Raw genomic sequence first — 56,701 nt, 5'->3', positions numbered from 1 at the left:
ACGAATGTGCGAGGTCTGTCGCGTGGGTTGCAGGTGCTGCAAGCACTCAACTCGATGGACAGCGGCCGCGCGACGAGCCAGCAGATCAGCGAGCTGACCGGCCTGCATCGCACCACCGCGCGGCGGCTGCTCGAGACGTTGATGGAGGATGGCTTCGTGCGGCGCAGCGCGTCGGACGACAGCTTCCGGCTCACGCTGAAAGTGCGCGCGCTGAGCGAAGGCTTCACGGACGACGAACGCATCGCGACCATCGCGCCGCCGGTCATGGGGCGTCTGCTGCAACGCGTCGCGTGGCCGTCCGATCTGACCACGCCCGACGGCGACGCGATGATCATCCGCGAGACCACGCACCGCTTCAGTACGCTGTCGTTTCATCGCGCGATGGTCGGCCGCCGTTTGCCGATGCTGCTGACCGCGGCGGGCCGCGCGTACTTCGCGATGTGCCCCGATGAAGAGCGCGAGGACATTCTCGATCTGCTGCGCGCCGGCGCCGGCGGCGAGGAGCAGAAGGCGCTCGCGTCGAACGACGCGTTGATCCGCAGTCTGGTGCGACGCGTGCGCTCCGATGGGTTTGGCTCGAATCACGGCGACTGGGCGGACCAGGGGAAGATCGGCGCGGTGGCCGTCGCGATCGGGTTCGAGGAGCGGGTGCTCGCGAGCTTGAACGTGGTGTTTCTGTCGCGCGCGGTGTCGCTCGCGGAAGCGAAGCGGCGCTATGTGCCCGAGTTGCAGACGGCCGCGCGTGAGATGGTCGAGGAACTCGCGGTGCAGACCAACGCGAAGAGCGGAGCGGGTAAAACGCGCGCAGCGCGCGAGCGGAAGTCGTGAGGCCGCTTTCGAAACGTGCGAATGCGCTTCTATCGCGCTGTCATCTCAGGCAGACGCAAATGCCTCACGCGGTTCTTCTTCGCGCAAGATATAGCCGAGTCCGCGCAACGTCATGATCTTCGCCGTCGATGCCGCGAGATGCTTGCGCAGCCGGTGAATATAGATGTCGATCGCGTCGGCGCTCGGCTCTTCGTCGAGCGTGAAGATCTTGTCCATCAGCGTGGCTTTGGAGACGGTCTTGCCCTGCTTCAGTATCAGCGCTTCGAGGATCGCGTGTTCGCGGCGGCGCAACGGCAGGCGTTCGTCCCGCAGCACGAATTCGCGGGAATCGAATAGGTATCGCAGATCGCCGCATTCGGTCGACTGCCCTCTGTCTCCCGCGGCCTGACGGCGAATCAGCGCCTTGATGCGCGCCACCAGTTCGCGCGCATCGAAAGGCTTGACGACATAGTCGTCGGCACCGGCTGAAAAGCAGGCCACCTTGTCGTCGGTCGAGCCATTCGCGGTAAGCGTCAGCACCGGCACGTTGTCGCGCTTGCGGCGCAACCTCGCGAGCACCTCCTTGCCACCCATGCCGGGCAGGCGCAGATCGAGCAGCACCGCGTCATAGCACTGCAGACCGAGCAGCGTCTCCGCGCATTCGCCGTTCTGCGCCCAGTCGATCGCGAATTGCTCGACTTGCATCAGGTTCATCACCCAGCGCGCGAGGTCCGCGTCGTCTTCCACGAGCAGCAGCTTCATCGTTGTCCTCTCATTGGTGGGTCGCGCGACGTCAGCTTGCGCCGATCCATAAGCGCATCTCGACGGTCGCGACGAGGCCCGCGCCGCCTGCGTTCGATTCGAGCGTCACGCCGCCGCCCTGACGATGCGCAATCTCGCGCACGATCGGCAAGCCGAGACCAGTCCCTTCCGCGTGACTCGACGCGCGATAGAAGCGCTCGAACACTCGCTCGCGCGCGTCGGCCTTGATGCCGGGTCCGTTGTCGATCACGCGCACGATCGCCATGCCTTCGCGCCGCTGCGTCTGCACCGTAACGCGCCCGCCCGCCTGCGTATAGCGCAGCGCGTTGTCGACCAGATTGGTCACGAGGGCCGCCGTCAAGGCTTCGTCACCGGTCACGTACAGGCCGTCTTCCAGCTCCGCGCCCAGGTCGATCTCTCGCGACTGCGCAAACGCGATCAGTTCCTCGAGCACCCCCGCGATCAACGCGCTCAGATCGATCCGCTCCGGCACGTTCAGCGGCGCGGCCGACTCGGCCTGCGCCAGCAGCAACAGCTTGTTGGTCAGCGTGGTCAGCTTGCGGCTGCTCTTGTGCATACCCGCGAGCGCTTCGGCAAGCGGGGCGTCGCGGCTATCGCGTTGCCGCGCGAACTGGATCTGCGCTGCCAGCAGCGCGAGCGGCGTGCGCAACTGATGCGCGGCATCGGAGATGAATTGGCGCTGCGTCGCGGCCTGCTGGCCCATGCGCGCGATGCACTGGTTGATCGCCTCGACGATCGGCCTCAGCTCGACGTGCAGACGCGCGACGCGAATCGGTTCGAGTTGCGATGCGTTGCGATCGGCGACGTCGTCCTTCACCTTCATCAGCGGCAGCAGTTCGAAGGTCAGGCCGAGGTAGACGAACACCATCGCCAGCACCAGTGTCAGGACTTCGCCGGACAGTTGCGGCCGCAGCAGACGCCACACCATCGCGTCGCGCGAGCCCTCCGTCTTCGCGACCGCGACGATCACTTCCTCGGTATGTCCCGAATCGTAAAGCTGCCGCACGTAGGCGACCGCGCGTGCCGCGCGGCCATCGGCGAAATGGGTGGAGTAAAGCGTGGGTTTGTCGCTCACGTGCGGCGGCAGCTGCAACTCGGGGATGCCCGCGAGCAGACGATGGCCGCTTGCCTCGACGCGATAGAAAACCGTGTCCTGTTCCGGCGATTCGAACAGTTCCAGCGCGGCCGGCGGAATCTGGATCGTCACCGAACCGTTGTCCCAGTCGATATCCTCGCCGATGATCCGCATCGACGACAGCAGCGCATTGTCCTGCACCAGGTCCGCGGTGTTCTGCGCGAAACGGTACGAAATGACGACGGAAATGGAGACGAACGCGGCCAGCGGCAACAACAGCCACCACAACAAGCGTCCGCGCAAACTGCCTGAAAACACGATGTGCCGATCCTCTTGTGCTCGATGCGACCCACCCGGTCAGCCCGCTTTCAAGGCTTCACGTCAGAGACGAACTGATTGGTAAACGTGCGCGACAGATCGATGTACCGCCCCTTCACCGCCGGATTGAAACTCGACAGCACCTTCAGCACCGTCTGCGGACCGTCGGCGGGCATCTTGCCGTCGACGGTGTACATCGGCAGCGAAGCCTGCAACGCGCTGATATACAGCGCCCTGTCGTTGCCGACGTCTTCTTTTGGCATCAGCGCGGCGATCTGTTCCGCGCTGTGGGTATGCATAAAGCGCAGTGTCTTGACGAATGCGCGCGCGAGTTTCGCGGCTTCGTCGGGATGCGCGTCGAGCCACGTGCTTTGCACGTAGAGGCTGGACGCCGGATACATGCCGCCGAGCGCGGCGCGCGTGCCGTCGACATTGCGCATATCGACGAGTACTTTGGCGTCGCCCGCTTTCAATAGCTGAGTGACGGTCGGCTCGGTCGTCATTCCCGCGTGAATACGTCCTTGCCGCATCGCCGCGATGAAACTGCTGTCCGCGCCGACCGGCAGCAGCGTGTATTGCGTGGACGGCACGCCCGCGCGCTGTGCGAGGTATTGCGTCAGAAAACTCGTCGAGGAACCGAGCCCGGTGACGCCGAGCGTCTTGCCGCGCACGTCCGCCATGCTGCGGATCGAAGCGGCCGACTTCGCCGCGACCAGTTGCACTTCGCCCGGCACCTGGCTGAACACGACGATCGTCTTCACTTCCTTGCCGCGTGTTTGCAGATCGATCGTGTGATCGTAAAAGCCGACCACGCCCTGCACCGCGCCGGCGAGCATTTCGTTCTCGCCCTCTATTCCAGTCGGCTGCGACAGCAGTTCGACGTCGAGCCCTTCCGCCTTGAAATAGCCGAGCTGTTCGGCAAGACGCGCCGGCAGATAGATGAGCTTGTTGGTGCCGCCCACCATGATCGCGAGTTTCTCCGGCGCGGCGGCTTGCGCAGGCGTCGCAACCCTCGCGAGCGCGCACAATGCGAGCGACGCCGCGACGGCGGCATAGGCCGCGCACGGGAAACGCGTCGAGGAAAACTTCATTGCGGGTGTCTCCGTTATCTTGCATCCGGGCGCCGCGCGGATCGCCTGCCCGTGATTCTGAAGGGGCGAACCCTTCCCGATGCTTTCAGGGCGGTGTCTGTTGCGCGAACCTCGGGTTTGTCCCGATCACTTCGGCGTCGCGCGCGGAAAGGTCACGGCGATATCCACGCCCTTGCCGCCCTCGCCCGTCTTCAGCACGATCTCGCCGTGATGCGCGTCCGCGATTTCGCGCACGATCGCCAGACCGAGGCCCGTGCCTTCCGTATCCGTCGACGCGCGAAAGAACGGCTCGAACACGCGGCTGCGCGCTTCGGCCGGAATGCCGGGGCCGTTGTCGGTCACGCTGACCGTCACCGTATTGGCCTCGGTATCCGCGCTCACGGCGACCGTTACGTGACCGCCGCTGCCCGTATAGCGAATCGCGTTCTCGGCGAGGTTCGCGATCAGTGCCTGCAACAGGCCGCGATGTCCGAGCACTGGCGCCGCGCCGTGCAACTCCGCGCCCAGATCGATTTCGCGCGCCTGCGCGAGCAGCCCGAGATCTTCGACGACCTCCATCGCGAGCGGCACCAGATCGACGCGTTCCATTGCGAGTTGCGAGTTGTCGGCGGCCTCGGCCTGCGCGAGCAACAGCAGCTTGTTGGTCAGACCGACCATCGAGCGATTGCTTCGATGCATCGCGGCAAGCGCTTCGTCGAGCGCGGGATTGAGGCCTTCCTGCTGCCGCGCGAACTGCAGTTGCGTGCCGAGCAGCGTGAGCGGCGTGCGCAACTGATGCGCGGCGTCCGCGATGAAGCGCCGCTGCGCCGCCACCTGCACGCCGAGCCGCGCGATGCACTGATTGATCGCATCGACGATCGGCCGCAGTTCCGAATGCAGACGCTCGACGCGAATCGGTTCGAGCTGCATCGGATCGCGGTCGGCCACCTCGTCTTTCACCTTCATCAACGGGCGCAGCTCGAACGTGAGCCCGATGCAAACGAGTGCGACCGCCAGCGCGATCATTTCGAGCTGGCGCACGAGTTGCGGCCGCCACAGCTGTTGAGTCATCGCGTCGCGCGAGCGCACGGTCTTGCCGACCGTCACGCGCACAGGGCGCGTCGCGCCGTTGTCGTACATGAACCGCACGATGTCGACCGCGCGCACCTGCTGGCCGTGCAACTCGGTGTAGTACGAATCCGGCACGTCGGGCGCGCGCAGCGGACGCGGCGGAAAATCAGGCGTACCCGCGAGCAGCCGCCCATCGTCGACACGCACGCTGTAGAACACCTGGTCGCGATATGGCGACGCGAAGATCTCGAGCGCGGCGGGCGGCACATCGACGCGCAGAAAGCCGTCGCTCCATTCGACCTCGCCCGCGATCATCCGCGCCGACGCGACCAGCTGGTTGTCCTGCACCAGATTCGCGGTGTGCCGCGCGTTGTCGTACTCGGTCTTGCCGGTCACGAACACATAGAGCGCGAGCGGCACCAGCAGCCACCACAGCAGGCGTATGCGCAGACTATTGGACATCGTTACTGGTCGTCTTCCCGCTTGCGCAGCAGATAGCCGAGCCCGCGCAGCGTGACGATCGCGGCCGAGCTGCCATCGAGCTTCTTGCGCAGACGCGAAATGTAGATCTCGACCGCGTCTTCGCTCGGCTCGTCGGCGAGCGTGAAGATCGCATCGACGAGCGCGGGCTTCGTCACCGTCTTGCCGAGGCGCAGGATCAGCGCTTCGAGCACCGAACGCTCGCGCGGCGTCACGTTCAGCGGCGCGCCCTTCAGCGTGAACTGACGCGTGTCAATGTCGAACGACAGGTCGCCGCACACCACCTCGCTCGCTTTCGACGGCGACTGCCGCCGGATCGCCACCTTGATGCGCGCGATCAGCTCACGCACTTCGAACGGCTTCACCAGATAGTCGTCGGCGCCGGCGCCGAGCAGTTCTACCTTCTCGTCGATCGAGCCGCTCGCGGTCAGGATCAGCACCGGCGTCGCGTCGCCACGCTGACGCAGCCGGCGCAGCACGTTCTTGCCGGACAGCTTCGGCAGGTTCAGGTCGAGCAGGATCACGTCGTAGTGATTGGTGCGCAGCAGGCGGTCGGCTTCATCGCCGTCCTGCACGGCGTCGAGCGCGAAGGCTTCCTGCTCCAGCATCTTCGCGAGCCAGTGCGCAAGCGTGGGGTTGTCTTCGATCAGCAGCAGCTTCATGGCGGGAACGGCAAAAGTCAGGTCGTCGATTGTGCCTTAAAACAAGGGGTCTGCGCGCGTGCAGTGTGGTTTACAGCATACGTCCAGTGGCTGCCGCGAGCGCGGCGGCGATTCGCGCGAAATTTCGGCGCATCGTCGGCGCATCGCCGGCGCATCGTCGGCGCATCGTCGGGTTAACACCCATGCTTTGCGCCAAACCCCGAAAGCTGCCAGAAGGTTTCGCGTTTCTATAATCGCCGCCATTCACCCAGAAAAGCGCCGCGCCTCGATTGCGGCGACCCACCTAAGGAGACTGCTTCATGCGTAGCTTGCGCCAGATTGCCGCTGTGTCAGGTGTTGCGTTCGCCCTTGCTGCCGCTTCGGCCGCAGCACATGCCGAGAAGATCACGATCATGGTCGGCGGCGCCACCAAGATCATCTATCTGCCGGCCAAGCTCACCGAGCAGCTCGGCTACTTCAAGGACGAAGGCCTCGACGTCGAAATCCTGTCGCAACCGGCCGGTGTCGACGCGGAGAACGAACTGCTCGCGGGTGCCGTGCAGGGCGTGGTCGGCTTCTACGATCACACGATCGATCTGCAGAGCAAGGGCAAGGAAGTGCAGGCGCTGGTCGTCTTTGGCCAAGTGCCGGGCGAAGTCGAAATGGTCTCGACGAAGGCGGCCGACACGCTGAAGAGCATGGCCGACGTCAAAGGCAAGACGCTGGGCGTGACCGGCCTCGGTTCGTCGACCAGCTTCCTCACGCAGTACCTCGCGCAGCGCGCGGGTGTGCCGTCGACGCAATACACGATGTTGCCGGTCGGCGCGGACAACAGCTTCATCGCCGCCGTCAAGCAAAGCCGCATCGACGCCGGCATGACCACGGAGCCGACCGTTTCGCAACTGCTGAAGACCGGCGACGCGAAGGTGCTGGTCGATATGCGCACCGTGGAAGGCACGCGCGCCGCGCTCGGCGGCACCTACCCGGCGTCGAGCTTCTACGTGCAGCGCGCGTGGGCCGAATCGCACAAGGACGACGCCGCGAAGCTGTCGCACGCGTTCGCGAAGACGCTGAACTTCATCGCGACGCATAGCGCCGACGACATCGCCGCGAAGATGCCGAAGGACTACTACGGCAACAACAAAGACCTGTACGTGAATGCGCTGAAGGCGTCGCTGCCGATGTTCACGAAGGACGGCAAGATGCCCGCCGACGGCCCCGACACGGTGCTGAAGGTGCTCTCCGCATTCAATCCGTCGGTGAAGGGCAAGCATATCGATCTCGCCAAGACCTACACCAACGACTTCCTGTCGGCGCCGGTCAAGACCGCGTCGAAGTAACGCTTCATTCATCTTCACAGAACTGCGAGGCACCCGCCGATGAATCAACCTATGTCACGCGAGACGCCAGCGATCGAAATGCGCAACGTGTCGTGCCGTTTCATTTCCCCGGACGGCAAGGCCACGATCGCGCTGCGCGACTTCAGCATGTCGGTGGCACGCGGCGAATTCGTCGCGGTGGTCGGTCCGACCGGCTGCGGCAAGTCCACCACGCTCAGCATGATCACCGGCTTGCTGAAGCCGACCACCGGCGAAGTGCGCGTGATGGGCGCGCCGGTGGACGGCATCGATCCACGCATCGGTTTCGTGTTCCAGGCCGATGCGGTGTTTCCGTGGCGCTCGGTGCTCGACAACGTCGCGGCGGGTCCGCTCTATCGCGGCCGTTCGAAATCGGCCGCCTACGACGAAGCGAACGAATGGCTGCGCCGCGTGGGCCTCGACAAGTTCGGCAAGCACTATCCGCATCAACTGTCCGGCGGCATGCGCAAGCGCGTCGCGCTTGCGCAGACCTTCATCAACAAGCCGGAAATCCTGCTGATGGACGAGCCGTTCTCGGCGCTCGACATGCAGACGCGCACGCTGATGCAGGACGAGCTGCTGCAATTGTGGGGCGGCGTCGGCTCGGTCGTGTTCGTCACGCACGACCTCGAGGAAGCGATTGCGCTCGCCGACCGCGTGTTCGTGCTGACCGCGCGCCCCGCCACGCTGAAGAAAGTCTACGAAATCGATCTGCCGCGACCGCGTGTTACGTCGGAGATCCGCTACGACTCGCGTTTCATCGAAATTTCGCGCGATATCTGGCATGACCTGCGCGAAGAAGTGCAGATCGGTTAATCAAGGAACGGCAAACATGTCTACACCCTCTCAACAGATGATGCCCGCGGGCATCGACGCCGCGTCGCTCGCTCACGTCGAGCGTATCGCGCAGAAGAAGATCCGCCAGCGCCAGGTTCTGGTGATTTCGCTGCGCATTCTGGTGCTCGTGGTCGTGCTCGGCGGCTGGGAACTGTCCGCGCGCCTGAAGTGGATCGACCCGTTCTTCTTCTCGATGCCGAGCGCGATCTTCGAACAGATCGTCGACTGGTTCGTGAACGGCACGTCGCAAGGTCCGCTGCTCACGCAGGTGTGGGTCACGCTCGAAGAGACAGGCCTCGGCTTCATCATCGGTTCGGTCGCGGGCATCGTCTGCGGCATCGTGCTCGGCCGCAACAAGCTGCTCTCCGACGTGTTCAGCCTGTACATCAAGATCGCCAACTCGATTCCGCGCGTCGTGCTCGGCTCGGTGTTCGTGATCGCGCTCGGGCTCGGCATGGCGTCGAAAGTCGCGCTCGCGGTCGTGATGGTGTTCTTCGTGGTGTTCGCCAACGCGTTCCAGGGCGTGCGCGAAGCGGACCGCTACATGATCGCGAATGCGCAGATCCTCGGCGCGTCGCGCCGCCAGGTGACGACCTCGGTCGTGATTCCGTCGGCGCTGAGCTGGATTCTCGCGAGTCTGCACGTGAGCTTCGGCTTCGCGCTGGTCGGCGCGGTGGTCGGCGAGTTTCTCGGCTCGAAGCAGGGTATCGGTTTGCTGATCTCCACCGCGCAGGGCGCATTCAATGCGAGCGGCGTGTTCGCGGCGATGATCGTGCTGGCGGTGGTCGCGCTTGCGGCCGACTACCTGTTGACCGCGGTGGAGCATCGATTGTTGAAGTGGCGGCCGAGTTCGGTTTAAGCCACCGCAGCGCGAATCCTCAAACAGTAGTTCGCTTCACCGATGCCGCTCAGTCTTCTGGACTGAGCGGCATTTTTATTCGCCAACCCCAATCCTGTCTCCCGCCAGCAAACTGTTTTTCCCGATACGTTGGCCGGTCCGCAACACTTCTTTCTTGCAATCCCCTCACCAGAAGCCAGCAGCCGCTTGCCCAGTCGCTTCCCGCGCCATGGCACGGTCAATGCATACCCACCGCGCAAGTCAGGCGATCGCCAACATTGATCGCCGATCGAAGCGAGGTGGGTCATGTCGAGTGCACAGGGTCAACGTCGGTCGATGAACGGGTTCAGCGGTGCGGTCATACGCGCCAACGCCGCGAATCGCCGCCATCGTCATCATTCCAGCGGATTCGTGCTGTTCGGCTTGCATACCGCCGGTGTGATCGGTCGCGGGCCGAAGCGGCTCTGGCCATATGTGTTGCCGTGGTTGGTCATCTTGCTGACGATCGGTTCCATCTGCCTCGTCGCGCGCGGCGTGCTCACGCGTCAATTGCTGGTGCCGCCGGTGGAGACGCCGCAATCGTTGACCGAGCGCGGCTATACGTCGAATTTTGTCGCCGAGCGGATCATGTCGGCGATGAAGGAGATCGGGCGGGACGCCCAATCGATTCCGCACGACACGATGACCAGCAACGACGCGCAGCAGGACATCCAGATCCCGGGTCAGGAGATGTCGTATGCGACGACGGTGCGCTTCATCAAAGGCGTGCTCCACCGCGAAGATGTGGCCGTGCACGTCGGCATCACGAAGACGAACAACAGCGCGGATTCGTATGTGGCTCACGTGCAGATAGAACACGGCCCGTTCAACGGCCGTGAAAGCACGGTGCCGTTCGAAGGGCGCGACCTCGAAAAGTTCGTGCACGACATCGCAACCATGGCGATGCGCCTCGCCGAACCTAACATCCTCGCCAGTCATCTGTTCACGCAAGTGCAGAAGAACAAATGTTCGCTCGCGCAATGCGACTATCGCAAGATCGTCGAGATCTATGACGAAGTCCTCGCGCTGCCCTCATCCGAGCAGGCCCAATGGGCAGTCGCGGGCAAGGCGTGGTTGCTCGACAGTCAGCAGCGTTCGAAAGAGGCCGAGCAGCAGATCCGCGAAGCCTTGACTCAGTACAAGGACTCGGCGGTGCTACGTGCGAGTCTCGGCATCGCGCTCGAACAGCAGAACCGCATCGACGATGCGCTCACGGAACTGCGTGCCGGCGCGAACGAAAAGTCGCGCACCGCTGAAAACCTTCGGCTGCTCGGCGATGTGCTGTTGCATACGGACCAGCACGATCGCGAAGCACTCGACGCATTCAGGCAGGCCGCCGAGATGAACCCCGAATCCGTCGACACGCTGCACGACTGGGCCGAGGCACTCGTCAAAACCGGCCACGAAGACGAAGCGATCGAAAAGCTCTCGCGCGCCGTTGCGTTGCGTCCCGACCTCGCGCCGTCCTATGCGGAATGGGGCCGCGCGCTGGAACACAAAGGCGCTTTGCGCGAGGCCGCACGCAAGTACGCACAGGCATTGCAACTCGACGCCGGCACGCTGTCGGCGCGCGAACGCGATCTGGCGCTCTCGACGGACGCATCGCCCGACGAAGCCGACACCCACACATCGAGGCCTGACCCGCGCGTCAAGCCCGTTTCGAATCCGATGACGTCGTATCCGCTGCGGGCCTCGCTCGACACGGTACGCGACGCCGTAGGACAGGCGATGCGAGCGGCCTGAGCCGCGCGCATTCGCCATTTGAGTTGGCAACACTGCCGAACAGGAGACAGTTCGATGGACAGTTTCGAAGATGCATTCAAAGCCTTGATCGGAAACGAAGGCGGGTACAGCTTCAATCCCGCCGATCCAGGCGGCGAAACGATGTGGGGTGTGACGGCGCGCGTCGCGCGCAGCGAGGGCTATAACGGCGCGATGAAAGACCTGCCGCTCGAAACCGCCCATCAGATCGCCAAGCGCAGGTACTGGGACCCGTTGCATCTCGACGAACTCGATCCGCGCGTGGCCTTCCAGATTTTCGATGCGAACTACAACGGCGGCCTCGTCGTGCTCTGGATGCAGAAAGCGTCCGGCGCCAAGGAAGACGGCAAGTTCGGCCCCGACACGCTGGATGCTGTCAAGAACGCCGATCCGATGAAGTTCGTGATGCGCTTCGCCGCGTATCGTCTGCGGTACCTTCGCAACCTGCATTCGTGGCCGAGTTTCAGCCGCGGCTGGACCGAACGCATGGCAGCGAATCTTCTCCTGGGAGCAGCATGATGGACTGGACTAAAGTAGCGACGAACATCAGCAGCACCGCCCCGCTTCTCGCCGGGCTCGTGGGTGGTCCGGTCGGCCTCGGTGTGACCGCCGCGGCCGCGATCATCTCGCACGCGCTCGGCACGCCGAGCGACCCGGCTTTCGTGGAACCCGCGTTGAACGACCCCGGCGCGCTCGAAAAACTTCGCCAGGCCGAAACCGCGAACTCGCTGCAATTGCAGCAGCTGATGGTGACGGCCGCGCAGTCGAGGCTCGCGCACGACGCCGACATGGCCCGCATCGCGACGAGCGACACCGCGAATGCGCGCGCGATGGGTGTCGCCAATCGCGACTGGGTCCCGAAGGTGCTCGCGATGGCCGTCACCACCGGCTTCTTCGGCATCTTGCTGCTGATGGCGTTCCAGCCTCTGCCGGGCACCAACAAGGATCTCGTCAACGTGATCGTCGGCGCGTTGGGAACTGCGTGGATCAGCATCATCGGCTATTACTTCGGCACGTCGGTCGGCTCGATGCGCAAGACCGAGCTGCTCGCGAAGCCGAGTGTACCGATCACGGCCGACAGCGCGTTGACGTTGCGCGAACCGGCGTCGCAGTCGGGACCGCACGCACCGGCGGCGGCCGCGCCGTCCGGCGACCACTTTCCGTCGTTCGCGCCGGGCGGGCAAGGTCCGATCTTCTCTGGCGGCAGTTGAGTCGATGCCAGGTTGAGCGAATCGTGCACGCGACGAGATACGCCGAGCGTCGCGTGCAGGTCCGTTTCAAAGTAGCGCTCTTTCGCCAGCCCGCGTTTTGCGCTAAGTTGGCAACGCGAAGTCCGTCCCGTCCCAAGTGGAGCGATAAAGATGAGTGACGTCGAGCCGAATGCGCAGAACGATCCGATCGAACACGTCGTGCTGCTGCTGATGGAGAATCACTCGTTCGACCAGATGCTCGGCTGCCTCGACGCCGTGCACGACAATCTGGACGGCGTGCGCAACGCGGCCGGCAAATCGAATGCCGACGGTCAAGGCCACACCTTCTATCCACGTGCCACGCGCGAGCGGCAGATGAAGCAGGATCCGAATCACGAGCACAAGGCCGTGATGGATCAGATCGCCGCCGACAACGGCGGCTTCGTGCGATCGTTCGTGAACGACTACCCGAAGAGCAGCCTCGTCGCGCGGCAAGACGTGATGGGCTATTACCCGCTCGGTTTTCTGCCCGCGCTGCACACGCTCGGTTCGCAATTCACCGTGTGCGACCGGTGGTTCTCTTCATTGCCGGGGCCGACGTGGCCGAACCGTTTTTTTGCGCTGACGGGTACATCGAAAGGCGAGATCGACATGCCTTCGGGACTCGACGGACTCAATCCACGCTGGTACACCGAGCAGGATCAGGACACGATTTTCGATCGGTTGAACGCCGCGCGCAAAACATGGAGTGTCTATTTCTACGACTTCCCCGCGTCACTGCTGCTGAAGAACCAGCGACGCGCGGAAAACCTCGCGAATTACCGCTCTTTCGATAAGTTCTTCGAAGACGCAGCGGGCCCCGCCGGTCAATTCCCGCAATTCGTGCTGATCGAGCCGAAGTACTTCGGCGAAGCGCAGAACGACGATCATCCGCCGCACAACATCATGAAGGCGGAAAAGCTGATCGCGGATACCTACAATGCGCTGCGCTCGAATCCGGCGCTGTGGGAGCGCACGTTATTGGTGGTCCTCTACGATGAGCACGGCGGCTTCTACGACCACGTTTCGCCGCCGGCCGACGCAGTCGCACCCGACGGCCACACCACGAGCTTCGATTTCAAACGTCTCGGCGTACGCGTTCCCGCGATCCTCGTGTCGCCGTGGTGCGAAGCCGGCGCATGCAACGAACGATTCGATCATTGCAGCCTGTTGAAGTACCTGTGCGACAAGTGGCAAATGCCACCACTCGGCAAGCGCACCGCGGCGTCCGCGAACCTCGGTGTGGCGATTCGCCGTGACGGCGTCGCGCGCTCCGATACGCCGCCGTTTATTCGCGTGCCCAACCAATCGCTGATTGCCGAGCACGTCGAACTGGAGCGCAAATCGTCGAATGGCAATCAGCATGGCCTGCATCATTTCGCCGACTTTCTGCACGCGGAACTGGACCGGCTCGCCGTCGAGGCGGTCGAGGGGGCCGCGCAACTGGCGCGCACCGGCAATGCGTGGGTGCGCTTCAAGAGCGCGTTGGGCTCGCTGATGATGAGTCTCGGCCAGTGGCTCAGCAAGGACTTCTACGACGCACGCGACCAGCGAGATGCGCGCACGAGCCAGGCGTTCACGCGCTTGCGGCAATCGGTGCGTGACGCGACGCGGGGCATCGCGCGAAACGACGCGCCGGCGACGGCAGCGCCGTCGCCGGTCAGTCCGGTATCGGAGAAGTAGCACTCCCGCACCGCGGCGGCAGCGCTACGTGTTAACCCTGAAGGTTTCGCGACTTTGTATCAATTTTGGCAACAAACATTACCTGAATCTCAGCTTACTCTGCCTAGTTCACCAAATTACAATGCAATCAATGACTACGAACAAGCAAGTTCGCAGCAAGATAAAACCTGAACTGGAGGTACGTATCATGAAATCGCTGATTCAAGCCGTTGTCATCGCCGTCGCTGTCGCCGCTCCCGTCGCTGCTTTCGCGCAAACCAACCAGCCCGTGACCCGCGCTCAAGTGCGCGCCGAGCTGGTCCAACTGGAAAAGGCTGGCTATCAACCTGGTCTCGCCGACCCGCACTACCCGGCTGACATCCAGGCTGCGCAAGCCCGCGTCGACGCGCAAAACGGCGTCGGCCAAGCCGCTACCGGCTTCGGTGGTGTGGTGAGCGGTACGACCCAAACGAGCCGTGCGGCTCCGACGAGTGGCCCGAAGTCGGTCTACTTCGGTCAGTAAGCGGTAAGCGGTAGGCAGCAGGCGGTTCGTCGAGCTCAGCAGTGTGGCTGCGAAGCCCTAAGGCGAAACGAACCGCGAGCACTTCCGAATGGCGCGTCCTTGCGACGCGCACCCTGATTCAAATGAACTGGCCCGCTGCTCGGGTATCTCCGAGCGCGGGCCAGTTCATATGTGTTACCTCCGTCATCGGGCTCCCGATGACTTCGCCCGGGCCTTCACGGTCTGGGCGCTTTTTCGCGGCGCTGTGCGTGCGCCGCGACGAATCCTCCGCTGCCGGCGCTCACTCGCGCGCGATCAGATCCCCGACCTGGCCACGCCCGGTCACGAGGCAACCCGACAGGAAGCTCTCGCTCTGCGCGCTCGCGCCAGCGTCACCAAAGCCCTTTTTCAACGCGTTCGATTTGACGAGCGCCGCGCCCTGGTGACACGTAATCGTGCCGACCTCGCCCGCCTGCGCACGCATCAACGCCCGATCCGCCATCAAATAGCCAAGCAAAAGCACCAACGCAATATTGAACGCTTGCCGCATGGGTCGTCTCCTTTTCGAAAAGACTAACGCGAAGCGCGAATGCAGTGGCTTAGGGCTTTCCCGATTGTTGACGTTTCAATGATCCAGAATAAATCGTTTGCGCCTACAGCCGAGCCTCGATCCGCGCGATGCGGCTATTGATCGCGTTGCGCACCAGCGCATTCGACGGCACCAGCAGCAGCGACGACGCGATGATCCGATACACGTCACCGCGCGTCACCTTCGATACTTTCGCCGGATCGAGCCACGCGTCGTTATCCGCGAGCAGCAGCAAGGTGTCGAGGCCGATCAGGATCGGCCATAGGCAGGCGAGCCGCAAGCGTACCGCGCTCGCCGGAATCGCGAGCGTGTAGTCGAGCGCCGCGCGGACATGATCGAGCGTTTTGCGCAGAAGCTCGATGAGCAACGGCCGCGCGCGCATCGAATTGGCCGGTTGCAGCAGATCGCGCGCGCTCAAAGCGTGGCGCTCGAGCATGCTCTGCGGCAGGTAGCAGCGACCAATGCGCAAGTCTTTTCCGCAATCGCGCAACACGTTGGTCATCTGCAATGCCTTGCCGAAACGCACGCCGCGCTGCTTCATCGTATCGGGCTGTTCCTTCAGCGTTCCGGGCATGTGCGCGTAAGTCATCGTGGTCCAGAACTCGCCGACGCAGCCCGCGACCAGATACGTATAGCGATCGAGTTCGTCATATTCGCGCAGCGCCGCGATCTGGCCGGAGCGTTCGTCGGGGAACGTGCGCAAATCGAATTCCATGCCCTCGGTCAGCGTCGTGACGATCGCGCGTACCGCGTGCCGGTCGGGCTCGCTCAGTTGCGCGAGCACGTCGAGCGCCGGGTTCAACGATTCGAGCAGCAGCTTTTCATCCGATTGCGCCTGCTGACCCGCGACTTCGGCGGCGATGCGCTGGAACGGCGCACTGTCGACGGCCACGCCATTGACCTGATCGCGCAACGCAAGCAGCAATTCGAGGCGTTGGCCCGGCGCGATCAGCGAGGTGTCGGCAATCGTATCCGCGGCGCGCGCGAGCAGATACGCAAGGCCGATCGGATCGCGCATGCCGATGGGCAGCACGCGCAGCGTCAGATAGAAAGAGCGTGAAACGCCTTTTAGGAGCGGGCCGAGAAGAAAGGCCCGGGTGGGATTCGGCATGGGTTGGATTGATTGGCAAATAGGCGGGTGAAAGCCCGCGAGGATCAGGCGCTGCCGAATTGTATACGTGCCGTCCCCGATGTCGCGTGCGACGGGCTCCCGCGCCGCGAGACAGCGCCACTCGCGATCGGGAACGGCGATTGCTGCCACGTCGAGATTGAGCACAGGACGGTCATGACCAGGCCGTCGCTTGCACTTTGAAAGACACATCGAAAATGGCTACCGACGCATCCAGCAACTCCCGTCCGTCCGACGCGGCCCGGCCTGACGCGGCCCGGCCTGACGCCGCGCGACGCAATGTCGAAACAGGCGTGCCCGGTTTCGACGAGATCCTCGGTGGCGGTCTGGTGAGCGGCGGTGTCTATCTACTGGAGGGCATGGCCGGCGCCGGCAAGACGATCCTGTCGTGCCAGATCGGTTTTCACCGGGTACGGCAAGGCGAAAAAGTGCTGTACATGACGCTGATCGCCGAATCGCACGACAAGCTGCTCGGTCACCTGAAAGGCCTGAGCTTCTTCGACGAGACCGCGGTCGCGCAGCAGATGCTGTTCGTGTCCGGCTATCACGAGCTGATGCAGGACGGCCTCGACGGTTTCCTGAAGCTGATCGCGTCGAGCATCTACGACTACCGGCCGAGCCTGATGATCATCGACGGCTTTCGCAGCGCGCGCGAATTCAGCGAAACCGAGCTGTCGCTGTCGAAGTTCATCCACGAGCTGAACGCGCTGGTCGCCGCGATGGACTGCACGACGCTGCTCCTCGCGCCGCTGTCGGGCAACGAGCCGCATCCCGAGCACACGCTAGTGGATGGTCTGATCGAGCTGAACCGCTATCACGACGGCATGCGCCGCGCGCGCGAGATCGAAGTGCACAAGATGCGCGCGCGCGATCATCGGATGGGCAAGCACTTCTTCCGCATCGCCGGCAGCGGGCTGTTGATGTTCCCGCGCCTCGAAGCGCATTGCGCGCAGCAACCGGGCCCCGTCGATCTGAAAGCACGGCTCGGCTTCGGCCTGCCGCATCTGGACAACCTGCTCGGCGGCGGCTTCACGCAAGGCTCGACGACCACGCTGATCGGCCCGTCGGGCGTCGGCAAGACGCTGCTGTGCCTGCAGTTCCTCGCGGCCGGTCTGGCACGCGACGAACGCTGCGTCTATGTCGGCTTCTACGAGGGTCCGCAGCGCCTGATCGGCAAAGCCGAAGCGGTGTCGATCCCGCTTGCCGATGCGTGGCAGGACGGCCGTCTGATCGTGCTTTGGCAGCCGGCGATCGAACTCGCCATCGACGAAATCGCGGCGAAAGCGCTCGCCACCGTCAAGCAGACCGGCGCGACGCGCATCGTGATCGACGGCGTCGAAGGCTTTCGCGATTCGGCGCTGCGCACCGAGCGCTTCGGCCTGTTCCTCAATGCACTGCTGCATCAGTTGCGCGAAGCGGCCATCACGACGCTCATCACTGAGGAACTGCCGCTGTACAGCGAGCCGGGCCACGCGAAGGCCGTGCGCGTGTCGGCGCTGACCGAGAACCTCGTGCTGCTGCGCTACGCCGAGACCGAAGGAGGACTGCGACGCATGATTTCGGTGGTCAAGCAACGCGAAAGCGCGCACGACACGTCGCTGCGCGAACTGTCGATTTCGTCGCAAGGACTCGACGTGATCGAGGGCTCGCCCGGCGCCGCCGGCATCCAATCGACGCCGGGCCTGTCGGCCACGCTGCAATCGCGGCGAAAAACCTAGCCGCCATGAAAACCATTCTGGTGGTGGACGACGAGTTCGACATCCTCACGGTGTGGCGGCTGCTGCTGGAGCGACACGGCTATGCGGTGCGGACCGCGTCGAACGGCGCCGTCGCGCTCGAGCTGGTCCGCTCGAGCCGGCCGGGCATCATCGTGTCCGATTGCATGATGCCGGTCATGTCGGGCATCCAGTTGTGCGCGGCGCTGTACGAGGACCCCGAACTGCGCGACATTCCGATCATCCTGTGCAGTGCCGCATCGGACATTCCGATGCAGCCCAATCCGCATATCGCGTACGCGCGCAAGCCGCTGTCATTCGACCAGCTGCTGGCGATGCTGGTGCGCATGGGCGGTTGACGGCTGCCCTCTCTCGCCGCGCTCTCTCCGTCTTTTCCCCCTAACAACGCAGCTTGAGACGCTCGCGCCATTTGTCGAGCGTTTGCAGCGTTCTACGATTCTCCGCGGCCTTTTACAGTACGTCATCGATCGCGCAAAGCCAGCAACCCGCAGCGCGACGCAACTTTCGGAGGTCGTCATGAGCAGCAATCGTGGTGCAGTTCCCGCCGGGTTCTTCAGTATCGCGGTGGGCTCGTTGGCGCTTGCCAACCTGTGGCGCGTGGCAATCCGCCTGTGGCATTTGCCGGCCGTCGCGGGCAGCGTGGTGACGGTCGCGGCGCTCGCCGTCTGGGTCGTGATTCTGTTCGCCTACGCGCACAAGTGGTTCGCGCAGACCGCCGACGCACGCGCCGAACTGGACCACCCGGTGCAGTCGTCGTTCGTCGCGCTCGCGCCGATCTCGACGCTGCTGGCCGCGCAACTGTTGCAGCCGTACGCGCGCACCCTCGCGCTGACGCTATACGGCATCGCGGCGGTCGCGCAACTTGGGCTCGGCGTCTATCTGCATGGCCGGCTATGGCAAGGCGGCCGCAAGCCCGAACTGACCACGCCGGCGATCTATCTGCCGACGGTCGGAGCGGGTTTCGTCGCGGCGACGAGCTCGGCCGCATTCGGCTTCCATCAACTGGGCCAGCTGTTTTTCGGCGGCGGCATGCTGGCCTGGCTCGCGCTCGAATCGATGATCCTGCATCGCGCCGCCGTGCATGGACCGCTGCCCGAAGCGCTGCGCCCGACCCTCGGCGTGCAGCTCGCGCCGCCGGTCGTCGGTGGTGTCGCGTATCTGAGCCTCACCAGCGGCACGCCCGATCTGTTCGCCTTTGCGCTGCTCGGCTACGGTCTGTTTCAGGCGCTGATGCTGCTGCGTTTGCTGCCGTGGATTCGCCAACAGGCGTTCGTGCCCGGCTACTGGGCGTTCAGCTTCGGCGTAGCGGCATTGCCGACGATGGCGCTGCGTCTGGTCGAACGCGGCGCGACGGGTCCGATCGAATACGCGGCACCGGTTCTGTTCGTGGTGGCGAACGCGATCATCGCGATTCTGGTGGTGAAGACGCTTCAGCTGCTCGTGCAAGGCAAGCTGGTCCCGCCCGTGGCGGCGAGTTCGACGGCGGCTGCTGCGCCGGTCCAGCAAATCACGACCGCCGCGCGAATCGCACGGGTTCAATGAGCGGCAGCTAGCGACCGAACGCGGCGGCGACGCGCAAAGCGTCCCGCCGCGTTCGCGTTTGTGTTTGCGTCCGTGTCAGAAGCCGTGCATCGACACGACGATCAACGCGGCCGCGACGATCGCCACCACGTCCTCGATCAGCGCCGCGGGCGCATCGCGTCCGAACATGTTCGCGAGCGAACTGCGCACCTTCGCGCCGCCGAGCGTGCCGATCACCGCGCCAACCGCGCCGACGACCGCGCCCAGCACCCCGACGATCATGCCGCCCGCAAGGCCCCCATGCGCGCCGCTGATCGCCGCGCCGCTCAGCGCACCGAGCACGACGCGCGCGCCGAACTGCAGCGGCACCTTGCGGCTCGGCGTTTCGGGCAATTGATCCGTGATCAGTTCGATGACCGCCAGCACGGTGAAGATATACGGCGTGGCCGCGGCACCGAGGAACGCGAGCGACGTGCCTTGCAGCGGCAGCCATCCCAGACGCGCTGCCCAGCTGACGGCGGTGGGTGCGATCATCGCGCGAAGGCCGGCGACGACGCCGATGAGCAAGGCCAGAACATACACGGACATAGCGGACTCCCGATCGAGGGCAATGATGCAAGGTTGCACGAGCCGACGGCTTACCTGGACGAACGTCGGCAGAACATGTCGAGCATTCCATCTGGACAGTCAACTTCTCACTACCTACATCGAGGCAATCCGCAGCGGCCGTTCACCGTTGCTCACAATTGCCGGCCCTTGATTGCCGACTCGCCGCCGCGCGTCAGGCGCGGCGGCAGGCGTGCGATTGCCCCCGTCGATGTGGCCCTAGTGTCGCACAATTCGACTGGCGAATAACAGACAGGGAGTCGGCGAAGTGGGCCGATGGTGATAAGTTAGCCCACCCACAAGAAAATCTTGTATCTGCGCCATGAGACCGTATCTCCCGCTGAACGCGCTGCGCGCGTTCGAATCGTCCGCGCGGCATCTGAGCTTCACGCGCGCCGCGCAAGAGCTGAACGTGACCCAGGCCGCGGTCAGCCAGCAGGTCCGCTCGCTGGAGGAGCGGCTCGGCACCGCGCTATTCAAGCGTTTGCCGCGCGGCCTCGCGATGACCGACGAAGGGCTCGCGCTGCGGCCGGTGCTGTCCGACGCGTTCGATCGTATCGAGGCGGTGCTCAAGCAGTTCGACGGCGGGCATTTCCACGAGGTGCTGACAGTCGGTGTGGTCGGCACGTTCGCGGTCGGCTGGCTGATGCCGCGCCTGAAGTCGTTTCGCGAAGCGCATCCGTTCGTCGAACTGCGGCTCCTGACCAACAACAACCTCGTCGACCTCGCGACCGAAGGCCTCGATTTCGCGATCCGTTTCGGAGACGGCACGTGGCCCGGCTTGCTCGCCACCAGGCTGCTCGACGCGCCGCTCGCGCTGCTCTGCACGCCCGAGATCGCCGCACGCCTCACGCGGCCCGACGATCTCGCCAACGAAACGCTGCTGCGCTCATACCGCATGGACGACTGGATGAACTGGTTCGCGGCCGCGGGCATCGCGCCGCGGCCGGTGCGCGGGCCGGTATTCGATTCGTCGCGGTTGATGGTGGAGGCGGCGATACAGGGCGCGGGCATCGCGCTCGCGCCTGCGTTGATGTTCGAACGTGAGATCAATACCGGGCGGCTGGTGCGCCCGTTCGACGTCGAGGTGAAGGCGGGCAGCTACTGGCTGACCTGCCTGAAGGGCAAGCCGATGACGCCGGCGATGTTGCTGTTCAGCCAGTGGCTCGCCAAGGAAGCGGCCACCGCAGGTCACGCCTGAGTTGCTACGCGGCCGTACGGCCGTACCCGTTCATCGCGGGCCGTTCGGCCTGCGGCGGGAACACGTTCCACGAACCGTCGCCGTGGCGGAAGAAGAAAATCGACAGCAATCCTTCCGGCTTCAACGCCTGCACACACACATAGCGTTGCTGTTGCGACGCGCGATGGCAGAACCGCACGACACGCGCGGGCATCGACGGCGTGGGCGCGAGCCATTTGTCGACGGCCCAGTGCAAGCTCTTTTCTGCGGCAACCATGATGTTCTCCTCGAATCGTCCCGTTCCCGGCGCACTGCATTCACGCAACTTGCGCGAATTGCGCCACGCGGTGATCGTTCCTCGCTCCACTCTCGACAAACGCCTTCACGAGGCACAGCAGTGCGCGCACGCCAGTGCTCGGATGGCGCAGGCAGCAATCCACCTGTTCGCTGCGGCTTTCGCCGAGCAGGCACCACGCGCAGAAGTGTTCGCAGTTGTTGGTCAGCAGGCGATAGCGGTTTTCGCCGAGGCGGGAGCGCGCGCGGCGCACTGCTTCGGCGCCGACGTAGATCGCGCTCGGCGTCGCCCGAACCGACATCGCATGGCCGGCGGCGAAGCGCGCCAGTTCGACTTCCTCGACCGGGCCGGGATGCGCGGAACCCGCAAAGCCCGAGTAGTGCACGACGCGGCCGTTGCCGACATAGATGCCGTGATGTTCGTAGCCATTGCGTTGCGTAACCAGATGCGCGCCGATCGGCAGATCGATCGTCGATGATGTGGTGTCGCAAGCGGCTGCGGATTGCGGTTCGTCGTCGCGGGTATCGAGCGTTTGGGTGTTCATGGCTGGCCTCGTTCGCATTTCCAACACTGTTGCGACAGCTTTTGCATCATCCGGGCCAGGCGCCGGAAAGCCCGTGTTTACGGGCCTGACGGCTGATCGAGCGGTTTTCTGAAGAGGCAGATGTCAGTACGGGACCAACAGAAATCGCGCTGATCTGTTGGCGTGCGACGCTCATTTGCGAGCCGTGCCGCGCGCCGATTCACATGAATGGAGAACGTAAGCGAACCCACCTGAATGTGTTGGGTCCTACGCCTGTTCGAAGGCGAGCTTGTTGGCCGCGAGCCGACCGATTGCGTCGGCCGGGTTCGTGGTAAAGCCCGCGAAACGCACGCCAGTCAAAGCGCTGCGGGCTTCTCGGCGAATCCGCCCCCGATTGGCATGGCCTTTGCACCATCTGGTGCAGCGTCCATTCAGCCGCGCACATTGCACACGCGGCCAACCGGAGAACGACATGTCCTGCATCAAATTGAACGACCTCTCGCTGAACCTGGCGCTCGATCGCAAAGCGATGGCGGCGATTCGCGGCGGCGGTGGCGCGCCTTGGATCTATGGCTGGATTCAGCCGTACATGCCGCAAACGCCTAGCATTGGGCCGGTGGTCAATCTGTACGAGGTCTCCAACAACTTCTATGCTAACCAGATGATCAACCAGTTCCAGTCGGTCGACGTACGCAACACCGGCGCGAACGCGACCCTCACCGTGTCTCCGGACGCACGCAACCGAAACGAGATGGTGTAGCCGTTGTGACCTGCGAGAGCCAATTTCGCTGGACGTCGTCCGCGCGTTCCGACACGGGACGGGTCCGCGAAATCAACGAAGATGCCTGCCTCAACGAGCCCGAGGCGGGGCGCTGGGCTGTCGCCGATGGGATGGGCGGTCACGCGGTCGGCGACGTTGCCAGCCGCACCGTGATCGACGCGTTGACTCAACTGGCGGCGCCGCAAGGCCTCAGAATGCTGATCGCCGATGTACGCGCGCGTCTGCAATTTGCGAACCGTCAATTGCGCGACGAGGCCGCGCGCCGCCAGGTGCAGCGCATCGGCAGCACAGTGGTCGTGCTGCTCGCCTGCGATCGCTTCTGCGGCTATGTGTGGGCCGGCGACAGCCGCATCTACCTGTACCGCGACGGACAGCTGCGGCAACTGACGCGCGATCACAGCCAGGTCGAGGAGCTGCGCTCGCTCGGCGTCATCACCGACGAAGAAGCGCGCAATCATCCGGCGCAACACATGATCACGCGCGCGGTTGGGGCAACAGATCTGCTCGAACTCGACGACGACGCGATCGAAGTCGCCGACGGCGACGTGTTCCTGTTGTGCAGCGACGGTCTGAGCAACGAACTGAGCGACGACGAGATCGCCGGCGTGCTGACCTCGGCGGAGCGCGAAAACGCATGTGGCGAACTCGTCGATCTCGCGCTCGCGCGCGGCGGACGCGACAACATCACGGCGGTGGTCGTCGAAGCGCAAGACCCGAATGCGGCGGACAAGACCTTGCTGAATCCGGCGCCTTGATGATCTCAGGCGCGCGTTTCAGCGAGCCTTCCGTGGTTCTTCACTCAGCCTTCTTCGTCTTCCTCATCGCGCTCGTTCGTGCCGTTTTTCGTGGGCGGCGCGTTGCGATTGCGGAAATCCTTCGAGTGCAGGCCGTGCTTTTTCAGCAGCATCTGCAAGTGCGAGCGATTCATATCGATGCGCCGCGCCAGTTCGGCGACCGTCCCGCTGACTTCACGCAGTCCGCGTTCGAGAAAAGCTTTCTCGGCGTCGTCGCTGGCCGCCCGCTTCGCGTCGCTCAACGACATCAGATTCGCTACACTGATCGGCTGCTCGCCGCTCGCCTGCCCCCCCTCCGCCTGCGCCGCCGCTGAACCGGGTGCGGCCGGTCGCATATCGAGCGGCAAATGCTCGATGTCCGCCATGTCTGCAGCCAGACATGAGATGCGGTACATCACGTTGCGCAATTCGCGGATATTGCCCGGATACGCATAGCTCAACAGAAAGTCGCGCAAACGCGGCGTCAATCTGACCGGCCGGCGTTTCAGCGTGCCCGCCGCTTCGTCGCCGAACCACGCAATCAGCAACGGAATTTCGTCGCGCCGTTCGCGCAGCGGCGGCAGCGTCACGTGAATCACGCTGAGCCGGTAGAACAGATCCTCGCGAAACCGGCCTTCCTCACTGAGCTTGCGCAGATTGCGATTGGTCGCCGCGACGATGCGCGTATCGACCGCGATCGTTTCGTCGGAGCCGACGCGTTGAATCTCGTGCGCTTCGAGCACACGCAGCAACTTGACCTGGCCCGCTAGCGGTAACTCACCGATTTCGTCGAGAAAAATCGTGCCCGTATGCGCGCTTTCGAATTTCCCCTTGCGGTCGTTCGACGCGCCGGTGAATGCGCCCTTGCGATGCCCGAATAGTTCCGACTCCAGCAGATTGTCCGGAATCGCACCGCAGTTCACCGAAATGAACGGCTTGTCCGCGCGCGCGCCATTCGCGTGAATCACTTTCGCCATCAGCTCCTTGCCGGTGCCGCTCTCTCCATCGATTAACACCGGCAAATCGGTCGGCGCCGCTTTCTCCGCTATTTCGAGCGATTCGAGCAGCCGCGGATTGTCGCCGAACGTGCCCTCGAAAATAAAGCTGCGCTCGAGCAGCGCCTTGCGGCGCGCGCCACGCGATTGCTCCGCGCTCGTCTGCGGCTCGCCCGCGCTGGCAGCCTGCACGAAGCGCTCCTTGTGCGAAAGCTGCATCACTTCATCGCGCAACGACGTGGCCTGCCTGAGCAGCTTGTCGATATCGGCGCGTTCGAGCCGCGACGACCAGCGCAACGTGGAGCGCAGAATCTCGATCCGCTCGATCAGTCCCGCGTACGATATCGCGGGACTCGCCTCTTCAATCTGGTCGAGTATCTTCATCATGATGCACTCAACTGTTTCTGCACGAGCTGATAGTACATCCCGCCGCGCTGGATCAGCTCCTCGTGACGGCCCTGTTCGACGATCGCGCCTTCATACAGCACCAGAATCTTGTCCGCGCGCATGATCGTGCTGAGCCGATGCGCGATGATCACCGCCGTGCGGCCCTTCAGGATGTCGTGCATGTTGCCGAGAATATTGCTTTCCGATTGCGAGTCGAGCGCCGATGTCGCCTCGTCGAATACCAGCAGACGCGGATCGTGATACAACGCGCGCGCAATGCACAAACGCTGGATTTGACCGCCCGACAAGCCGATGCCGCGCTCGCCGACGACCTGCTCATAGCCGAGCGGCATCTTGCTGATGAAGCCATGCGCGTCGGCCGTTTTCGCGACCTCCTCGATGCGCCGGCGGTCCGGCGCGTCGTCGCCGCTCGCGATGTTCTCGGCAATCGTGCCCGAAAACAGCAGATTGCTTTGCATCACGTAGCCGATTTGCGCGCGGAAATAAGCCTTGTCGATCACGCCGGAGTCATAGCCGTCAATCGTCATTTTTCCTTCGCTCGGTTGATAGAACCCGACCAGCAGCTTCGCGAGCGTGGTTTTGCCCGAGCCGCTGCGCCCGACGATCGCAACCAGCTCACCGGGCTTGATATCGAAGCTGATGTTCTCGAGCACATAAGCGGAATCCTCTTCGCCATAGCGGAAATACACGCCTTGCAGACTGATTTCGCCTTGCAGCTCCGGCAGCATCACGCGGGAAGGTAAATCCTGCGGCCTCTGCTCGGGCTCGATATCGAGCACATCGCCGAGCCGTTCCATCGCGACACCCGCATCGTTGAGCATGCTCCACAAGCCGACGAGACCCATCAGCGGACTCAATACGCTACCCATGAATGCATTGAACGCGATCAGCTGACCGATCGTCAATTCGCGCGCGAGTACCAGATTCGCGCCGACCCAAAGGATCGCGATCGTCGTGGCCGCGTTCAGCAATTGACTGCCAAAGCTGACCAGAATATTGAATGCGTGCGCGCGATACTGCAATTCGAGCGCCTTCGCATATTTCTTTTCCCAGCGCAAGCGCACCGGCCGTTCGATGCCCATGCCCTTGACAGTCTCGACGCCAGCGAGCGCCTCCATCAGGAACGACTTCGCGTCGGTCGACGCCGTGAACACCTCGCGCGCATAGCCCTTGATCTTCGGCGTCGCGATCACCGTGAGTCCCATGATCGGAATCACGAACGCGATCAACACCAGCGTCATCTTCACGTTGTACACGAACATGATCGTGAAGTAGATGAAGATCATCAGCAGGTTCAGCGCGGTCGTCACGGTGGATTCGGTCAGGAACGCTCGGATCGTCTGGTTCTCCTGAAAGCGCGCGAAGATATCGCCGGTCTTGCGCTTCGCGAAGAACGAGAACGGCAGCGACAACGTGTGCTTGAAGAACTGCGACATCATCGCGAAGTCCATATTGCGCACCATGAAGTTCGCCAGATACGCGCGTATCGTCGACATCAACTGCGTAAAGAGGTTGGAGATGATGAGCCCGCCGATCAGCAAATGCAGCAGACTGACGTTCTGATGCACGATCACGCCATCGAGAATGTTCTGAATGATCAGCGGTGGAATCACGCCGAGCACCTGGATCACGAAGGTCGCCAGAAACAGATAGCCGAGTATCTTTCGGTACGGCTTCAGGTATCCGACAAAACGAATCCACGGCGAGCGCTCGGCCGACATCTGCAGCAGTTGCGATCCGCCGGTAAACAATAGGCAAGTGCCGCTCCAGCCGCGCTCGAAATCTTCGACGCTCAGCTTTCTGAAACCGAGTGCCGGGTCCGCCACCCACACATACTCTTTCGACAGCCCATACACGATCACATAGTGGTAGCCCTCCCAATGCACGATGAACGGCAGATCGAAGCCGCGCAGCGAATCGAACGTGCATTGCACGCCGCGCGTCGTGAAGCCGAGCGACTCGCCCGCGCGCGCGAGGCTGTCGAGCGTCGCGCCCTGCGTCGTCACGTTCGCGAGTTCGCGCAATTTGCCGAGCGTCATCGGAATGCCGTAATGGCGGCAGATCATCGCGAGACACGCGGCGCCGCAATCCATTTCCTCGGCCTGCTCGACGAGCGCGAAACGCCGGATGATCTTCTCGCCGAGTTCCGGCTTGCTCTGCAGGTCGAGCATCAACGGCAGCTTGCGCCGCTGTTCGAGCCGCTTTTGGCGCTGCAATTCGCGGTCGCCGTAGCGGATGCGCTCGTCGAGGACTTCGCGCAGTTTCGGATTGCGTTCGAGAATGAAATGAACGGTGCGCTCGGGGATCACCAGCAGCCGCGTGTCGGTGGTCGCAACCACCGATGCCATCTGTTCCTGGCGCATCAGGCACGCCTTCTCGCCGAAGATCTCGCCTTCACCGAGCGTCGCGAGCGTGTAGTCGTGACCCTCCTCGTGCCGCACGATGCGCACCTGGCCTTGCCGCACCACATAAAGCCGCCGGTCCTCGCGGCCGTCCTGTTTCAGAATCTCCTTGCCGGCAGCCACCCGTTTTGCGCCGACGCTGCGCACGTACTCTTCGAGTTCCGCCTTGTTCAGTTTGCCGCGCAGATCGAACAGTTGCGCGACGAAGCCCCCGGCCGAATTGATCGCGACATAGCTGGCGACGAACGCCAGCGCGGCGGCGTTGCCCGCCATCACCGGTTCGATCGCGCTGCGCGGAATGAACAGCACTTCGGTCTTGCCCGACGACCGTACCGACGCTTCGTGAACGTACGAGCGCAACATCGCAATGTCGGCAAAGAACTCGCCCGACTTGCGCACGCCCATGCTGGTTTCCTTGCCGTGCTCCTCGGTAAAGATACGCACCGTGCCCGAGCGGATCACATAGAGACCATCGGCCACTTCACCAGCCGAGCACACCGTTTCGCCGAACGAATAGAACTTTGCCTGCGCGTATTCGGCAAGCCGTTCCAATTCGTCGCGCGAGAATGGCGACAGGATCTCCACGGAAGCCAGAAATTCGGCGGTGGAGGGCGCGGATGGCGCGGTCTGGGGAGCGTCCATGTATCGGTGAGCCTCGCTTTATCGGGCGCTAGTCGAGTACTAGCGCGCTTCGATCACGTGTTCCTGGGCGCGGGCAATCAGCCAGCTCTCGCGCAGCAAACGGCGGATTTCGGTGGCCACGTCGGCATCGAGCGTGGCCGGATATTTGGCCGTCACCGCGAAGATCTCGAAACACGAACGGTCGGCCGACGGAAACGGCCCAAGCAGATCGCCGACCGCCGCATTGAAGATCTTCGCCTCGATATCGGGCTTCAGCGAACCGCGCAGTACCTTGCCGATCACGCCGCCGGACTCGCGCGTGTCGGCAATCGAATGCTCGCGCGCCATGTCGGCGAACGCGTCGGGGTCATCGTGCAGGTACGAGATCATTTCCTTCGCCTTGCCTTCGCTATCGAGCACGATATGGCTGACTTCGATCGCGTCGAACTTTGGCGAATTCAACGCGAAGTAATCACGGATCGCCGCATCGTTACCGATGTCATCGAGCATCTTCTCCTGATAGAGCCCGTCGGTAATGAACACCTCGAATTCGTCGAGGCTCACGTGCAGCGCGTCGAGATAATGATTCATGTCCGCCGCGCGATGCAGCCCGCGCACGCGGCGAAACTGGTCGGCACGCTGCTGGATCTCGTCGGCGCTGACGGTGACGCCCTGCTTTTTCGCCGCATGGACGGTAAGCTTGTCGCGCACGATCTGCTCGATCAGGCTCTCGAACTGGCCGGTCAGTTTCAGAAGACGAATGAACTCGTCGACGTCCACGACTTCGTCATCGATACGCACTATCGCGGTCATTTGTTCTGCTCCTTGCTTGGATGTTTGATTCGCGCGCTCAACCCGCCACCTCTCTGAACGGATCGAGACCGAGGTCGATCAGGCGCCGCTCGCGCACGACGATTTCCGCACTGGCCGTCATGCCGTAACGCAGTGGATAACGCGTGCCGGCCACCTGGTAGTAATCTTTGTCGAGCGTGACGCGGCCTTCGTAGACCGGTTGCTTGTCCTGCGCGGACGGCTTCGTGGCCGGCGAGATATACGCGAGCGTGCCGCTGATCAATCCGTAGCGCTGGTAAGGAAACGCATTGAACTTCAATTTGACCGGCAACCCGACGTGCAGAAAGGCGCGGTCGTGTTCGGAGATTTCGATCTTCAGCACAGGCCGCGCGTCTTTAGGCGCAATCCCGCCGAGCGGTGCGTTCGCCTGAATCTTGTCGCCGCGCTGCGTCGACGTGACGTCGGTAATCACGCCAGAAACCGGCGCCAGAATCAGCAGAAAGTTGTCTTTGTCGATGTTCTCGAAGCGCACGCGCGCGGCGGCATCGGCTTCGAGACGCGCGCTTTGCAATTGCACGCGCAGTTTGTCTTCCGCATCGGTGACATCGCGCACCGCCTGATCGTATTGCAGTTGCAGATCGGTGCTTTGCTGGCCGCTCGTCGCGAGTTGCGCATTCGCCTGCGCGTATTCGTGGCTCAGGCGAAAGTCCAGCTCGGCCAGCTTCGACTGCGCGACACGGTAAGCGTTATCCGCTTCGAGCGCGGCCGTGCGCTTCTGCTCGACCTGCAATTCGGCAATGCCGCCGCCGCCCGGCTGCGCGAACAGCCGCGAATAGCGATCCAGTTCCTGATTCGCCGCTTCGCGCGCGCGGCGCGCGTTGTCGAGCGAGCTGCGTGCTTCGTCGAGTTCGGCCTTCTGCCCTTCGGCAAGCTTCGTCGTGCCTTCTGAAACGCGATTCTCATGCAGGCGCTCTTCAACTTCGAGTTGCGCCTTCAACGACGCTGCCTTGCGTTCCATCAATGCCTTCTTCTCCGGAAACTGCTTCCATTCCCGCTCGGCATCTTCGAGTTTCAGTTGCGCCTGTAACGCGTTGCTCGCAGCCTCGATCGCGCCGCGCGCATTGAGCCGCGCGAGCACGTCGCCTTTCGACACCGGTTGACCCTCGGCGATATACAGATCCGCGAGTTCGCCGTCGATCGGCGCATAGATGCGCCGCACTTCCGATTCCGGCGACAACGTGCCGGGCGCACTGACGATCACATCCGCGCGGCCGACGAACGACCATAGCAAGCCCGACACGACCAGTGCAACCATCGCCCAGATCAGCGCGCGCGCAATCCGCACCGGCTCGGAAGTCAGTATCGCGATGCCTTCGACGCTATGATCTTCCAGCGCCTCCGACAACGGTCTAGGGTGCGGATCGCGTTTCACTTTGATCGCCTCCAATCAACGCGAGCTTCGCTTTCAGGAGCCCGGGGTCCAGCACCATGCGCAACTCGGTCAACGAGCGGCGCTGCAAACTCGCCTCGGCGTCGATATCCGCGAGCAGGCGATCGAAGTCGGCGGGATGATCGGCCTTCAGCTGCGTATAGATGCGCATGCCCTGCCGCGCCGCCGTTTGCGCGTCGCTAAGCAGACGCGCCTCGCTGCGAAAGCCCGGCGAGATGCCGGCTTCGAGCCGCTGCGTGCCGCCGATCGGGCCGTTCGCGCGGTACTCTTTCCACAGGTTTTGCGCGCGCAGCAACAGATCCTGCGCATGCGCGAGTGCGTTGTCATGCAACGCTGCGACGTCTTTCTGGATCGCCTGCACAAACCATGCGTCGGTCCGCGGATCGAGGCTCGCGTAGAACGACAGCAGACGCTGGTCGTAGTCTTTCCCGCCACGCGTTTTCTGCAGATCGTTGTATTGATCGGATAGCGCCTTCTTGTGCGCCGCTTCCGCCGCGAGCACGTCGGACCATGGGCTCGCCGGCATCGACTGCAAATCGCTCAGCGCCTGCTGCGCGTCGCCGCGCTGCCACGCGGCATCGACCGCGTCCTGACGTTGAACGATGTCCGCCGACGGCAAACGCGTGGCTGCAAGCTGCTGGTATTGCGCCTGAAAAGGCGGCGTGCTGAAGCGCGCCGTTTTCATCATCGCGAGCAATGACGTCAATTGACGGCTCAACGCGGCATTCAGCAATGCGGTGTATTGGCGCAAATCGTCGCGCACCCTATCGAGCCCCGCGAGCCGTGGGTAACGCTGTGCGTAATCGTCGAATACCGGCAGCAGCGCGTCGGGTTTGTCGCGCGAGAGTTCGGTTTGGATCACGCCATTGAGCCGCTCTATCGCAGCGACGTAAACCGAATCGTCGCTTTCGAGCTTGCGCAGATGGCTGAGCGTGTGCGCGTAGGGCTCCGCGAAGGCCGGCACGTAGCTCGCGATCCGGTCGAGCGCGCGCTGATGGCTCGTCGCGTCGTCGTCCCAGCGGTGCAGCAGGCCGTTGATGGTCGCTTCGTCCGTATACATGCGGATCGGCGCGTCGACGCCGCCGCGCGCCGCGACGAAGCGTTCGAGATCCCCGACCCACTGCAATTCGCCGACCAGCGACGCGGCATCGGAGCCCGTCGCGCTCAACGACCTCATGTTCTTCAGCAGCGCGTCGGCCTGATCGAACTGCGCTTTTTGCACCGCTTCGATCCAGCCCGGCAAGTTCGCTTTCAGCAACGCCTCGCTGGCAAGCGCGCTGATCCTGGTGTCCGCCGGGTGCGTGGCCAGATAGCCGCGCGCCATCGTCAGGGCGCTCGAGTAATCACCGTTCGCGAGCAGGCTCTTCAATTCGCGTTCCGATGAACCGTGCAGATAGAGGCCCACCCCAAGCGCAACCACGAGCGCGACACCCGCACCGCCCCATGCCGCCGCGCGGCGCACATTGGTGCGCTCGCCGTCCGCTAACGCCTTGTGGAGTTCGCCGGCGACCATCTTCCAGCGACGCGGCTTACTTTTTGCCGCGCTTCTGCCCTTGCCGCTTCTTTCATTGGCACCGTCTTTCGTCTCGGCCGGATGCGCCCCCTGCGCGCTCTTCGCGCCTTGCGCGCCTGCGGTCCCTGCTCCGTCACGCTTCACGCGCGCGGAGCCCGGCTGCGCCGCCTCATTGATTTCGTCTTCGCGTTGCAGTGCCGGATCGACGCAAAAGATGTCGAGAAACGAATGCGCCGCGCCGACGAAGGTCGTCTTGTCGGCATCGGCGGCATTGTCGGCAGCGGGACGAAGAGAAAGCTGGGTCACGGTGGGTTCGGCGTCGGCGGAGTTCTGTAGTGACACCCGGTAGACGAAGTGGTCGCCGCCAAATGCAACGACATCGCCATCCACCAGTGCAAGCGCCGATTCGCCGATCCGCTGGCCATTCACGAACGTGCCGTTGGTGCTGCCGAGATCCTCGACATAGAGCTGGCCGCCCTTCAGAAACAGGTGCGCATGACGCCGCGAGATGTAATTGACCTGGTGCGGATAACGGTCTTTGTAGCGCGAGAAGATCTCGTCCGTTTTGCTGACCAGGAACGGAAATGCCAGCACGTCGACCGGTTGCAGGCCCAGATCGTCGCGCTGCGGCACCAGCAATAGATGAGCGAGGGGAGCAGCGCTTCCGCCCGTTACGACACGCGCGCGCGGTTCGACGCCGACGCGATAACACAGTTCGCCGCCAAAGCAGAGTTCATCGCCGGCGCGCACGCGCGCGGGAGTTTGCCGCACCGCAATGCCGTTGACCGTCGTGCCGTTCTTGCTGCCGAGATCGGCGACATAAATCGCGCCATGCTCGATGAACACGCGCGCATGCCGCCGCGACAGACCGGCGGTCCATTGCGCGGGATAGTCGCTGAACGGCGCTTCGCTGCGGCCGATCGCGAACAGGCTGTCGACGATGCGAATGGCGTCGAGCGCGGGGCGCTGCGCGCACGCAACCGGCGACAACACCACGTCGAAGGTAGCGTCCGCTGTCGTCCGCATTTCAGCAATCGGAGCTTCGCCGGTGGCCATTTTCTCTGGAACGCTAAGCGTTTACCTGCCGCGGCGGGAACGCGGGGCGAACTGGACAAAGAACGACGGCCCAACGAAATTGTCGCGAAGAGCCACGCAAACGCTGACCCCTAAAGGATTTTAAGTCACGCATCGAGAGTGTCAATTTGGATATCGCCGGATGAGAAGACAGCGGCTAAGTCGTCAACCGACGAAATACCCGCGTGGTACGCCAACTCGTGGATTAGCTCAATGCTTCGTTACTTCTCTTTGGCCTGCGCCTGCACGTCGACACCTGGCCATCCACCGCCGAGCGCCTTATAAAGCGTTACCGTGTCGGACAGAATCAATTGGTGGTTTTCCAGCAACGCCTGTTGCGCCTGCAGCAGGGTCCGCTCGTCTTCGAACACCTCGAGTTGCGACACGACGCCAAGGTGCAGTTGCGACTGGATCTGATCCGCGACGATCTGCAAGCGGGCCACCTGCTGCTGCAATTCTTCGTGCTGCGCCTTATGGGCACTCAGATTGACGAGCGCGTTCTCCACTTCCTCGAACGCCCCCATCACGGCCACCCGATATTGCTGTTCGGCGACTTTCGATTGCGCCTCGCTCACCTTTACATGCGCGCGCACGCCCGGATCGAACAGCGGAAAGTTGATGCTCGGCATCAGGCCGAACGTGAACGACTTCAGCAACTGGTTGAGCGCGACGCTTGCGGTGCCGCCCTGCGCGGTCAGGCCGATGCTCGGCAATTGCGCGAGCTTCGACTGACCGACGAGGTCATAGGCTTCGAGCACCCTGAATTCGGCCGCCACCACGTCGGGGCGACGCGACAGCAACTGCGCGGGCAAGCCATCGGGCACGCCTGGCAATTTCACGCGCTCCTGCAAATGGCCCTGCGGCACATGGAATTCGCCGGCCGGCACGCCGAGCAACGTGCACAATGCGTTGTCGGAAACCGCCCGCGAGCGGCGCAGATCGTACAGATCGTTGGTGAGGCGGTTGATCTCCGCCTGCTGACGCAACACCTGCGTTTGCGGCACGATCCCGTTGCGCGCCTGGCCTTCGTAGATCGTCAGGATTTGCTTGTTCGTGGCGATGGTCTTTTGCTGCTGTGCGATCTGGTCGTCGAATTGCAGGATCTGGAAATAGGTACTGGCCACATTCGCGACGAGTTCGAGATACCCCGCGCGCCAATCCGCCTCGGTCGCGTGGAATTCGGCCTTTTGCGCCTGCACGCCTTTTTCGACCTTGCCCCAGATGTCGATGTCCCAGTTCACCTGCAGCGCGACGTTGTAGGTCCTCGTCAAAGGCTGGCCTGTCGTCTTCGTGAAGTCGGCGCCGGCACCCAGGTCCACCGTCGGCAATGCGGCCGCGCCCGCCTCGCTGATTTGCGTGTGCGCGACTTCGATACGCGCGGCTAGCACCCGGATATCGAAGTTGCCGTCGATCGCCTTGTCGATCAGCGTATCCAGATACGGGTCCTGGAAGCCCTTCCACCAGTCGCGCTCGATCGTCTCCGCAGCCGATACCGGCGCGCCCTGCCGATCCGACCACGATGTCTTGACCGGCGTGTCCGGGCGTTGATAAGCCGGCATCCGGACGTCGACGCAGGCACTCAACGCCAATGCGCACATCGCCGCGGCGCCGAGGCCGCGCAGCACACGACCCATCCGGCGCGGCGCCGCGATTGCGGCGCAATCCCGCTGAAGGTCCGGCGAATCACACGACAAACCGAACGATGATTCTGGCGATGCTGACACGGTTGTCTCCAGTTGCACCCGCCTGTTTCGCGCGAGATGGCCGGCTTTTTCGGGCCGAGCCGCTTCCGCGCGGCTTCAGCGATGAAGCGGCGGAAATATCGATGCGGGGAGCGGCGGATACGCGAAGGATGCGTGGAAAGGACGATCGAATGAGCGGTCGTTTTGAGCGACGCACCTGCTGGGGACGCACACGCGGCCGCTCGGGGCGCGCGTACGCGCGCCACTCACTTCGCGTTGTTCACGTTGTACACGGTCGGTGCGATGTAGGTCGTCGTACCGCTGACCAGCGCCGAGCCGTTGCCGTTGTCGCTTTGGATGTACATTTCCGTGTTGATCGACTGCGTCGGGCAGATGTTCTTGATGCTGGTCGGCGCATAGACGGGCGGAATACTGAGGTACGACGGCATCGGGCAGTAGTAGCTGTTGCCGCCGCGCATGGCGCTCATCGCCTTGCTGTCGAGTTGTTCGGTGCTGGACAGGTCCTTGATCATCAGCGTTTTCATGGCAAAACTCCTGGGAAAGGGAAAGCGCGTCGTTGTGCGTCGGCTTCGAGCAACTTGTCTGCTCGGGCGCTACTGACGCATGGGCTATGCCAGGAGTGCTTTGCCTTCGTCATTCGCGTCCTGAAGGCCGTGCAGCAAAGGCCTGGAAGAACGCACCCGCAGTGCCGTCGCTAGCGGCCGACGGAGCGAGGCTCGCGAATGGTGGATCGCAGCCAACAGGGCGCGCGGCATTGTTGGCTGTGTGATGACAGTCAGCGCGCGATCACCGTGATCTTCTTCGAATACACCGGCGGGTTGTGCGGTATATGCATGTCGTCGCCCATCAACAGCTGCAACGTATGCCGGCCCGGCGGCAATGAAATCATCGTTTCCGTTTCGCCCGCCCCGAAATGCAGATGATGGCGATCCGAGGGTATCTCCTGATCCATCGGCGGCAGCTCGCTATCGATCAGAAGATGGTGGTGACCGGTGTTCGGGTACTTCACGCCTTTCGGCGCGACGCCCATGAAGCGCAGGCCGAACCACACGCGAAACGGCTTATTGGCGGGCACCACCTGGCCATCGTTCGGATAGCCGATATATGCGTATGCGCTGGGCGGCGACGGTGTCGCTGCCCACCCACCCTGCGGCGCTGTCGATGCCGCCAGCGCCGCTGCGACGAATGCCGCGGCCGCAATGATCTTGTTCATCAGGACTCTCCGTTCCGGCTTGACCAGTTCGAACCAACGGATCGCGTTAGTCTTTCACCACAGTGATGGTGATCTTCTTCGAATACACCGGCGGGTTGTGCGGCACGTGATGATGGTCGCCGAGAATCAGCTGCAGCGTGTGCTTGCCTGGCGGCAACTCGATGCGCGCGTCGGTTTCGCCCGCGCCGAAATGCAGGTGCTGGCGATCCGATGGAATCTCCTGGTCGAGCGCGGGCAAATCCGTGTCGATCAGCAGATGATGGTGGCCGGTATTCGGAAACGCGATGCCCTTCGGACACACGCCCATATTGCGCAGCCCCATGCGCACCCACAGCTTGCCGCCGTGAATCACCGCGCCATCCGACGGCCAGATGATGTACTCCTCGGCCCCCGGCGGTGACGCCGTCTGCTCGGCGCGCGCGACACCGCCAGTTCCTATACCGAGGCACACCGCGACGAGCGTCGCGCACACCGCCGCGCGCAATCCGCCGCAATGCGCATGCGCCGGATCACGTCTGCCGAAAAGAGAGGAAACACGGGTTCTTCGCATAGCGCACTCTCCCGAACAGGAGTCATGGCTGGGCCCGGCTATCGATGGCCATCCGGGTGTTCGAGCGGCTTGTCGCGGATTGAAACCGGCAGACAGCCACCTAGTTAAAACGGCCGTCTGAGGTGACTTTGTGAATCAGCTTAGAACGTAACTTGCCAAAAAGATACGCAATGCTCGTTAACCGTATGACGCGTTCAGGACTCCCGGACAGTTATGACGCGAAGCGCGTGCTATCGTTAATAATGCGCGCGGACAGCGCGATCGTGGTGCACGAATGCCTGAATTCTGTCCGGTACAAACAGGATAAAACGATGTGGCGACGATTCCTGCTGGTGTGCGTGGTTGGGGCAATCCAGGCGCAGTGGGACAGTGCCGGTGCCGCGACGCAACGTCAATTGATCGAGCCGAGCGCGGCTTCGGTGACGAGTGCACTGGGGCTGCCGGCGGATACCGCCTGGCTGGGTTCACCCTTTGTTTCGTCACGCGACGACATCCATTCGCGGCGTATCGCGCTCGTGATCGGAAATGGCGAGTACGGTGACACCCCCACCCCGATTCGCGCTAACGCGCCGCGCGACGCCGAATCGGTCGGCGCAGCACTTCGTGCGCGAGGCTTCGAAGTCGTCACGCGTACGAATGCGACGCCGCCGCAAATGCGCGCGGCGATCGACGAATTTCAACGGCGTTTGAAAACAGGCGATATCGGGCTGTTCTATTTCGCCGGGCACGGCATGCAGGTAGCCGGACAAACGCTGCTTGTGCCGGCCGGGCTCGATGCTCGAGCCGATAACCGCGCACCGGTGTCGCTGCTGAGAAACGGCGTCGAACTGAATACCGTCTTGCATGCGATGCAATCCGCTCGCGCCGGCGGGCTCAATCTGGTGATTCTCGATACGTGCCTCGACAATCCATTTACGCCCGCCGAGATTGGGATCGACAAACCGCAGGTCGCATCCAACACCGTGATTGCCTACGCAACCGCGCCGGGCGGCTTCGCGGCGGACGGTCCTCGGCATGGCGTCTACACCGGTGCCTTGCTGCAAGCGCTCAATGATGCCGACGTATCGTCTGAATCGCTCGCCGCGCTGTTCCGGCACGTCGCCGCCGAAGTGCGCGCCGCCACCCGCGGAGCGCAGCAACCGTGGCTCTCCGCGGCGCGTTTTTCCATTCCGGCTAGTGGCGAACGCGCTGCCGCGTCGTCGATTACGTGGGACGATCGCGCCATTACGCAGCGCAGTCGCGGCATCATGCCGAAGGAAAGCGGCGAACAATACGAAATCACGTTCTGGGAGTCGATCAAGGACAGCAACTACCCAGCCGATTACGAGGCTTATCTGAAGGCCTATCCGAATGGCCGCTTCGCCACACTCGCGCATGCGCGTATCGATCGATTGCGCGCGGCGGCATCGGCTCCCGCGGTGAGTGCTGCGCCGCCAGCCGCGCCCGCGGCGCAGAGCGGTCACATCGCGCCACCCGCGCCACCTGCGCAGGTCGCGCATCCCGCGGCGCAAGCCAGCGCAGCCGCGCCGCCACAGCGCGCCGCTGCCGCGCCAGCGCCAGCGCCGACGCCGCCCGCCGCCGCCGCGCCATTCGCCGAAAAGACCGTCGCCCATCCGCCGACCGCCGGTGAAATCCGCGACTGCGCCGCCTGTCCGATCATGGTCGCGGTACCTGCAGGCTCGTTCGCAATGGGCAGCAATACCGACGACCCGTCGGAAAAGCCCGTGCATCACGTGAGCATTGGCGCACCCTTCGCGATCGGCAAATTCCCGGTGACGGTCGAGCAATGGAATGTCTGCGTCGCCGCCGGCGCATGCCAGAAGCTGACGCCGGAAAGCAATAGCATCAAGACCGCACCCGCGCGCGATCTGAGTTGGGACGACGCGCAGCAGTACGTCAAATGGCTCAGCAAGACGACCGGCAAACCGTACCGTCTGCCGACCGAAGCCGAATGGGAATATGCGGATCGCGCCGGCACCACGACCGCGTACTGGTGGGGCGAGCAGATGCGCAAGGGCAACGCCAATTGCAAGGACTGCGGCGACCCGTGGCACAAGGAAGGGCCGGAAAACGTCGGCACGTTCGCCGCGAATCCGCTCGGCTTGTACGACATGAACGGCGGCGTCTGGGAGTGGACTGCCGACTGCTGGCACAACTCCTACCAGGGCGCACCCGTCGACGGCCATGCGTGGGACACGCCCGGCTGCGAGATGCGCGCGATTCGCGGCGGTTCATGGCGCGAAGGGGGCGACTACATGCTCAGCGCGACGCGCTTCAAGTACAGCGCGGGCGTGCGTCAATCGCAGAACGGTTTTCGCGTCGTCAAGGATCTGCGCTGAGGGCCGTTTCGATTGGCCCTATGACGGATCATGGCTTGGCGGGTTTGGTCGTAATCGGCGCGAAGTCCGCCAATAAACGATCCTGCCCGTATTGGCCGCCGATCTGCTTGAGCCGCGTCTCCAGCGCGCGCAGATAATCGGCGCGCGCTTCGCTTTCCGGGCGCAGCTTGTCGAACAGCGGCACCGGCGTCACCACCAGCACCACCATCTCCGAGCCGAACGGCTTCGATACGGTCCAATCGCCCGCAGTGCTGCCGATCGTGTACGGACCGCCGTTCGCCTGCATCTGATTGTCCGGCCACAGACGGCTCGGCACCATATGCACGACGTGGCCGTCCAGCTGGTAGTAGTCGACGGTCGCGAACGAATCGAACGGGGGCGCTTTCAGGTCCACCACCAGCGAGTCGTTCTCGGTCAGCAAACCGCTTGGCGGTCGCATGTGCAGCGACGCCGCCCGTCCCGCCTGCCAGTTGCGCACCAGAAACGGCGCAAGCGTTTTGACGAAGTCGCATTTATCGTCGGCGAGCGGCCGAACGTCGAGCGAAACCGTCTCGACGCCGGGCAGCGCCGCCAAGGTCTCCTTCAGACGCGCGGCGCCGTACCGCTGCGACAGGAAACCGCGCACCGTCAGTGCGTGGTCCTGCACCGCGCCCGATAAAGCCGAACACGGTACCTGGGCAAGCGTGGGCGCAATCGCGGCAAGCGTCAACGCGGGCTTCGGCGCGGGCGCCGGAGTTGCGGTTGCGGCCGCGCCACCCGTTGTAGTGCTTCCTTCATTCGCGCCAGCGGAAGGAGGCGCTGTCTGTGCGGCATTCGTTGCAGGCGCGACCGCGGACGCCGCGGCTGCCCGATCGACCTGATCGCCTAGCGGTCCCGCCGCCTCGGAACGCGCGGCCTGCTGCCGGCTGGACCCCGAGCGAAAAGCGAACACGCCCACCGTGACCGCGCACACGACGGCCAGAGTAGCGAGCCCGGTCCACGCGAGCGTCCCGGACTTCTCCGCGCGAGCTTCATTGTCGAACTCGGCGATAAAGCGCACGACGCTCGGCATCCGCGTATCGCGATCGAACGACAACGCCGCACGCAACGCGCGCCATTGGCGCGCATCGAGATTCGGCGGACGCTGCGGCTTGAAGTCGGCATTGCGCGCCTGGGTGGCCGACAGGCGATCGAACGGATGATGTCCGGTCAGCAGCTCGTATGTGATGCAGCCAAGCGCGTAGATATCGTCGCGCGGGTCAGGCTCGCGATGCTCGATCATCTCCGGGCTCGCATACGCCGGCGTCAACGCGCCGAGACTGCCGGGATCGAACACCGTCGCGTCGCTCTCCTCTTCCGGCCGCTGGAATACGCGCGCGATGCCGAAGTCGATCACCTTTACTTCGGCATTCGTGGTCAGAAACACGTTCGCGGGTTTGAAATCGCAATGGACGAAGCCGCGCTCGTGCGCGTACGCGAGTGCCGCGCACATGCCGCGCACGATCGGCAGCGCGGCCCGCACCGGCATGCCCTGATATCCAGGCGTGCGCAGCAGCTGGCTCAGCGGTTTGCCGCTCAGGTACTCCATCGTCAGATAGACGATCGGCCCGTCGCGGTCGAAGTCGTAGACGGTGATGATGTTGCGATGCGCGAGCACCTGCGCCTTGCGTGCCTCGCGCTGCAACGCGACCAGCGAATTCGGATTGCCGCGAAACTGGACGTTCAGCACCTTGATCGCGAGATAGGGCTTGCGGTCCGACGCTTCGAGCTTGCGCAGATCGAGCGCCTTGTACACGGTGCCCATGCCGCCCACGCCGAGGCACTCCTCGAGCACGAAGCGGTTGTTCAGCGTATCGCCGATGCCTTTGATGGTCTCGTGCGCGGTGCTTCCGGCAGAACTCGCGGTGCCCGCGCTGCCAGCGCTCGACGACCGTAGCGACGGTAGATCGACTGTGGTCTGTATGCCGGTTTCCTCGCCACCCGCCGCAACGTTCGACACGCGCAGCAGCTCGATGCGCCGCCGCACTTCCAGATAGAGATCGTCGGGCAACGGCGACTGATGATGCGCGGCGTACAGCGTCTCCAGCAGCCGCGTCGGACCGAGTTGCTCGGTCGACAACGCGCTGTCGAGCTGCGCGACGAACTCGTCACGCGACAGCTCGCCGCTCTGGAAGTCGAGAATCACACGCGCAAGGCTAGCCATTTTTGCGAAGCACCGCCGTTGCCGCTAGACCGTGTCGCATGCGACCGACACGACGCGGGTCGATAGAAAAGCTGTCGTATCCAGTTACATGTGCCGTTTCGATACTAGCTCCCGGTCCGCGCTTTCGCAAACCAGGCAAACCAGGCATGAGCCGCGCGACGCGCCGCGTGCTGGTTCGCGCAATGTCGTGCGCCATCCAACAGGGGCCGCCGCGATGTCGGACGGCCACCACCGCCTGGAGCGAATCAACGTGGTACGACCTGAGCGGCACGGCGGCCGAACCACGCGCAAAGCCCTTAAATGACAAGGCTTCATCGCTTTCCTCAGGATACTTCATTAAGACTGGCACAGCCTGTACGTTAGTGATGTCCGAGCAAACGGATTGCTCGAAACCACTCGCAATACGGCGAAAACTTCCTTCAGGCGACTCACCATGAAGATGCCGATGATCAAGGACCTGTCCGTTACCGAACGACTCGACAGGAAAGTCGACCCGATCCTGGCGGGCACCAAGCTCTCCGCCGTGTAAGCCGGGGCAGCAGCGGGAGACCGGAGGTTCCTTCACTGCCGCGGCAGCACCACGGCCATGCACGCCGCGAACGGATTTCCTATACTGATAGTGCGTTGCGACCTCAGTACAACGAATAGCACACTGAACACATTCCGAGCACGGCGGCCGGAACCCGAACGGGTCTGGCCGCCGGCGCGTTTTTCTGGAGCCGTCATGGCCAAGCTGAGCATCAAGGATCTGACCGAAAGCGTCCAATTGGACCGCGAGGCGATGGCTGCAATCGTCGGCGGCGCCCGGGTCGGCGCGCGCTCGAGTCTCGCCGCACCGCTGGTGCCGGCCGGAACGCGCGTCGTCGAATATCCGCCGGGCTTTCCGGCCGCGCATCTGCGTATCGCGGAAGCCGCCTCGCCGCGCAAAGGGCGACGCCGGTAGCCTTGCTCGCGAGGGCGTTTCACCATCACGGCACGCGCACATGGCGCGTGCCGTTTCCGTTTGTGCTTGCGATTGACTGTTGGACGCCTTTGTTCGCGACGCGCAAGGCTGCGCTGCGTCCCAACCATTCGCGTACGACCCGTGCGATGCGCGCAAACACTTCGACTCGCAATCGCGGTCGTGTCCAGTGCGATTCAATGCGGCTATCGCGCGGATCCTTGCCAGGCTTCGCATCGCGGCCCCCGCTCCCGTTTCCGGCTCACTTCCCACACGTTGGCATAGGCCTTGCAGAAATCGGGGCGGGCGCCGCACTGCGCTCGCCTTTCCACGTCAAGGAGCAATGCCATGAAAGCCACTGTGATCATCAAAGACCTGCCGCCCGGCGCGGGCGAGCCATCCAACGACAAAACGCTGAGCGCCGAACAGATGAAGACGCTGCGCGGCGGCCGTTCGGCAGTCGTCAAGGTGGACGGTGGCGGCACGGGTACCGTCGACGATTGGGACATCAACACCGCGATCTTCGAAGGCCGCATCAACGGACCCTACCTTCTATAGGACGCGCGACGTGTCCGCAATTGGAAAAACGGCACCCTGCTCACGTTTTTGAGCGCGAAGGGTGCCGTTTTAGTTGACTCGCGAATCTCCGCACGCGGCGTGCGCTGCCACTGTGATCCTCTTAAAAGATCGGCCTTGGGCACATGGCTTGCTCCTTGGGGATTACCCTGCGGCCTCTTGGCCAACCTGGGTACAGCAGGTCCCCTCAACCAGGCGGAGGTCATAACATGCTAGGAACCATTCTTCTCATCGTGCTGATTCTGCTGCTGATCGGCGCTTTTCCGGCGTGGCCACACAGCCGGGCGTGGGGCTATGGTCCGACCGGCGGACTTGGCATCGTACTGATCGTGGTAATCGTTCTGCTGGTTGCCGGCGTGATATAGGCCACGCGTCGTGGGCTGCAACACCAGGCGGGCCGCCGTCTATCCGCGCGATCTCGTGTGCCGGTAGGTGGCGGCTGCGCCTTTTCGTCGTTGCCGGAGCACTCAATGGAAAAGTTACTAGCCAATCAGGTCGCGCTGATTACCGGCGCGAGTTCGGGAATCGGCTATGGCGTCGCCAAAGCACTCGCGGATGCTGGCGCGGCGGTCGTGCTCAACTATCATTCGCACGCGGAACCTGATGAAAAGCTCGCCGACGAAATAGAAAAAGCCGGCGGATCGGCAATCGCGATTCACGCCGACGTGTCGAATCCCGCTCAGGTCGCAAACCTCTTCGAGGCGAGTCGCGCGCGCTTTGGCGGCATCGATATCGTGGTTGCGAATGCCGGACTGCAAAAGGACAGCGCATTCGCCGACATGACGCTCGACGATTGGCAACTCGTGCTGTCGACGAATCTGACCGGCCAGTTTCTAACCTGCCAGGCCGCGGTAAAAGAATTCCGCCGACGCGGCCCGACGACCGTATCGAAAGCACTCGGCAAGATCATTTGCATGAGCTCCGTTCACGAGGTCATTCCGTGGGCGGGGCATGTCAATTACGCCGCGTCGAAAGGCGGCATTCAGATGTTCATGAAATCGTTGGCGCAGGAAGTCGCGCCCGAGCGCATTCGCGTCAATTCGATTGCGCCAGGCGCGATCCGTACGCGGATCAATCAGGACGCGTGGGATTCCCAAGCGGCACTCGACAAGCTACTGCAGTTGATCCCCTACCGGCGCGTCGGTGCCGTGGAAGATATCGGCAAGGCGGCGGTGTGGCTTGCTTCCGATGAAAGCGACTACGTCGTCGGCACGACGCTTTTCGTCGATGGCGGGATGACGCTGTATCCGGGCTTTTCGAATAACGGCTAAAGAACCATATGGTCATGAAATACGACCATCTCCATGCGTCGCAGCGTAGTGCATCCCGACTCAGGCACGCTGCCTGCTGAAAGTCCTGCGTATTCGAACTTTAATACGAAAGGAGATGACATCATGCCTTACCTGATTGGCTGGCTACTCGGCGTTCCGTTGATCGTACTGATCATCCTGTACCTCATTTTCCATTGATATCGGGCGGTACAGACGATAAGGGTGACGTTGTTCCCGCGGCGGCGGTATGCGACTAGCTGCGTAGTCAGCGTACCGCCGCCATCAGCGCGCCCATCCCTACCAGCAAGCTACCCATCAGACGGTTCACGATGCGCAGCTGCGTCGGCCGCTGCAGAACTGTGCGCAGACGATGCGAGAAGATTGCCGTCGATGCGACGCCCAACGCGAATATCAGCGCAAAAGAACTGGCCAGCAAAAGGTACTGATGGTTGGCCGACCAATGCGCTTCATTCGACGAAGTACTGATGAACTGCGGAAAGAAAGACGGAAAGAACAATAGCGTTTTCGGATTCAGGCCCGACGTCGCGAAGCCGCGCCAAAACAAACCGCGTTGTCCGGCGCTATCGGACAAAAGCGGCGAAGCCGCGAATGTGCCGCTTCGCCATTGTTTGAAGCCCAGATAAACCAGATTAATCGCGCCGGCCCAGCGCAACACGATCAGCGCGCGCTCATCGATCAGCAATAGCGAGTTCAGACACAACGCGGTAAAAGCGAGTTGCAGCAATACCGCGCAGGTGCCACCCCATACGCAGGGCAATGCCGCGCGCCATCCGGCGCTGAGCGCCTGACTCATCGTAAGAACATTGACCGGGCCGGGCGAATAAACGAGTACGGCGGACGCGAGAAGAAACGAAACATACAACTGGATCGGCATCGGCGAATCTGCGGGCAAAAGAGAGCTGCGATAGACACATGCGGCGACATGCGTCCATGCCCGGCGAGCGCGCCTTCCGGCGTGGGTAACGCCGGAATTCGCCCGCGTGCCGCCTTACCGTGAAGGCGGCGAGACACCGAAAAAGCGGCTTGTGGCCACGGAGGATCGCCGGCGCGAGGCCTGCGATCCGGGCGGTTGTCCCGGGCATGAATGCATGCTGAAAATATACCGCGAGCCCCGCTGGATAGGCTTCTGAAACTCGTCAGCCGATGTCGCCAATTCAGAACGATCTTCACTTACAATGCGGTTTTACAAAATATTCTTCCCATATCGTTGATGAACACCCGAAACCGCCCGCTCGACGCCCTCGATCGCAAGATCATGCGCGAGCTCCAGAAGAACGCCCGGCTCAGTAATGCGGATCTTGCCGAACTGGTCGGCATGTCGACCACCGCGTGCTGGAATCGCACGCGGCAGCTCGAAAACGAAGGGTATATCCGCGGCTATGTTGCCTTGCTCGATCAGCAAAAGCTCGGTTTCGCGGACGTCGTGCTGCTCGAAGTCACGCTGGACCGCCACGACGAAGACGCGCTCGCGCGCTTCGGCGCCGAGCTCGCCACGCTCAGCGAAGTGCTCGAAGCGTACCTGGTGTCCGGCGATTACGACTACCTGGTCAAGGTCGCGGTAGACGGCACCGCTGGCTACGAACGCTTCCTGCGAGAAAAGCTCTACAAGATCGCAGGCATTCGCCATAGCCGCTCGATGTTCGCGCTACGCTGCATGAAGAGCATTCCGTCGATTGCAATCTGATTGGCAATCAGACTGCGCGCGCTTCAATGCGCAGCCCGCGACGCGGCGATGATCGCGTCGGCCACCGCTTGCGGCTGGCTCAGCATCGCAACATGGCTGGTGTCGACACGCGTGATCGTCGCGTCGATGTGCTTCGCCATCTCCAGTTGCAAGGCAGGATCGATCATGCGGTCGCGGCCCGACACCACGAAGTACGACGGCTTGTCATGCCAAGCGGCGTTCGTCACCTTGTCGTCGATACAGCCGGCGGCCCACGGCTGCTGGGTCGCCGCGATCAGGCGTTTCTGCGGCAGCGGCAGATCCTGCGCGAAGTCGTCGAGCACCGCGTGGGTCGATAGCGTCAGATAGCCGGCCGAGTCCTTGCGCAACTCGCTAGCCCAGACCGGAGCGGGTTTGTCTTTCGTGATGTCGGCGATGGACTGGCTGTTGTCCGGCGCAAATGCCGCGACGTATACGAGGCTCTTCACCTTGTCGTCGTTGCCGGCCTCGCTGACCACCACGCCGCCCCATGAATGGCCGACCAGAATCACAGGCCCGTTCTGCTGCGCGATCACGCGCCGGGTGGCCGCCACGTCGTCGGCGAGCGAACTCAGTGGATTCTGCACGGCCACTACATGCAGGCCGCGCGCTTCGAGCAACGGGATCACTTTGTCCCAGCTGGACCCGTCAGCGAAAGCGCCATGTACGAGCACGACGTTCTTGCCTTTCAGGTCATCGGACGGCGCAGCCTGCGCGAACTCCGTGGCCTGCAATGCGAACAGTCCGCCCAGCAACAGAACGGAACCGAGAATTTTTTTCAGCAGCGTGGTCATCGTTTTTATCTCGTCAGGTGGGTTAAACAAGGCGTCCGCGCGTCGACATGAATCGGTGCGCGCGGACGCCTTGCTCGTTTGCATCGATCACGAATGCGCGTAGATGGGACCGAGGCCGACGACGTTGGAGCCGTCATACACGCCATCCGACGCATGCTTCATCGGCACGTGCGAGCCCGAAGCCGAACTGCCGTTCGCGACGCCACCGTAGGCGGCTGCGTCATGGCCCGCGTTGATGCGCGCCTCGGCCGCCTCGATGTTCTGCGGGTACTGGGTGTTGTCGCTGGCCGGGTTGTAGCCGGCCTTTTGCAATTGAACCAGCTCCGCGCGAACTTCAGCACGAGTGAGCGCGTGTTGCGGTTGCGATTGCGCAAACGAAACAACGGGAACAGCAACGAGTGCGGCGACGAGCAGCGATTGAACGAGTTTCATGAGTCTTCTCCGGGTATCAGAACATTCAGGGATCAACGAATCAGGAGTGCGCGTAGATCGAGCCAAGGCCGACGACGTTCGAGCCGTCGTTGGCGCCATGCGCGGCCGCATGCTTCATCGGCACATGCGAGCCGGAAGCCGAGCTTCCATTCTCGACACCGCCGTAAGCGGTAGCGTCGTTGCCCGCGGTGACACGCGCTTCTGCTGCCTCGATGTTCTGCGGGTATTGCGCGTTGTCACTAGCCGGGCTATAGCCGGCCTTCTGCAACTGGACCACCTGCGCGCGAACTTCAGCACGAGTGAGCGCCTGTTGCGGTTGCGATTGTGCGAACGAAACGACAGGAGCAGCGACGAGTGCAGCGACGATCAGCGATTGAACGAGTTTCATGAGTCTTCTCCGGGTATCAAACCATCAGGGATAAGGATTGAGCGGGACACAAAGCCATCAACCAGATACACTGTGATGCCCCACCTGATTCACACGCAACGTTGTGAATCAACCTTGCGTGAAGACATTAGAACGCCCCAACGTATCTGCAATGTTTTCGTCACCCCCCATTTCTGCAAGCGTGTTTGTCTGCGTACGCCGTTGATACATTGCGATACAAAACCCCGCTTCCGAACATGCGGCGCGGGGCCGGCGTCGCATGCATCGTGCGAGTTTCAGGTGTGCTGCAGATGGTCCACCCATGAAAAAACCCCAGCAGCCATGCGTTCGGCTGCTGGGGTTCCGTTCAGAAGAGAGAAGCCGGCGAACGCCGGCTCGATCAAAGGCGCGTGACGTCGAGAATCGCATCCGCGAAAGCTTTCGGTGCTTCCTGCGGCAAGTTGTGGCCGATGCCGCCGCTGATGTTGCGGTGCTGATACTTGCCGGTAAACTTCTTCGCGTATGCAGCGGGCTCGGGATGCGCGGCGCCGTTCGCATCGCCTTCGAGCGTGATGGTGGGCACCGCGATCGTTGGTCCGGTGGCAAGGCGCTTTTCGAGTTCGTCGTATTGCGACTCACCCTGCGCGAGTCCCAGACGCCAGCGGTAGTTGTGAATCACCACTGCAACGTGGTCCGGGTTGTTGAACGATTCGGCGGAGCGTTCGAAGGTGGCGTCGTCGAAATTCCATTTCGGCGAGGCGGTATGCCAGATCAGCTTGTTGAAGTCATGACGGTTCGCTTCATAACCGGCACGGCCACGCTCGGTGGCGAAATAGAACTGATACCACCACGCGAGCTCGGCCTGCGGCGGCAATGGCGCACGGTTAGCCTCCTGGCTGCCGATCAGATAGCCGCTCACCGACACCATCGCCTTCACGCGTTGCGGCCACAACGCGGCGACGATGTTCACCGTGCGCGCGCCCCAGTCGAAGCCACCGAGCACGGCCTTGTCGATTTTCAGCGCGTCCATCAGGTTGATGATGTCGACCGCGACCACTGCCTGTTGACCGTTGCGCGGCGTATCCGCCGACAGAAAACGCGTGCCGCCGTAGCCGCGCAGATAAGGCACGATCACGCGATAACCGGCCGCCGTCAGCAACGGCGTTACTTCGGCGAAGCTGTAGATGTCGTACGGCCAGCCGTGCAGAAGAATGACCACCGGTCCGTTCTGCGGGCCCGCTTCCGCGTAGCTGATGCTCAGCGTGCCTGCATTGATCGAGCGAATGTTCTCGAACGACGCCACGCGCGCGCCTGCCTTCGCATTGCCGGCCGTATCGGCCGATTGCGCATGCGCGAGCCCGCTCAGTCCCAATTCGAGCAGGCTGATACCCGCAACCGCCGTTCCGAGAAAACGGCGGCGACGGCTATTGATCTGATCCGACATGGTTGTTCTCCTTCAAGCAAGGCTTTGATACGGAATTGATCGGGTTCGCTCGCGCGCGATATCGCGCAGCCGCATGCGATCACAGCGGACTTCAATGGCAATGGGATGAAACGAATCGAACACCGCTTGAGATGAATAGTGGCAGCACACGCTGTCATCAGCAAGAGCAACTAAGTTCACAGATCGTTGCTTTGGGGGCAACGCACGAACCATCGACTGGTCACATGCCCGAGATCAATCAGCATCGCCTTCGCCATTCAACGAAGCCGGTCGTGTTGTTGCTGAGAAGCCAGGAGCGTATGCCGATGTTCTCAACGTCCGGCGCAAATAGAATCGCTGCCGTCACGGGAACCGCGCTGCGCAAGCGCAGGATGCGCTGATCACGCGCTCCTGCACCGCAGCGGGCATCGGCTCGACAGCCCATTTGTGTCGCAATGTATCCGCGCCGTGCGCAGACACACAACATTGCAAGCGCGCCTGATCCCCGACATAAACCAGATACGCCCGGGCGTTCCAATACGGTCACTCCAGCCAACGGAACGCCCATCATGCACAGTACCCTCGAAACTCCGCTCGCCCTGCTCGCCGGGCTGCTGACGATTGCCTCTCCCTGCGTGCTGCCGGTGATGCCGATCCTGCTCGGCACGTCCGTCGAACGACCGAGCCGCACGCGGCCACTGTTCATCGTTGCCGGCTTCATTCTGACTTTCGCGTCTTTTGCGCTGCTATTGGGCGCGGTGTCGAGCACCGTGCACGTCGCGCAACAGGTGCTGCGCAATACCGGCATCGCGTTGCTCGCACTGTCCGGACTTCTGCGTATCTGGCCGCGCCCCTATGACTGGCTCGTCGCGCAACTGCAAGGACCGCTCGATCGGATCGGCGCGGCCATGGCGCCGGGCACGCAACCGGGCAGCGGCAACGCGGGCGGCTTCGTGCTCGGCATGTCGCTCGGCGCGGTATGGACGCCCTGCGCCGGCCCCGTGCTCGCGTCGATTCTCGTGCTCGTCGTGAAGGCTCAGGATCTCGGCTGGTCGGCGCTGCTGCTCACGCTGTATGCGATCGGCGCGGCGATTCCAATGCTCGCGATCATCTACGGCGGACATTACGTAACGCGTCATGTACGTGTCGTCTCACGTCACGCAGAGCGCCTGCAACAGGTATTCGGCGTACTGGTGATGCTGACCGCACTCGCCATCTATTTGCAGTACGACGTGCTGCTGTACGCGCGGCTCGCCGGCCTTTTTCCCTCACTCAAAGGACTTTGACATGACTACCCGATTGAAAACCTTCGCACTGTCCACCGCGTTTGCCGCCTGCGCGTTGATCGCCGCGAGTACGGCCGCGATCGCCGCACCGCAGGAAAGCGGGCCACCCGCACCCGAGCTCACAGGCATCACGCAATGGCTCAATAGCGAGCCGCTCAAATTGCAGCAATTGCGCGGCAAGGTGGTACTCGTCGACTTCTGGACCTATAGCTGCATCAATTGCGCCAACACGCTGCCTTACGTGAAAAGCTGGAATCAGAAGTACAAGGATCAGGGCCTCACCGTGATCGGCGTGCATACGCCCGAATATCCGTTCGAACGCGACACCGGCAATGTGAAGACTGCGATCAAACGGCTCGGCATCACCTATCCGGTTGCGCAAGACAACCAGTACGCGACCTGGAATGCTTATAACAACCAGTACTGGCCGGCGTTCTATCTGATCGACAAGCAAGGTCATATCGTCTACACGCACTTTGGGGAAGGCGACTATGCGCAGACCGAAGCCAGGATTCAGGCGCTGCTCGCGCAGAAGAACTGACCACGCATTCCGTCGCGATGACGCTGATCTCCAGCGATCAGACCGTATCGAGCGACGCTAGCCGCGATCGCGCAAGCCCCGCCTGACCCGAACCGTTCGGATCAGACGGCTTCTTTTCGACCGCGAATACCTGCTCCAGATTCGCTGCTGGCGACTCTTTCAAGGTGTAAAGGGACCTTTCGCGCCCGGGCTGCACGAGCGTATTCGTGAAGACTTTTCCAGTGGTACTATCGGCTGTCATTGCCGTTATTGTCCTTCCGGCCCATCAATCTCCGCATGATCTCTTCTCGGGAGAACCAACCCATGTCAGTACCGTCGCGGCTGTACAAAGTGGTTATTGGTAGCTTTCTCGTACTGGGAACAATGGGCGCTCACGCGGCCATCAACCTTGGATTCCTGAGCGATACGCCGATCAGTCTCATGCGGCAAGCGGACATTGCATCGATCCAGTCCGCGGTGAACCAGGCACTCGATACGAAGCAGGATGGCGAGACACTCAACTGGACAAACGACGCGACGCGCAACAGACCCCATGTCCACGCGACGATCACGCCGTCCCACACGGTCAAGGAAGAGACGCGAACGTGCCGGGTCGCGGCGATCGACCTCAGTGCGAGAGGGCAAACGATGCATCTCACTCCGCGATTCTGTCGGTCCGGTTCGGACAATTGGGAATTTCAGCGCCGGCATTGATGCTCGAAAAATGCACATCCACCCGTTAGGCGGGCCGGCCTCGCCAAGCCCGCTCGTCGCATCGCGGCCTTAGTTCGACCGATCATTTCCGCACACCGCGCCTGCATTTGCCATCATGGTTCGCAGCAGATACTCTGTGCTGGCTTGACTCTCACGTCGCCAATTGTGAACTGTAGTCAGACGGCGGCTTTCGATGCACAGTGATCCACGTAACGGGGTGAGCTATGCCTTCAGGAAAGTACCTTGGCAATAGAACAGTCAGTCCATCTTCGTCATGTCTTTGTGACAAGTCTCAAGTGCAATTTGCGAACCGCCGTATTAGTGCCGACCTGTCGCGCCGCGGCTTTGTCACTGGTCTCGCCGCCTCGATGCTGAGTCTGGTACTGCCCGGTCTCAGCAATGCTCAAACCACACAGCCGCCAGCACCGCCCGCGAAGCCGGTGCTGTTCACGAACTTCCGATTGTTCGATGGCAAATCGTCGACGTTGCGCGACGGCCTCTATATGGTTGTCGAGGGTGACAGCATCAGCCAGTTGGGTCGAGGGCAACCGGCTTCGAGCGACGGCAAAACGCTCATCGATTGCAATGGCAAGGTGATGATGCCCGGCATGATCGACATGCACTGGCATGCACTGCTCGCGGCGGTGCCGGTTCAGGTCATCCTTCAATCCGACATTGCATTCGTCCATCTTGCGGCAAGCGCTGAAGCCGAACGCACGCTACTGCGCGGCTTCACGACGATCCGCGACGCGGGCGGCCCGTCATTCGCGCTGAAGCAGGCGATCGATAGCGGCATGATTTCCGGACCGCGCATCTATCCGTCTGGCGCGATGATCACGACCACCGGAGGTCACGGCGATTTTCGCGCACTGAGCGAAATGCCGCGCACCAGCAGCCAGGTCACCCAAATGGAACGGGACGGTGGCTTCGCGATCGCCGACACTGAAGACGAAATCCGCTTGCGCGTGCGCGAGCAGTTCATCCAGGGCGCGACGCAGGTCAAGCTGGTCGGCTCCGGTGGCGTATCGACGCCGCGCAGTCCGCTCGACATGCTCACCTTTACCGAAAAGCAGTTGCGCGCGGCCGTCGAAACAGCGGCCGACTGGGGTACCTATGTCCTCTCGCATGCGTACACGCCCGAAGCGGTTCAGCGCTCCGTTACGGCAGGCGTGCAGTGCATCGAGCACGGTCATCTGATGGACGACAAGACCGCGGCGTTGATGGCGAAGAACGGCACGTGGTTGAGCACGCAGCCGTTCGTCAACGAAGACGACGTGGGCCCGCTCGCCCCACAGAGTCGCGAGAAATTTCTTGAGGTGATCGCGGGCACCGATCGCGCTTTCAAACTCGCGCGCAAGCATGGCATCAAGGTTGCATTCGGCACGGACCTGATCTTTTCGCAGACCGTGGCCGCGGGCCAAGGCAGGATGCTCACGCATATGAAGCGTTGGTACAGCGGAGCCGAGGCATTGACCATGGCAACGGGCACCAATGGCCAACTACTGACGCTGTCCGGGCACCGCAATCCGTATCCGCGCAAGCTCGGCGTACTCGAAGAAGGCGCATACGCCGATCTGCTGCTCGTCGATGGCAATCCGCTCGAGAACCTCGACCTGATCGCGAACCCGGAGCAGAACCTGCGGATCGTGATGAAGGATGGAAAGTTCTACAAGAACACGCTGAAAGCGTAATCGGTAATACAAGCGGGCGCGCAACTTCGCGCGCCCGCGCTCGCTACACCGTCACACGATTTAGCCGTGCCCCTGCAGACGGATGTCGCGCGACGATGCGCCGACGTATACCGAGCTGCCCGGCACATAGCGCCAACGGTTGCTCGTGGTATCCCACACGCTCTGCATCCGCTGCGTCACGACCACGTGCACGCGACGCGATTCGCCCGGGTTCAGACCAACCTTGTCCCAGCCGACGAGACGCCGCGGCGGCTCGCCCTGATACGGCACACCGAGGTACACCTGCGGCACTTCCGCACCGGCGACGCGACCATCGTTGCGCACGTTGAACGACACGTCGATCAGACCGCCCGGCAGATGCTGAACCGATAGACCCGAGTATGCGAAGTGCGTGTACGACAGGCCATAGCCGAACTCGAACATCGGCGTGATGTTCTGCGAGTCGTACCAGCGATAGCCCATATCGAGCTTCTCGGAGTACACCGGGTTCGCCGCAAACGCGCCATTCGTGCCCCACGTCGGCGTATCCTGGTCGCGCATCGGGAACGTGACGGGCAGCTTGCCGGAAGGATTGACCTTGCCGAACAGCACGTTCGCAATCGCGTTGCCGCCGCCTTCACCCGGATACCATGCTTCGACGATCGCCGACACGCTGTCCTTCCACGGCATCAGCACCGGGTTGCCGCTTTCGACGACGACGATCGTATGCGGATTGGCCGCCGCAACCGCTTCGACCAGTGCATCCTGGTTGGTCGGATTCGCGAGGCCCAGGCTCGGCAGATCGCCGATGTCCTCGCCGGCCGGTTGCGCGACCACGACGATCGCAACATCGGAATTGGCCGCCAGCGTTGCAGCCTGGGTGATTTGCTGCTGCGTATAGGCGGCAAACGGCGACTGCTGACCGCTGTTGCCGGCGAAGGTCACCGTAGCCTGCGGCGCCAGCGCCTTGATCGCCGACACGATCGGCGTGTTCAGCTTCAGCCACGGGTTGGTCCACCAACTGCAGCCCGTCGACGTGCCGAACGTCAAGCCGCCGCAACCGGCGAACGCACCCGTCACCGGATCGCGCGTGTTGCCGGAACCGCCGCCCGTCAGCACCGCCGCGTCGGCGTGACCGCCGATCACCGCGATCCGCGACAGCGAACCGGCGGAGAGCGGCAGCTGGTTGCTGGCGTTCTTCAGCAATACCATCGACTGCTCTTCGACCGACTGGGTGAAGGCTCTCGCGGCCGAGAAGTCGATGGTCGCGCCACCCTTCGGCGGATCGTCCATCACGCCCGTGCGGATCATCACGTACAGCTTGCGCTCGACCATGTCGTCGAGGCGCGCGGTCGACACCGAGCCGTTCGCAATCGCCTGCTTGACCAGCGTGGGCGTCAGATAGACGGTCGAACCGACGTCTTCTTCCTCGTCGAGACCGGCATTGATCGCCGCTGCCGTGCTATGCGCCGCGCCCCAGTCCGACTGCACCTGACCTTCGAAGTGCCAGTCGTTCTTCAGCACGTCGTTGAGAATGTGCGAGTTCTCGCAGGCATAGGTGCCGTTCACCTCGTTGTAGCTGCACATCACGCTGCCGGGCTGCGCGCGGCGCGCGGCGATTTCGAACGGCAGCAGATAGAGCTCGCGCATCGTGCGCTCGTCGATCTGGCTGTTGCCGCCGCCGCGGTTGTGTTCCTGCTCGTTGCCCATGTAGTGCTTGATCGTCGCGATGACCTTCTGGCTTTGCGTGCCGTCGGTGCGCTCGGCGAGCATCTCGCCGGCAAGCACCGGATCTTCGCCGAGATACTCGAAGAGCCGGCCACCGCGCGGCTCACGCGCGAGGTTGGTGCCACCGCCGAGCCCCATGCCGAAGCCCTGCTGACGCAACTGGATCGCGATCTGCTTGCCGAAGTTCCACGACAGCGCGCGGTCCCAGCTCGCCGCCACCGCGAGCGTGGCCGGGAAGGTCGTCGATGGCTGGTTGGTGCTGCCCGAACCCGTGGCGGAGTCGACCATGTTCAGGTCGGGAATGCCGAGACGCGGCACACCTTGAATGTAGCCCGCGCCGCCGCCCGGCACGGCGGACATCGCGTACTCCGAATGAATGAACTGCAGCTTTTCGTCGATCGTCATCTTGTTGACGAGCGTTTCCGCGCGCCGATGCGCGGCCGCCGACGCGAACGCATTCAGCACTGTCGACATGGGCGCGAAGTCGAGACCAGGAGGGGGCATTTCCGCGTGCGCAGCGGCGCTCACGGCCGCCGCTATCGCGACGGCCGGCCATAGTTTCTTCTGCATAGGTGTCTCTCCGAAATTGTGCTCTTCTGGGACAACGGAGCGCGTCGAGTGGGTGGAAAGCGGACGCGAAAACAGGCATGCAGCGATGACTGCAAACGTTTGCCTGCTGGAAGAAGAATCGGCGCAACTTGATGGGCTGTAGCGACTCTCCGTGGTGAGTAATGTAAGAATGTAGTCTGACTACAGCATCAGTAATTCTACTAATACGTGTAATTTTATGCGTAATGGGGCGTAAGGCTTTTTCTTACATAATCCAATTGAAAGTTGATGAATTAAGTTGAATAGCGCGCCGGCAATTTCTTTCCGGACTTTATTGGGAATTCGGACGGAGAAAAATATTCCTGATGTTGGCCGCCGCATTTGTCGCCGGGCGGAATCCGCATCCTTGCAAATGCCTCGGCCTGGAATTGCTCGAGCGGACTCGTATTGATTACATAACGACGCACCACGTAATCATTGAAATCCCGTTGAGAAGCCCCCAAAAAAAACGGGCAGGATGTTCGCACATCCCGCCCGGTTCCGCTTCTTTCGTTAGTCTATCCGTGTGCCGTTCTCCAGTTTAGAAGACGAAACCCGCGCCGGCGCCGACGGCGAACGAACCCGCGGTGGTGGTCGAGCCCGAAGCCTTGATGATCCATTTGCCGTTACGCGTGAACGTCGACAAACCGACGGCAACTGCGGATTGGCCTGCATACGTTCCGCCTGCGACGGCTACGATGCTCTTGCCCGCGGCAGGAGCCTGGGGCAGATTGGCCGTGGCGATCGCCGCTGCCGAGCCGGAATATGACTTCTTCGCGATACTGTCGATCGTGCTGTTCAAGTCGTTGAACCGCATGTCGGTGTAGTTGTTGGCCTGCTGCACGCCCTGCGCAACCGAGCTGTTCATCTGACCGACATTGACCGCGTCCGTGTCCGCCGTACCCGCTGCAACGTTGGTGATCTGACGCTGCTGCGTGGCCGAACCCACCGACACCGAGTTGTCGCGATCCGTCACCGAACCCTGACCCAACGCCACCGAGTTCGCATTGGCAGCATGCGAGCCCGTACCGATCGCCGTCGAGTTGGCGCCGGTGGCAGCCGCGCTGGCACCGACTGCCACCGCGTTGTCCGCTGCTGCGTTGGCGCTCGCGCCAATCACCGTGGCGTAGTTGCCCGACGCTGCCGCGCCTGCTCCGGCCGTCGTGCTGCCCGCGCCGGTACCCGGCGTAGCGGCATTGACCACCACATCGTTGCCGGCACCCGAAGGCGAAGCATCCTTTGCCTCGGCGACCGAGTTGCCCGGCTGGAGGTTCGACATCTGGCTGCCGAGATTCCACACCTGGCCGTTCAGGTCCGTTACCTGGTTCTGCAACGCGGACAACTGGCCGTAGTTCACCGCGTCGTACTGGCTCGAGCCGTTGGCAACATTGGTCAGGATCACCGGACCCGCGCTCTGGCTTCCACCCAGCGTCACGGCACCGAGGTTCACCGAGCCGTCAGCTTTACGGTCGTACTGCACTACGCCGGACAGTTGCGCGCCGACATCGCCCACCTGGGTCTGCAACTTCGTGATGTCCTCCGTGTTCTGCGTGGTGCGACCGTCGATGTTCGTGACGGCATCGCCCACGCTATGCACCGTCGTGCCGCCTACGCTGTAGCTCGGTGCGCTGAGCGTACCGTCTGCGTTCACGGTCGAACCGCCGCCCAGTGCCTCGGCCGTGCTCGATGCCGCGCCGTACAGCTGGCTGCCGTTGATCGCATCCACGCTCGATGCGTTCACTGCGCCATTCGCCACGCCCGTCACCGTGCGGTTACCCGCCGCGCCCGCCACGTTCACCACGGTGCCGTCCATGTCCTTCGCT

At 62.8% G+C, this 56,701-nt stretch carries 55 protein-coding genes and 1 pseudogene (1 of these 56 cut by a window edge); 28 read left to right on the top strand and 28 right to left on the bottom strand.

Annotated elements, in window-relative coordinates:
- Positions 1-828, top strand: partial view of a DNA-binding transcriptional regulator gene (locus GCT19_RS33435; RefSeq protein ID WP_321576914.1) — the 3' portion only. 12 nt of this gene lie to the left of the window's left edge; the window shows 828 of its 840 coding nt (coding positions 13-840); its start codon lies off the left edge, out of view; its stop codon occupies positions 826-828.
- Between the two features lie 45 nt (positions 829-873).
- Here the strand turns inward: GCT19_RS33435 and GCT19_RS33430 are convergent, their stop codons facing one another.
- The 5 genes from GCT19_RS33430 to GCT19_RS33410 all read right to left on the bottom strand — a co-directional run bounded on the left by GCT19_RS33430 (position 874) and on the right by GCT19_RS33410 (position 6,266).
- Complete coding sequence (locus tag GCT19_RS33430; RefSeq protein WP_152854313.1) at positions 874-1,569, bottom strand: response regulator transcription factor; 696 nt, start codon at positions 1,567-1,569, stop codon at positions 874-876.
- Between the two features lie 31 nt (positions 1,570-1,600).
- Positions 1,601-2,983, bottom strand: coding sequence for a sensor histidine kinase (locus GCT19_RS33425; RefSeq protein WP_184129028.1), 1,383 nt, complete (start codon positions 2,981-2,983; stop codon positions 1,601-1,603).
- A gap of 50 nt (positions 2,984-3,033) precedes the next feature.
- Complete coding sequence (locus GCT19_RS33420) at positions 3,034-4,074, bottom strand: ABC transporter substrate-binding protein (protein WP_152854312.1); 1,041 nt, start codon at positions 4,072-4,074, stop codon at positions 3,034-3,036.
- A 126-nt stretch (positions 4,075-4,200) separates the two neighbouring features.
- Positions 4,201-5,586, bottom strand: a complete 1,386-nt coding sequence (locus GCT19_RS33415; RefSeq protein ID WP_018435167.1) for a sensor histidine kinase — start codon at positions 5,584-5,586, stop codon at positions 4,201-4,203.
- Positions 5,587-5,588: 2 nt separating this feature from the next.
- Positions 5,589-6,266 (bottom strand): response regulator, encoded by a 678-nt coding sequence (locus tag GCT19_RS33410; protein ID WP_013092490.1) that lies wholly within the window; start codon positions 6,264-6,266, stop codon positions 5,589-5,591.
- Positions 6,267-6,565: 299 nt separating this feature from the next.
- Here GCT19_RS33410 and GCT19_RS33405 point away from each other — a divergent pair, with 299 nt between their 5' ends.
- The 8 genes from GCT19_RS33405 to GCT19_RS33370 all read left to right on the top strand — a co-directional run bounded on the left by GCT19_RS33405 (position 6,566) and on the right by GCT19_RS33370 (position 14,492).
- Positions 6,566-7,585, top strand: coding sequence for an ABC transporter substrate-binding protein (locus GCT19_RS33405; protein WP_018435168.1), 1,020 nt, complete (start codon positions 6,566-6,568; stop codon positions 7,583-7,585).
- 39 nt (positions 7,586-7,624) lie between these two features.
- Positions 7,625-8,419 carry an ABC transporter ATP-binding protein gene (locus GCT19_RS33400; RefSeq protein ID WP_026228638.1) on the top strand — a complete coding sequence of 265 codons (795 nt, stop codon included), beginning with the start codon at positions 7,625-7,627 and terminating at the stop codon, positions 8,417-8,419.
- 16 nt (positions 8,420-8,435) lie between these two features.
- On the top strand, positions 8,436-9,299 hold the full coding sequence (locus GCT19_RS33395) for an ABC transporter permease (protein WP_026228639.1): 864 nt from the start codon (positions 8,436-8,438) through the stop codon (positions 9,297-9,299).
- A gap of 285 nt (positions 9,300-9,584) precedes the next feature.
- Positions 9,585-11,060 (top strand): tetratricopeptide repeat protein, encoded by a 1,476-nt coding sequence (locus GCT19_RS33390; protein WP_018435171.1) that lies wholly within the window; start codon positions 9,585-9,587, stop codon positions 11,058-11,060.
- 54 nt (positions 11,061-11,114) lie between these two features.
- Positions 11,115-11,597 (top strand): glycoside hydrolase family 108 protein, encoded by a 483-nt coding sequence (locus GCT19_RS33385; protein WP_013092495.1) that lies wholly within the window; start codon positions 11,115-11,117, stop codon positions 11,595-11,597.
- Positions 11,597-12,289 carry a hypothetical protein gene (locus tag GCT19_RS33380; RefSeq protein WP_018435172.1) on the top strand — a complete coding sequence of 231 codons (693 nt, stop codon included), beginning with the start codon at positions 11,597-11,599 and terminating at the stop codon, positions 12,287-12,289. Before GCT19_RS33385 ends, GCT19_RS33380 begins: the two co-directional genes overlap by 1 nt.
- A 150-nt stretch (positions 12,290-12,439) precedes the next feature.
- Positions 12,440-13,990, top strand: a complete 1,551-nt coding sequence (locus GCT19_RS33375) for an alkaline phosphatase family protein (RefSeq protein WP_152854311.1) — start codon at positions 12,440-12,442, stop codon at positions 13,988-13,990.
- 187 nt (positions 13,991-14,177) lie between these two features.
- The gene (locus tag GCT19_RS33370) at positions 14,178-14,492 is read left to right on the top strand and encodes a DUF4148 domain-containing protein (RefSeq protein WP_013092498.1); all 315 of its coding nucleotides are present in this window, start codon (positions 14,178-14,180) and stop codon (positions 14,490-14,492) included.
- A gap of 280 nt (positions 14,493-14,772) precedes the next feature.
- Here GCT19_RS33370 and GCT19_RS33365 read toward each other — a convergent pair whose 3' ends face one another.
- Positions 14,773-15,021, bottom strand: a complete 249-nt coding sequence (locus GCT19_RS33365; RefSeq protein WP_018435174.1) for a hypothetical protein — start codon at positions 15,019-15,021, stop codon at positions 14,773-14,775.
- A gap of 103 nt (positions 15,022-15,124) precedes the next feature.
- Positions 15,125-16,171: a phytoene/squalene synthase family protein gene (locus GCT19_RS33360; RefSeq protein ID WP_152854310.1), complete on the bottom strand. Its 1,047-nt coding sequence runs from the start codon at positions 16,169-16,171 to the stop codon at positions 15,125-15,127.
- A 215-nt stretch (positions 16,172-16,386) separates the two neighbouring features.
- Between GCT19_RS33360 and GCT19_RS33355 the strand changes: the two genes are divergently transcribed.
- The 3 genes from GCT19_RS33355 (at position 16,387) to tehA (ending at position 19,467) form a co-directional block, all read left to right on the top strand.
- Positions 16,387-17,907 (top strand): ATPase domain-containing protein, encoded by a 1,521-nt coding sequence (locus tag GCT19_RS33355; protein WP_152854309.1) that lies wholly within the window; start codon positions 16,387-16,389, stop codon positions 17,905-17,907.
- A gap of 5 nt (positions 17,908-17,912) precedes the next feature.
- The gene (locus GCT19_RS33350; RefSeq protein ID WP_018435177.1) at positions 17,913-18,263 is read left to right on the top strand and encodes a response regulator; all 351 of its coding nucleotides are present in this window, start codon (positions 17,913-17,915) and stop codon (positions 18,261-18,263) included.
- A gap of 178 nt (positions 18,264-18,441) precedes the next feature.
- Complete coding sequence (gene tehA, locus GCT19_RS33345; protein WP_152854308.1) at positions 18,442-19,467, top strand: dicarboxylate transporter/tellurite-resistance protein TehA; 1,026 nt, start codon at positions 18,442-18,444, stop codon at positions 19,465-19,467.
- A gap of 75 nt (positions 19,468-19,542) precedes the next feature.
- Here tehA and GCT19_RS33340 read toward each other — a convergent pair whose 3' ends face one another.
- Entirely contained in the window at positions 19,543-20,034 is a 492-nt protein-coding gene (locus tag GCT19_RS33340) for a DUF4126 family protein (protein ID WP_018435179.1), read from the bottom strand.
- 340 nt (positions 20,035-20,374) lie between these two features.
- Between GCT19_RS33340 and GCT19_RS33335 the strand changes: the two genes are divergently transcribed.
- Entirely contained in the window at positions 20,375-21,253 is an 879-nt protein-coding gene (locus GCT19_RS33335; protein WP_152854307.1) for a LysR family transcriptional regulator, read from the top strand.
- A gap of 4 nt (positions 21,254-21,257) precedes the next feature.
- Here GCT19_RS33335 and GCT19_RS33330 read toward each other — a convergent pair whose 3' ends face one another.
- Both GCT19_RS33330 and GCT19_RS33325 read right to left on the bottom strand, forming a co-directional pair.
- A complete protein-coding gene (locus tag GCT19_RS33330) occupies positions 21,258-21,509 on the bottom strand; it encodes a hypothetical protein (RefSeq protein WP_018435181.1) in 252 nt (83 codons plus the stop codon).
- Between the two features lie 40 nt (positions 21,510-21,549).
- Entirely contained in the window at positions 21,550-22,071 is a 522-nt protein-coding gene (locus tag GCT19_RS33325) for a lecithin retinol acyltransferase family protein (RefSeq protein WP_152854306.1), read from the bottom strand.
- Between the two features lie 451 nt (positions 22,072-22,522).
- Here GCT19_RS33325 and GCT19_RS33320 point away from each other — a divergent pair, with 451 nt between their 5' ends.
- Entirely contained in the window at positions 22,523-22,810 is a 288-nt protein-coding gene (locus GCT19_RS33320) for a hypothetical protein (RefSeq protein ID WP_018435184.1), read from the top strand.
- 5 nt (positions 22,811-22,815) lie between these two features.
- Positions 22,816-23,586, top strand: a complete 771-nt coding sequence (locus tag GCT19_RS33315) for a PP2C family protein-serine/threonine phosphatase (RefSeq protein WP_018435185.1) — start codon at positions 22,816-22,818, stop codon at positions 23,584-23,586.
- 44 nt (positions 23,587-23,630) lie between these two features.
- Here the strand turns inward: GCT19_RS33315 and GCT19_RS33310 are convergent, their stop codons facing one another.
- From GCT19_RS33310 to GCT19_RS33270, 9 genes are all read right to left on the bottom strand, one after another.
- On the bottom strand, positions 23,631-24,986 hold the full coding sequence (locus GCT19_RS33310) for a sigma-54 interaction domain-containing protein (protein WP_018435186.1): 1,356 nt from the start codon (positions 24,984-24,986) through the stop codon (positions 23,631-23,633).
- Positions 24,983-28,051, bottom strand: a complete 3,069-nt coding sequence (locus GCT19_RS33305) for a peptidase domain-containing ABC transporter (RefSeq protein ID WP_018435187.1) — start codon at positions 28,049-28,051, stop codon at positions 24,983-24,985. The genes GCT19_RS33310 and GCT19_RS33305 overlap by 4 nt, the downstream gene beginning before the upstream one ends.
- Before the next feature lie 39 nt (positions 28,052-28,090).
- Positions 28,091-28,843, bottom strand: coding sequence for a peptidylprolyl isomerase (locus GCT19_RS33300; RefSeq protein ID WP_013092512.1), 753 nt, complete (start codon positions 28,841-28,843; stop codon positions 28,091-28,093).
- Between the two features lie 37 nt (positions 28,844-28,880).
- Complete coding sequence (locus tag GCT19_RS33295; protein ID WP_013092513.1) at positions 28,881-30,254, bottom strand: HlyD family efflux transporter periplasmic adaptor subunit; 1,374 nt, start codon at positions 30,252-30,254, stop codon at positions 28,881-28,883.
- Positions 30,232-32,841 carry an FHA domain-containing protein gene (locus tag GCT19_RS33290; protein WP_152854305.1) on the bottom strand — a complete coding sequence of 870 codons (2,610 nt, stop codon included), beginning with the start codon at positions 32,839-32,841 and terminating at the stop codon, positions 30,232-30,234. The genes GCT19_RS33295 and GCT19_RS33290 overlap by 23 nt, the downstream gene beginning before the upstream one ends.
- 239 nt (positions 32,842-33,080) lie before the next feature.
- The gene (locus tag GCT19_RS33285) at positions 33,081-34,493 is read right to left on the bottom strand and encodes an efflux transporter outer membrane subunit (protein WP_018435191.1); all 1,413 of its coding nucleotides are present in this window, start codon (positions 34,491-34,493) and stop codon (positions 33,081-33,083) included.
- 314 nt (positions 34,494-34,807) lie between these two features.
- A complete protein-coding gene (locus GCT19_RS33280; protein WP_152854304.1) occupies positions 34,808-35,086 on the bottom strand; it encodes a hypothetical protein in 279 nt (92 codons plus the stop codon).
- A 251-nt stretch (positions 35,087-35,337) separates the two neighbouring features.
- Complete coding sequence (locus GCT19_RS33275) at positions 35,338-35,775, bottom strand: DUF4399 domain-containing protein (RefSeq protein WP_018435193.1); 438 nt, start codon at positions 35,773-35,775, stop codon at positions 35,338-35,340.
- A 46-nt stretch (positions 35,776-35,821) separates the two neighbouring features.
- A complete protein-coding gene (locus GCT19_RS33270) occupies positions 35,822-36,325 on the bottom strand; it encodes a DUF4399 domain-containing protein (RefSeq protein WP_026228642.1) in 504 nt (167 codons plus the stop codon).
- 170 nt (positions 36,326-36,495) lie between these two features.
- Between GCT19_RS33270 and GCT19_RS44860 the strand changes: the two are divergent.
- Positions 36,496-37,467 (top strand): annotated as a pseudogene (locus tag GCT19_RS44860) (caspase family protein); the annotation flags it as partial.
- 105 nt (positions 37,468-37,572) lie between these two features.
- Positions 37,573-38,664 (top strand): formylglycine-generating enzyme family protein, encoded by a 1,092-nt coding sequence (locus GCT19_RS44855; RefSeq protein ID WP_408582406.1) that lies wholly within the window; start codon positions 37,573-37,575, stop codon positions 38,662-38,664.
- 28 nt (positions 38,665-38,692) lie between these two features.
- Here GCT19_RS44855 and GCT19_RS33260 read toward each other — a convergent pair whose 3' ends face one another.
- Positions 38,693-40,846: a serine/threonine protein kinase gene (locus tag GCT19_RS33260; RefSeq protein ID WP_152854303.1), complete on the bottom strand. Its 2,154-nt coding sequence runs from the start codon at positions 40,844-40,846 to the stop codon at positions 38,693-38,695.
- A 724-nt stretch (positions 40,847-41,570) separates the two neighbouring features.
- Between GCT19_RS33260 and GCT19_RS33255 the strand changes: the two genes are divergently transcribed.
- The 5 genes from GCT19_RS33255 (at position 41,571) to GCT19_RS42965 (ending at position 43,831) form a co-directional block, all read left to right on the top strand.
- Entirely contained in the window at positions 41,571-41,789 is a 219-nt protein-coding gene (locus GCT19_RS33255) for a hypothetical protein (protein WP_152854302.1), read from the top strand.
- A 345-nt stretch (positions 41,790-42,134) separates the two neighbouring features.
- On the top strand, positions 42,135-42,344 hold the full coding sequence (locus GCT19_RS33250) for a hypothetical protein (RefSeq protein WP_013092522.1): 210 nt from the start codon (positions 42,135-42,137) through the stop codon (positions 42,342-42,344).
- A gap of 227 nt (positions 42,345-42,571) precedes the next feature.
- Positions 42,572-42,727, top strand: coding sequence for a DUF3309 family protein (locus tag GCT19_RS33245; protein ID WP_013092523.1), 156 nt, complete (start codon positions 42,572-42,574; stop codon positions 42,725-42,727).
- A gap of 105 nt (positions 42,728-42,832) precedes the next feature.
- Positions 42,833-43,633, top strand: coding sequence for an SDR family oxidoreductase (locus GCT19_RS33240; RefSeq protein ID WP_152854301.1), 801 nt, complete (start codon positions 42,833-42,835; stop codon positions 43,631-43,633).
- 33 nt (positions 43,634-43,666) lie between these two features.
- Positions 43,667-43,831 carry a hypothetical protein gene (locus GCT19_RS42965; RefSeq protein WP_018435200.1) on the top strand — a complete coding sequence of 55 codons (165 nt, stop codon included), beginning with the start codon at positions 43,667-43,669 and terminating at the stop codon, positions 43,829-43,831.
- 67 nt (positions 43,832-43,898) lie between these two features.
- Here GCT19_RS42965 and GCT19_RS33235 read toward each other — a convergent pair whose 3' ends face one another.
- Complete coding sequence (locus GCT19_RS33235; protein ID WP_152854300.1) at positions 43,899-44,528, bottom strand: LysE family translocator; 630 nt, start codon at positions 44,526-44,528, stop codon at positions 43,899-43,901.
- Between the two features lie 336 nt (positions 44,529-44,864).
- Between GCT19_RS33235 and GCT19_RS33230 the strand changes: the two genes are divergently transcribed.
- Positions 44,865-45,338: an Lrp/AsnC family transcriptional regulator gene (locus tag GCT19_RS33230; protein ID WP_013092527.1), complete on the top strand. Its 474-nt coding sequence runs from the start codon at positions 44,865-44,867 to the stop codon at positions 45,336-45,338.
- A gap of 23 nt (positions 45,339-45,361) precedes the next feature.
- Here GCT19_RS33230 and GCT19_RS33225 read toward each other — a convergent pair whose 3' ends face one another.
- The 4 genes from GCT19_RS33225 to GCT19_RS33210 all read right to left on the bottom strand — a co-directional run bounded on the left by GCT19_RS33225 (position 45,362) and on the right by GCT19_RS33210 (position 48,393).
- On the bottom strand, positions 45,362-46,150 hold the full coding sequence (locus GCT19_RS33225; protein ID WP_018435202.1) for an alpha/beta fold hydrolase: 789 nt from the start codon (positions 46,148-46,150) through the stop codon (positions 45,362-45,364).
- Between the two features lie 87 nt (positions 46,151-46,237).
- Entirely contained in the window at positions 46,238-46,582 is a 345-nt protein-coding gene (locus tag GCT19_RS33220) for a DUF4148 domain-containing protein (protein ID WP_018435203.1), read from the bottom strand.
- Between the two features lie 40 nt (positions 46,583-46,622).
- Positions 46,623-46,970: a DUF4148 domain-containing protein gene (locus GCT19_RS33215; RefSeq protein ID WP_018435204.1), complete on the bottom strand. Its 348-nt coding sequence runs from the start codon at positions 46,968-46,970 to the stop codon at positions 46,623-46,625.
- A 379-nt stretch (positions 46,971-47,349) separates the two neighbouring features.
- Positions 47,350-48,393, bottom strand: a complete 1,044-nt coding sequence (locus GCT19_RS33210; RefSeq protein ID WP_152854299.1) for an alpha/beta fold hydrolase — start codon at positions 48,391-48,393, stop codon at positions 47,350-47,352.
- Between the two features lie 224 nt (positions 48,394-48,617).
- Between GCT19_RS33210 and GCT19_RS42960 the strand changes: the two genes are divergently transcribed.
- From GCT19_RS42960 to GCT19_RS33200, 3 genes are all read left to right on the top strand, one after another.
- Positions 48,618-48,773: a hypothetical protein gene (locus GCT19_RS42960; RefSeq protein ID WP_193727477.1), complete on the top strand. Its 156-nt coding sequence runs from the start codon at positions 48,618-48,620 to the stop codon at positions 48,771-48,773.
- A gap of 168 nt (positions 48,774-48,941) precedes the next feature.
- Entirely contained in the window at positions 48,942-49,658 is a 717-nt protein-coding gene (locus GCT19_RS33205) for a cytochrome c biogenesis CcdA family protein (protein ID WP_013092532.1), read from the top strand.
- Between the two features lies 1 nt (position 49,659).
- On the top strand, positions 49,660-50,199 hold the full coding sequence (locus tag GCT19_RS33200) for a thioredoxin family protein (RefSeq protein WP_026228644.1): 540 nt from the start codon (positions 49,660-49,662) through the stop codon (positions 50,197-50,199).
- Between the two features lie 37 nt (positions 50,200-50,236).
- Here GCT19_RS33200 and GCT19_RS33195 read toward each other — a convergent pair whose 3' ends face one another.
- The gene (locus GCT19_RS33195) at positions 50,237-50,440 is read right to left on the bottom strand and encodes a hypothetical protein (protein WP_152854298.1); all 204 of its coding nucleotides are present in this window, start codon (positions 50,438-50,440) and stop codon (positions 50,237-50,239) included.
- 62 nt (positions 50,441-50,502) lie between these two features.
- On the opposite strand from GCT19_RS33195, the gene GCT19_RS33190 reads away from it, so the two are divergent.
- The gene (locus tag GCT19_RS33190) at positions 50,503-50,892 is read left to right on the top strand and encodes a hypothetical protein (protein ID WP_026228645.1); all 390 of its coding nucleotides are present in this window, start codon (positions 50,503-50,505) and stop codon (positions 50,890-50,892) included.
- 368 nt (positions 50,893-51,260) lie between these two features.
- Complete coding sequence (locus GCT19_RS33185) at positions 51,261-52,583, top strand: metal-dependent hydrolase family protein (RefSeq protein ID WP_152854317.1); 1,323 nt, start codon at positions 51,261-51,263, stop codon at positions 52,581-52,583.
- Positions 52,584-52,643: 60 nt separating this feature from the next.
- Here GCT19_RS33185 and GCT19_RS33180 read toward each other — a convergent pair whose 3' ends face one another.
- Positions 52,644-54,860, bottom strand: coding sequence for a beta-glucosidase family protein (locus GCT19_RS33180; RefSeq protein WP_152854297.1), 2,217 nt, complete (start codon positions 54,858-54,860; stop codon positions 52,644-52,646).
- Positions 54,861-55,419: 559 nt separating this feature from the next.
- On the bottom strand, positions 55,420-56,701 hold a 1,282-nt coding region (locus tag GCT19_RS33175; protein WP_193727476.1), incomplete at its 5' end, for a YadA family autotransporter adhesin.

Origin of the sequence: Paraburkholderia atlantica (assembly GCF_009362785.1) — a bacterium.
Classification (GTDB): Bacteria; Pseudomonadota; Gammaproteobacteria; order Burkholderiales; family Burkholderiaceae; genus Paraburkholderia; species Paraburkholderia atlantica.
This window is presented reverse-complemented; position numbering and strand designations above follow the sequence as displayed.

Bases quoted from the DNA above. Each gene is read 5' to 3' on its own strand.
- GCT19_RS33430 (WP_152854313.1), bottom strand. From the start codon at position 1,569: ATGAAGCTGCTGCTCGTGGAAGACGACGCGGACCTCGCGCGCTGGGTG.
- GCT19_RS33420 (WP_152854312.1), bottom strand. From the start codon at position 4,074: ATGAAGTTTTCCTCGACGCGTTTCCCGTGCGCGGCCTATGCCGCCGTC.
- GCT19_RS33415 (WP_018435167.1), bottom strand. From the start codon at position 5,586: ATGTCCAATAGTCTGCGCATACGCCTGCTGTGGTGGCTGCTGGTGCCG.
- GCT19_RS33410 (WP_013092490.1), bottom strand. From the start codon at position 6,266: ATGAAGCTGCTGCTGATCGAAGACAACCCCACGCTTGCGCACTGGCTC.
- GCT19_RS33405 (WP_018435168.1), top strand. From the start codon at position 6,566: ATGCGTAGCTTGCGCCAGATTGCCGCTGTGTCAGGTGTTGCGTTCGCC.
- GCT19_RS33400 (WP_026228638.1), top strand. From the start codon at position 7,625: ATGAATCAACCTATGTCACGCGAGACGCCAGCGATCGAAATGCGCAAC.
- GCT19_RS33395 (WP_026228639.1), top strand. From the start codon at position 8,436: ATGTCTACACCCTCTCAACAGATGATGCCCGCGGGCATCGACGCCGCG.
- GCT19_RS33390 (WP_018435171.1), top strand. From the start codon at position 9,585: ATGTCGAGTGCACAGGGTCAACGTCGGTCGATGAACGGGTTCAGCGGT.
- GCT19_RS33385 (WP_013092495.1), top strand. From the start codon at position 11,115: ATGGACAGTTTCGAAGATGCATTCAAAGCCTTGATCGGAAACGAAGGC.
- GCT19_RS33380 (WP_018435172.1), top strand. From the start codon at position 11,597: ATGGACTGGACTAAAGTAGCGACGAACATCAGCAGCACCGCCCCGCTT.
- GCT19_RS33375 (WP_152854311.1), top strand. From the start codon at position 12,440: ATGAGTGACGTCGAGCCGAATGCGCAGAACGATCCGATCGAACACGTC.
- GCT19_RS33370 (WP_013092498.1), top strand. From the start codon at position 14,178: ATGAAATCGCTGATTCAAGCCGTTGTCATCGCCGTCGCTGTCGCCGCT.
- GCT19_RS33365 (WP_018435174.1), bottom strand. From the start codon at position 15,021: ATGCGGCAAGCGTTCAATATTGCGTTGGTGCTTTTGCTTGGCTATTTG.
- GCT19_RS33360 (WP_152854310.1), bottom strand. From the start codon at position 16,171: ATGCCGAATCCCACCCGGGCCTTTCTTCTCGGCCCGCTCCTAAAAGGC.
- GCT19_RS33355 (WP_152854309.1), top strand. From the start codon at position 16,387: ATGGCTACCGACGCATCCAGCAACTCCCGTCCGTCCGACGCGGCCCGG.
- GCT19_RS33350 (WP_018435177.1), top strand. From the start codon at position 17,913: ATGAAAACCATTCTGGTGGTGGACGACGAGTTCGACATCCTCACGGTG.
- tehA (WP_152854308.1), top strand. From the start codon at position 18,442: ATGAGCAGCAATCGTGGTGCAGTTCCCGCCGGGTTCTTCAGTATCGCG.
- GCT19_RS33340 (WP_018435179.1), bottom strand. From the start codon at position 20,034: ATGTCCGTGTATGTTCTGGCCTTGCTCATCGGCGTCGTCGCCGGCCTT.
- GCT19_RS33335 (WP_152854307.1), top strand. From the start codon at position 20,375: ATGAGACCGTATCTCCCGCTGAACGCGCTGCGCGCGTTCGAATCGTCC.
- GCT19_RS33330 (WP_018435181.1), bottom strand. From the start codon at position 21,509: ATGGTTGCCGCAGAAAAGAGCTTGCACTGGGCCGTCGACAAATGGCTC.
- GCT19_RS33325 (WP_152854306.1), bottom strand. From the start codon at position 22,071: ATGAACACCCAAACGCTCGATACCCGCGACGACGAACCGCAATCCGCA.
- GCT19_RS33320 (WP_018435184.1), top strand. From the start codon at position 22,523: ATGTCCTGCATCAAATTGAACGACCTCTCGCTGAACCTGGCGCTCGAT.
- GCT19_RS33310 (WP_018435186.1), bottom strand. From the start codon at position 24,986: ATGATGAAGATACTCGACCAGATTGAAGAGGCGAGTCCCGCGATATCG.
- GCT19_RS33305 (WP_018435187.1), bottom strand. From the start codon at position 28,051: ATGGACGCTCCCCAGACCGCGCCATCCGCGCCCTCCACCGCCGAATTT.
- GCT19_RS33300 (WP_013092512.1), bottom strand. From the start codon at position 28,843: ATGACCGCGATAGTGCGTATCGATGACGAAGTCGTGGACGTCGACGAG.
- GCT19_RS33290 (WP_152854305.1), bottom strand. From the start codon at position 32,841: ATGGCCACCGGCGAAGCTCCGATTGCTGAAATGCGGACGACAGCGGAC.
- GCT19_RS33285 (WP_018435191.1), bottom strand. From the start codon at position 34,493: ATGGGTCGTGTGCTGCGCGGCCTCGGCGCCGCGGCGATGTGCGCATTG.
- GCT19_RS33280 (WP_152854304.1), bottom strand. From the start codon at position 35,086: ATGAAAACGCTGATGATCAAGGACCTGTCCAGCACCGAACAACTCGAC.
- GCT19_RS33275 (WP_018435193.1), bottom strand. From the start codon at position 35,775: ATGAACAAGATCATTGCGGCCGCGGCATTCGTCGCAGCGGCGCTGGCG.
- GCT19_RS33270 (WP_026228642.1), bottom strand. From the start codon at position 36,325: ATGCGAAGAACCCGTGTTTCCTCTCTTTTCGGCAGACGTGATCCGGCG.
- GCT19_RS44855 (WP_408582406.1), top strand. From the start codon at position 37,573: ATGCCGAAGGAAAGCGGCGAACAATACGAAATCACGTTCTGGGAGTCG.
- GCT19_RS33260 (WP_152854303.1), bottom strand. From the start codon at position 40,846: ATGGCTAGCCTTGCGCGTGTGATTCTCGACTTCCAGAGCGGCGAGCTG.
- GCT19_RS33255 (WP_152854302.1), top strand. From the start codon at position 41,571: ATGGCCAAGCTGAGCATCAAGGATCTGACCGAAAGCGTCCAATTGGAC.
- GCT19_RS33250 (WP_013092522.1), top strand. From the start codon at position 42,135: ATGAAAGCCACTGTGATCATCAAAGACCTGCCGCCCGGCGCGGGCGAG.
- GCT19_RS33245 (WP_013092523.1), top strand. From the start codon at position 42,572: ATGCTAGGAACCATTCTTCTCATCGTGCTGATTCTGCTGCTGATCGGC.
- GCT19_RS33240 (WP_152854301.1), top strand. From the start codon at position 42,833: ATGGAAAAGTTACTAGCCAATCAGGTCGCGCTGATTACCGGCGCGAGT.
- GCT19_RS42965 (WP_018435200.1), top strand. From the start codon at position 43,667: ATGCGTCGCAGCGTAGTGCATCCCGACTCAGGCACGCTGCCTGCTGAA.
- GCT19_RS33235 (WP_152854300.1), bottom strand. From the start codon at position 44,528: ATGCCGATCCAGTTGTATGTTTCGTTTCTTCTCGCGTCCGCCGTACTC.
- GCT19_RS33230 (WP_013092527.1), top strand. From the start codon at position 44,865: ATGAACACCCGAAACCGCCCGCTCGACGCCCTCGATCGCAAGATCATG.
- GCT19_RS33225 (WP_018435202.1), bottom strand. From the start codon at position 46,150: ATGACCACGCTGCTGAAAAAAATTCTCGGTTCCGTTCTGTTGCTGGGC.
- GCT19_RS33220 (WP_018435203.1), bottom strand. From the start codon at position 46,582: ATGAAACTCGTTCAATCGCTGCTCGTCGCCGCACTCGTTGCTGTTCCC.
- GCT19_RS33215 (WP_018435204.1), bottom strand. From the start codon at position 46,970: ATGAAACTCGTTCAATCGCTGATCGTCGCTGCACTCGTCGCTGCTCCT.
- GCT19_RS33210 (WP_152854299.1), bottom strand. From the start codon at position 48,393: ATGTCGGATCAGATCAATAGCCGTCGCCGCCGTTTTCTCGGAACGGCG.
- GCT19_RS42960 (WP_193727477.1), top strand. From the start codon at position 48,618: ATGCCCGAGATCAATCAGCATCGCCTTCGCCATTCAACGAAGCCGGTC.
- GCT19_RS33205 (WP_013092532.1), top strand. From the start codon at position 48,942: ATGCACAGTACCCTCGAAACTCCGCTCGCCCTGCTCGCCGGGCTGCTG.
- GCT19_RS33200 (WP_026228644.1), top strand. From the start codon at position 49,660: ATGACTACCCGATTGAAAACCTTCGCACTGTCCACCGCGTTTGCCGCC.
- GCT19_RS33195 (WP_152854298.1), bottom strand. From the start codon at position 50,440: ATGACAGCCGATAGTACCACTGGAAAAGTCTTCACGAATACGCTCGTG.
- GCT19_RS33190 (WP_026228645.1), top strand. From the start codon at position 50,503: ATGTCAGTACCGTCGCGGCTGTACAAAGTGGTTATTGGTAGCTTTCTC.
- GCT19_RS33185 (WP_152854317.1), top strand. From the start codon at position 51,261: ATGCTGAGTCTGGTACTGCCCGGTCTCAGCAATGCTCAAACCACACAG.
- GCT19_RS33180 (WP_152854297.1), bottom strand. From the start codon at position 54,860: ATGCAGAAGAAACTATGGCCGGCCGTCGCGATAGCGGCGGCCGTGAGC.